Raw genomic sequence first — 56732 nt, 5'->3', positions numbered from 1 at the left:
CATGCCACCCTGGCGAAGGGCTGCCATGCGCTCATCAAGCAGGGCGCCAAGCTGGTCGAGTCGGCCGATGACGTGCTGCAGGAGCTGCAATGGCTGAGCGGCGTTCCCGGCGCGCCACTGGCAATGGAAGCCGACACGCCGCTGCTGGCCGCGCTGGGCCACGATCCCGTCGATGCCGATACCCTGGCCGCGCGCAGCGGCCTGGCCATGGGAGAACTGATGGGGGAATTGCTGGCGCTGGAACTGGCGGGCCGGGTGGAACGCGTGCCGGGAGGACTGTTTCAACGCTGCAAATGACAGCTTGTCACTTGTGTGGCGGCCACGCCGCACGGCCGCCCTTTGTCGGTGCACACCCTTGTGCGCCAGCGAACTTAGCTGCTAGAGTAGAGCCATGTTCGATATCCTGGTGTACCTCTACGAGACTTACTATCGCCCCGATGCCTGCCCCGAGCCGGCAGTCCTGGCGCGCAAACTGTCGGCTGTCGGTTTCGACGACGTGGAGATTTCCGAAGCGCTTGTCTGGCTGACGGACTTGAACGCCATGGCCGGCGTCGAGCAAACTCTGACGGCCAGCTCCACGGGCACGCGTTTTTACGTGCAGCAGGAAAGCGACGTGCTGGGCACGGCCGCCATCGGCTTCATCCAGTTCCTGGAAAGCGCCAAGGTGCTGTCGCCGCTGCAGCGCGAGATCGTCATCGAACGGGCGCTGGCGCTCGACGAGGCGCCCGTCTCGCTGGGCAAGCTGAAAGTCATCGTGCTGATGCTGCTGTGGAGCCAGGGCAAGGAACCCGATGCGCTGATGTTCGACGATCTGTTCGTCGACGATGAAGACTTGCCTCCACGCCTGTTGCACTAATATAGTATCGTCATAGGCTGCCGCCGCAGCCGCTTGCCCGACCCTGGCGCCGCTGCCGCGCCATCCCCTTTACCATGCAATCAATAATGCAGCCTTGGCGCGCACGCTTGACAATTGTGTTTGCGCCTGCGCATTCTTGCTTGCAGATAACTTGCTGAATTCTTCAATAGGCGCTTATCATTGGCCGCTTGACAAGACCACAAGTCACAAGCCATTGCGCAGACAAAAGCGTCGGCGCCTGGCAATGCACTGTATGATGCGCATGCTGAAACTATCCTAGAGCATTTTTCGAGACTAAAAAATATGACAAAAACCCTCATCATCGCCGAGAAGCCTTCTGTCGCGAACGATATCGCGAAGACGCTTGGCGGCTTTACCAAGCACGATGAGTACTTTGAATCGGATGAATACGTCCTGTCGTCGGCGGTTGGCCACTTGCTGGAGATCGCCGTACCGGAAGAATTCGACGTGAAGCGCGGCAAATGGAGTTTCGCGCACTTGCCGATGATTCCACCGTATTTCGCGCTCAATCCCATCCCGAAGACGGAAGCGCGCCTCAAAGTATTAAACAAGCTGATCAAACGTAAAGACGTTTCCACCCTCATCAATGCATGCGATGCGGGGCGAGAAGGCGAGCTGATTTTCCGCCTGATCGCGCAAAACGCCAAGGCCAAGCAGCCGATCAAGCGCCTGTGGCTGCAGTCGATGACGCCGGGCGCCATCCGCGACGGTTTCGCGCACCTGCGCAGCGACGAAGAAATGCTGCCGCTGGCCGACGCGGCCCGCTGCCGTTCGGAAGCCGATTGGTTGATCGGCATCAATGGCACGCGTGCCATGACGGCGTTCAACTCGAAAGAGGGCGGTTTTTACCTCACCACCGTGGGCCGCGTGCAGACGCCGACCCTGTCCATCGTGGTCGAGCGCGAAGACAAGATCAAGAAATTCGTGCCGCGCGACTTCTGGGAAGTGCGCGCCGAATTCGTCTGCGCTGCCGGCATCTATGAAGGCCGCTGGCTGGACACGAAGTTCAAGAAGGACGAGAACGATCCCGAGAAGCGCGCCGAGCGCCTGTGGAGCAAGGCCGCTGCCGACTCGATCGCCACCGCCTGCCGTGGCCGCCAAGGCACCGTCACGGAAGAATCGAAACCGACCACCTCGATGGCGCCGGGCCTGTTCGACCTGACCAGCCTGCAGCGCGAAGCGAACTCGCGTTTCGGCTTCTCCGCCAAGAACACCCTGGGCCTGGCCCAGGCCCTGTATGAAAAACACAAGGTATTGACCTACCCGCGTACCGATTCGCGCCACCTGCCGGAAGACTACATGCCGACCGTGCTGCAGGCGCTGGAAACGGTGAAGGACAACAGCAACTACCACCAGTTCGCCAAGCAGATCATCGACAAGGGCTGGGTCAAGCCGAACAAGCGCATCTTCGACAACACGAAGATCTCGGATCACTTCGCGATCATCCCGACGACGATCGCACCGAAGAACCTGTCCGAGCCGGAACAGAAGCTGTACGACCTGGTCACGCGCCGCTTCATGGCCGTGTTCTTCCCGCCTGCGGAATTCCAGGTCACCACGCGCTACACGGAAGTGTCCGGCCATCAGTTCAAGACTGAAGGCAAGGTCATGACCAATCCGGGCTGGCTGGCCATCTACGGCAAGGAAGCGTCGACGGACGCCGACAAGGAAAGCAATGGCAACGGCAACCTGGTGCCCGTCGCCAAGGGCGAAAAAGTGCAGACGGAAAGCGTCAGTGCCAACGGCCTGGTGACGAAACCGCCCGCGCGCTTCACGGAGGCGACCTTGCTGTCGGCCATGGAAGGCGCCGGCAAGCTGATCGACGACGACGAGCTGCGCGATGCGATGGCCGGCAAGGGCCTGGGCACGCCAGCGACGCGCGCGGCCACCATCGAGGGCTTGCTGACGGAACGCTACCTGATCCGCGAAGGCCGCGAACTGATTCCGACGGCAAAAGCGTCGCAGCTGATGACTTTGCTCAAAGGCCTGGGCGTCAATGAATTGACGGCGCCGGAGCTGACGGGCGAGTGGGAATACAAGCTGTCGCAGATGGAAAAAGGCAAGATTTCGCGCGAAGAATTCATGCGCGAAATCGCGCAGATGACGCAAATTATCGTCAAGCGGGCCAAGGAATACGATAACGACACGATTCCGGGCGACTACGCGACCCTGGAAACGCCATGCCCGAACTGCGGCGGCGTGGTGAAGGAAAACTATCGCCGTTTCGCCTGCACCAAGTGCGAATTCTCGATGAGCAAGACACCGGGTTCGCGCCAGTTCGAAATCGCCGAAGTGGAACAATTGCTGAAGGACCGCACCATCGGTCCGCTGCAAGGCTTCCGTTCGAAGATGGGCCGTCCGTTCGCCGCCATCCTGCGCATCGTGCGCGATGAAGAAATCAAGAACTTCAAGCTGGAATTCGATTTCGGCCAGAACGACGAGAGCGAAGATGGCGAAGGCGTCGATTTCACGGGCCAGACGCCCGTGGGACCTTGCCCCAAGTGCAACGCCGGCGTGTACGAAATGGGCCTGGCCTATGTGTGCGAGCACAGCGTGGCCAAGCCGAAGACGTGCGACTTCCGCAGCGGCCGCATCATCTTGCAGCAGGAAATCTTGCCGGAACAAATGGCAAAACTGCTCAACGATGGCAAGACGGACCTGTTGCCAGGCTTCGTATCGCAGCGTACCCGCCGCCCGTTCAAGGCTTTCCTCGTGCGCGGCAAGGATGGCAAGGTGAGCTTCGAGTTTGAAGAGCGCAAGGCCAAACCGGGCGCCAAGACGAAGGCAGCCGCCGCCGAGGCCGAAGGCGAAGAGGGCGCGGCGCCAGCGAAGAAAACGGCCGTCAAGAAAGCGGCGGCCGTGAAGAAAGCGCCGGCGAAGAAAGCGGCTGCCGTGAAAAAGCCGGCTGCCAAGAAGGCGCCGGCGAAGAAGGCAGCGGCAGCGGCGGAGTAAGCGGCCGCGGCATCTGCCAGCGTCAAAAAGCCAGGGATCGCTCCCTGGCTTTTTTTTCAGCTGAGGTCAGTCCCTTCCGGATCGGAATACGCTCGATTGGAGCGTATTCCCCCGTCGGGTCAGACCGGACCTGCTGCGGCTGGCTCCACCAGCCCCATTTCCCTGAGTACTTCATGGGCCGAGCGGAAGGCGTCGATGGCCAGCGGCATGCCGCAATACACGGCGGCGTGCAGCAGCACTTCCTGGATTTCCTGCATGGAGGCGCCATTGTTGACGGCGCCGCGCACGTGGCCGCGCAGCTCCTGGGCGCGGCCCAGGGCCGTCAGCATGGCGATGGTGGCCAGGCTGCGCGTTTTCAGGTCCAGGCCGTCGCGGCACCAGGTCGTGCCCCAGGCGTTACGCGTGACAAATTCCTGCAGCGGCGCCGTGAAGGCGTCGACCTGGGCAAAGGCGCGCTCGACAAAGGCGTCGCCCATCACTTGTTTGCGCATGCGCAAACCGTTTTCGAACTGTTCATCCATGCCGCGCTCCCTGTGGAAGATACTCTCCAGATACTAGCGAGCGGGCACAAGGCGGTCAAGTGCGGCCGGGTGTTTAGTCCAGGTAATCGGAATACTCGCGCTGCGCGTAGTTTTGCAGCTTGGCCCACGGCTGCGCCTTGCTGACGGTCGGCTGCAGCTTGACGTCGACCCGGCGGTAGAAGGTATTCGCGCGGTCGCCGCTCTCGATGAGCAGGGGAATCTGCTTTTGCTCATCCCACAGGATGCGCTGGAACACGCCATTCTTTTCCACTTCGCGCCAGCGCGCGCCTGGCACGTTTGACGCCTGTTTGCTCAGCGGCATGGCGGCCACCAGCTTCGGGTCCAGCAGATAAAAACTGTTTTCCCAGGAGCCGTCGAAATTGACGTTTTCGTATTCCGCTTTCGGGATGGAGACGACGATCTTGTCGTGCGCATCGATGTATTCCACGCGTACCGTGTTCTTTTCCAGCATCACGTGGCGGGGAATCAGCACGGGGTTGAAGTGTTTGTGTTCATGCTGCGTGGCCGCGGTCGAGGTTTTCAGCGCCACTTTCCTGTTCTCACCATGGCTGTGGCCGGCATGCGCGTCGGTGGCCGGCGCCAGTACCCGTTCGACCCACACGTGGCCGGGCCGGCGCAGCATTTTTTCCTCGTAGCGGCTTTCGCGCGTCACGCCTTCGGGCGTCAGGACGCGGCTGTAATAGGTGATGCCCAGGTCCAGGTCGGCAGGTGCGGCGGGAGCGGCCTGGGCTGTGCCAGCGAAGCCGGCGGCGAGAAGGATGGCGATCAGGGTCGGTTTCATGGTGCTGCCTTTATTGTGCAAAGGGGGCGGAGGGCCTGTGCCATCCGCCCCGGAGGGGTTACCGTGTAGATGCAGATCAGAAGCCGAAGGCTGCTTTCAGCAGGTCAAACACCTTGGTGTTGTCCAGGGTGCCCTTGAAGGCCTTGGCGCCGGCGCCCGTGGCCAGCAGCTTGACGTCGCCGCCGCCGTGGGTTTCGCTGGCCAGGCGCACGCCTGTTTCTTGCAGGTAGTTATCTTTCAGGGCCGTGGCGCTGTCGATATTGGTGCGCAGGTCAGGACGGTTCGGGCCGTTGCCAAACACCAGGGTGGTGTAGGTATTGCCATCGGCATCCTTGCTAGGCTGGTTATCCTTGTAGCCGCGGTTGATGTCGAGGATAGGATTGCCGCGCTTGCCGTAGCCGTTGAACGCCAGGGTGTGGTCATGGTCGGCCGTGACGACGATCAGGGTGTTGGCCAGCGTCGGATCGGTTTCCTTGACCTTGGCGATGGCCGCCTTGATGGCGTCGTCGAAGGCGATGGTATCCGTCAGGGCGCGTTTGGCGTTAATGCCGTGCAAGGCGTGGTCGATGCGGCCGCCTTCGACCATCAGGAAGTAGCCATTGGTGTTTTTCGACAGCAAGTCCATGGCTTTCAGCGTCATGTCCGTCAGGCTAGGCTGGGTCGCGCCTTCGCCCAGTGGCGGCGTAGCGGTGCGGTCCAGTTCATATTCCAGGTGGCTGCGGGTGCTGTACAGACCGATGAACTTCTTGCCGCTCTGCGCCGCCGCCATTTCCGCTTTCGTCGCGGCCACGGTGTAGCCCTTGGCGGCAAACTCCGTCAGCAGGTTGCGGCCATCGGCGCGGCCGTATTTGTTGCTGGCCGACCATGGCGTGAAGTGGTTGCGGCCGCCACCCATCAGCACATCGACGCCGTCGCCCAGGGCGGCGTTGTAGCCTGCGCCGCCCGGCACCGTTTGCGCGGCAATCGCGTATTGCGCATTGCGGTTGCAGATGTGCGAGAAGGTCGTTGCCGGCGTGGCGTGCGTCAGTTCCGTGGTGGTGATGGCGCCCACGGCCTTGCCCTTGGCTTTCGCCAGTTCCAGGATGGTCGGCACGGTCTTGCCGCCGGCCGGGCAGTTATCCACGCCCAGGTTGCCGTTGGCATCGCGGCTGGGTTCCTTGGCGATGGTGTCCTGCGCCATCGAGATGACTTCATTGTTCATCTTGACGCCGGTCATGTAGGCGGCCATCGAGGGCGCGCTGTCCGTCGTTTGCGCATCGTTCGAGAACGTCTTGATGCGCGCCGTGCGCTCCAGCGTGTCCATCGTCAGGCTGCCGTCTTCCTTGTACTGGTAGATGCGCGCCGCCGTCACGACGGAGGGGCCCATGCCGTCGCCGAGGAAGAAGATGACGTTCTTGGCGTCGGCGGCGTAGGCGCCGTTGGCAACGCTGGCGGCCACGAGCGTGGTCAACAAGGAGAGTTTCAATGCAAGTTTCATGTGCTTGTCCAGTTCTGATGTCTTGGTGATTACAGACCGCCGGCGGTCTTGACCAGGCCGAATACTTTGGTGTTGTCGATGGTGCCCAGGAAGGTTTCCGAACCCTTGCCGATGGCGCCCAGGAAGACGTCGGTGCCGCCGTGGGTTTCATTGCCGGCCGAGGTGCGGATCACGGCTTCCTGGTGGTAGCTGTTGGCGCTGGTGACGGTTTCGTCGAGGCTGGCCATGGCGGCGCGGCTCGATTGCGTGCGGTTCTCGCCATTGCCGAAGCCGATGATCGAATATGGTGCGCCGTCCAGGTCTTTTTCGACCGCGCCGGTGACGTAGTTTTTCACCACGCCCAGCACGCCCGCGTTGCCGGCAGCCGTCTTGCCCGTGCGCTTGGCGTAGCCGTTCAGCACCAGGGTGTGGTCATGGTCGGCCGTGACGACGATCAGGGTATTGGCCAGGGTCGGGTCGGTGAGCTTGGCCTTGTCGATGGCGGCCTTGATGGCGTTGTCGAAAGCGACCGTGTCCTGCAAGGCTTTCTTGGCCGTGGTTTCATGCAGCGCATGGTCGATGCGGCCGCCTTCGACCATCAGGAAGTAACCCTTCTTGTTTTTTGCCAGCACGTCCATGGCCTTGGTGGTCATTTCCGCCAGGCTAGGCTCCTTGGCCGCATCGCGGTCCAGGTCATAGCTCATGTGGCTGGACGTGAACACGCCGAACAGGCGGTCCGTCTTGGCAGGATCGACGGCCTTGAAGTCGGTGGCGTTGTTGGCGACGGTGTAGCTCTTGGCTTTCAGCTCGGCGATCAGGTCGCGGCCGTCGGAACGCTTGCCGCCGTCCTTGAATTGCGTGAAGAATTGCGCGCCGCCGCCCAGGACCACTTCCAGGCCGGTGGTGCCCAGGGCGCTGTTGTAGCCGGTGCCGCCCGGTACCAGGGCTGCGGCGATATCGTTTTCCAGGTCGCGGTGGCAGATGTGCGAGTAGGTGGCCGCCGGCGTGGCGTGCGTCACGCGCGCCGTGCTGACGACGCCAGCGGCGAAGCCCTTGGCCTTGGCCAGTTCCAGCAGAGTGGTGGCGGGCGTGCCGTTGCCGGTGCCGCATTTGTTGACCAGCTTGTTGTTGTTCGCGTCCGTGCCCGGATCGATGGCGACCGTGTTGGCCGACATGGAAATGACTTCATTGTTCATCTTCACGCCGGTCATGTAGGCGGCCATCGACGGTGCGCTGTCGGTCACCTGCGCATCGTTCGAGAAGGTCTTGACGAAGGCCGTTTCCGGCAGGGTGTCCATGGTCAGCGCACCCTCTTCGCCTACCGAATAGATGCGCGCGGCCGTCATGGTGGTCAGGCCCATGCCATCGCCGAGGAAGAAGATGACGTTTTTCGGTGGGGCTTCCGCCACCACGTCGTCTTTTTTGCTGTCGCTGCCGCAGGCAGCCAGCATCAGGGTGATAGCGACGCTGCAGCCAGCGACGGAAATTTTTCTGCGTGTCATGTGGTTCATCCGGCTAGGTTTGAAAGAGCTGGCAAGATAGCAATCCAATGTGACACCCTCATGACGATGTGTCATGTTATGCGACGCTGCTATGCCATCGCCGTGCCTGTGGCTTTAGCGTACGTATCCGGTGGAAAAATACACTGTTGCGTGCAAGGCAGCCTGCCTGGCCGTGTTCGACATCGGTGGATGGCACGCTGATTACGCCGAAATAAGCAACAAACTATTGCGGAATATCCGGTTTTTCTACCGGATTGAGCAACGTAAGATGCCTGCATCCCCATTCTTTGTGAAGGCGCACCATGTTCTCCCCATCCATTCCCCGCGTTCTCGTTGCCACCCTGTTTGCCGCCGCTGCCGCTTCGGCCGCCGCTGCCGCTCCCTTGACCCTGGAGGTATTCAATCCGGGCGAGGCAGCCATCTTCCCCGTCGCTTCCGTGCTGGTGGCGGGCCAGCACGATGCCGTGCTGATCGACGCGCAATTCTCGCGCGCCGAAGCGCAACAGCTGGTGGAAAAGATCCGCGCCAGCGGCAAGAAACTGACGACGGTGTACATCAGCCACAGCGACCCGGATTTTTATTTCGGCCTCGACGTGATCAAGGCGGCTTTCCCGCATGCCAAGATTGTCGCCACGCCAGAGACGGTGGCGGAAATCCGCCGCAAGGCGGACGCCAAGGTGGCGTACTGGGGCCCGATCCTGAAAGACAATGCGCCAAAAAGCATCGTCATTCCACAAGCCCTGAAGGGCAAGCGCATCACCCTGGAAGGCCAGTCGCTGACCATCTCGGGCCCGACGCCATCGCGCACCTATGTGTGGATTCCGTCGCTCAAGGCGGTGGTGGGCGGCGTGGTGCTGTTCAGTAACTTGCACGTGTGGACGGCCGACACGCAGAGCGTGCAATCGCGCCAGGACTGGCTCAAGACCCTGGACGGCATCGCCGCCCTGAAACCCGTCACCGTCGTGCCAGGCCACTTCAAGGTGGGGTCACCCCTGACGCCGGACAGCATCGGCTTTACGCGCGACTATCTGGTGACGTTCGAGGCGGAAACGGCAAAGGCGGCCAACTCCGCCGCCCTGATCGAAGCGATGAAGCAGCACTACCCGGCACTGGGCCTCGACGGCGCCCTGGAAACGAGCGCCAAAGTGGCCAAGGGTGAAATGCAATGGTAAGCGGCAAGCAGGAGCACGCCATGGCCACCTTGCGCTACATTTTCGATCCCCTGTGCGGCTGGTGCTATGGCGCCGCGCCGCTGGTCGAGGCGGCCCGCGCCGTGCCTGGCCTGCACGTGGCCTTCCACGGCGGCGGCATGATGACGGGCAGCAATCGCCGCCAGATCACGCCCGCCTGGCGCGGCTATGTGCTGCCGCATGACCAGCGCATCGAGCAATTGTCCGGCCAGCCGTTTGGCGATGCCTACCTGAACGGCTTGCTCAACGACACCACGGCCATCATGGATTCCGGGCCGCCGATCACGGCCATCCTGGCGGCAGAGACGCTGGCGGGCAGAGGCCTGGACATGCTGCACCGCTTGCAGCGCGCCCATTACGTGGAAGGCTTGCGCATCGCCGACCTGCCCGTGCTGGCGGAGCTGGCGCGGCAACTGGGCATGGATGCTGCCGCCTTCGAGGCCGCGTATGCGCAGCAGGCGGGCGCGGCCACGCAGCAGCACATCGCCGCCAGCCGCGCCCTGCTGGCGCGGGTGGGCGGGCAGGGCTTTCCCACGTTCGTGCTCGACGATGGCGCGGGCACCTTGTCCGTCATCGACATCGGCGAATTCCTGGGCCAGCCCGCCAGACTGCAAGCCAGGCTGGGCAGCCTTTGTGGCGCTGGTGGCTGTGCCTTGTAAAGCTATATTGTAAATATCTATCGAATCGATAAAATCAATTAGCTTTTCCTTTGTTGTTGCGCTCGTTACACTGTTTGCATCAGTCAACAACGAAGGAAAAGCAGCCATGAGCCAACAGCCGCCATTCAGCACCGCGTCGGGCATACCCGTCGCCGACAACCAGAATTCCATCAGCGCCGGCCCCCGTGGCCCGTTGCTGCTGCAAGACTTCCACCTGATCGAAAAGCTCCAGCATTTCAACCGCGAGCGCATCCCCGAGCGCGTCGTGCACGCCAAGGGTTCGGGCGCCTACGGCACCTTTACCGTCACGCACGATATCTCGCGCTACACCAAGGCCAGATTGTTTGCCGAAGTGGGCAAGCAGACGGCGACCTTCGCCCGCTTTTCCACCGTCGGTGGCGAACGCGGCAGTGCTGACACGGAACGCGATCCCCGCGGTTTCGCCCTGCGCTTCTATACGGAAGAGGGCAACTGGGACCTGGTTGGCAACAACACGCCCATGTTCTTCATCAAGGACCCGATCAAGTTCCCCGATTTCATCCACACGCAAAAGCGCGATCCGCAGAGCAACCTGAAATCGGCGGAAATGATGTTCGACTTCTGGAGCCATGCGCCGGAAAGCCTGCACCAGGTCACCATGCTGTTCTCGGACCGCGGCACGCCGGATGGCTACCGCCACATGGATGGCTTCGGCAGCCACACGTATAGCCTGATCAATGCCGATGGCCAGCGCGTGTACGTAAAATGGCACTTCAAGACGCGCCAGGGCATCAAGAACCTGTCTGCCGCGGAAGCGGGCCGCATGGCCGGTGCCGACCCCGATTACGCCCAGCGCGACCTGTTCGGCGCCATCGAACGGGGCGAGTTCCCCCAGTGGGACGTCAAGCTGCAGGTGGCAACGCAGGAGCAGCTGGATGCATGGGAGCAGCGCACGGGCTGGAACCCGTTCGACTTGACGAAGGTCTGGCCACATGCGGACTTCCCGCTGCTGCCGGTCGGTATTTTCGAGCTGAACCGCAACCCGGAGAATTACCACGCGGAAGTCGAGCAGGCCGCCTTTTCGCCGGGCAACGCCGTGCCGGGCATGGGCTACTCGCCGGACAAGATGCTGCAAGGCCGCTTGTTCGCCTACCACGATGCCCAGCTGTACCGGGTCGGCACGAATCACCAGCATCTGCCCGTGAATGCGGCCCGCTGTCCCTTCCATAACCAGCAGCGCGATGGCGCGATGGCGATCAACAATGGCGGCGCGGCGCGCAACTATGCCAACGTGGCGGCGGCAGGCAGCGCGCCGCAAGGGCTGGGCAACGGCGAACCGGCGCTGGCGCTGGACGGCGGCGCGGCGCGCTACGATGGCCGCGGCACGGAAGACGATTACACGCAGGCCGGCAACCTGTTCCGCTTGCTGACGGCGCAAGGCAAGCAGAACCTGTTTGACAACCTGGCGGGACCATTGAGCCAGGTGCGTCCGGAAACCCTGCAGCGTCAGCTGGGGCATTTCGACCAGGCGGACCCGGCCTACGGCGCCGGCGTGCGGGCGGCGTTGACGGCGCGTGGCGTGGCCCTGTAATTGTCTGTTGCAGGCGGAGCTAGCGTGTTCCGCCTGTTTGATGCAGCACAAATCAGAGCTTGATATAGCTTGATATCAAATATTGCCTTGTGGACATATTTACCTTCCATGCGTAGACTTGTCAGTCTGATGACCGCGCCGCCTTCCTGGCAGCGTCCTGACTAGAAAGTCTTGCAATATGAACATGGCGAAGCTGTCGGTGCATGGGGACGACCCCACGCTCAAATCCATCCTGGAAGTCTTGCCCACCGATCCGGAGCGCGAATGGCGCAAGGGCGAGCCGAAGGGAGCGGGCCGCGTGTATCTCGATTCGGGCTTTGAAGTGCTGATCGCGCAAGCGTCCAAGTCGCAAGTCCTGCCGTCGCGCGTGCGCAGCTACCTGGCCGAATGCCGTTCGCGCGGCGTGACGTTCACCATGCCGCGCATCGTGGCCGAATTGCAGCTGGAGTTGAATGGCGACGACACGGTCGACGCACCGCTGGACCTGTCCCTGGCTGACATGCAGCATCTGACGGAGATGGGCATCAGCCTGAGCTTGGTGACCCGGCCCGCGGCAGCCTGAGATCTGCATGCTGTGACATAGGAATGGCCGCCCGGCATATCCCCGGGCGGCCATTTCTTTTTATGGCTCGTCGATCTCCACGGTGACCATGTTGTCATCCGGCTTGCGGTCGATCAGTTTGTTGTCGGGATCGATGCCGGCCTTGGCCGGCCGGCCACTGACGATTACCGTATAGCTGGCTTCACGCGCCGTCATGCGCTGGCGTTCGCGCAGCAGCGGGTGGCCATTCGCGTCGTCGACGCCGATCTCGATCAGGTCGTGCAGGGGCGCGTCGCGCTCTTCTCCCTGCGCACCGGCCGTCAGCTTGCTTGCCTGCACCTTCACGGTGACGGCATATTTGCCATCGCCGCGTTTTGTCGCCGTGGCGGACAGGGCACGGTTGTCGAACAGCACGATTTTCTCGAACAGATCATCGATCAGGTAAGCCTGTTCGGGCGGCGTGACCTGGCGCAAGCCGTTGATCAGGGCCGTCACGCTGGCATATGGCGGGCCCTTCTGGCCGTAGGTCTTGAGCAAGTCGCGCAGCACGCCGTTGACCTTGTCTTCGCCGATGATGTCCTGCAGCAAGTACATGGCCAGGCTGCCCTTGTTGTAGTGGATATACCCCTGGTTTTCATTGTCGGCCAGCGGCAGTTCCTGCCGGCGCTCATCGCTGCGCCCCATCAGGTACTGGTTCAGGTCATAGCGCAGGAAGCGGCGCATCTTGGCCGGCCCCACGGTTTTCTTCATCACCATCAGCGCAGAATACTCGGCCAGGGTTTCGCTGAGCACGGTGGCCCCCCGCGTATTGCCGCCGACCAGTTGATGCGCCCACCACTGGTGCGCCACTTCATGCGCCGTGACGTAGAACGGGTAATCGAGATCCTTCGGATTCTTGTCGTCGACCCTGGCGATGAAGCCCAGCCCTTCCGAATACGGGATGGTGTTCGGGAACGCTTGCGCAAACGTGGCGTAACGGGGGAATTCGACGATGCGCAGGATCTTGTGCTGGTAGGGGCCGAAGTTTTTCGTGTAGTACTCGAGCGCTTCCTTGCTGCCGCGCACGAAACGGTCGAGGTTGAATTCGTGGCCCGGATGGTAATACACGTCGATGGACACGTCTTGCCAGCGCTCATGCTTGACGGCGTAGCGGGCCGACTGGAACGCATAGAAATTCAGGATCGGCTGCTCCATCGTGTAATGGAAATAATGCCGGCCATTGGCGATCCAGTCGTTGTCCAGCATGCCAGGCGCGATGGCCGTCTGGCCGTCGACGGTGCTGACGGTGGCGTCAAAACGGATGCGGTCGGCGTCGTTGCTGACGTAATTGTCGGCCAGCCCCCGTGCGTCGTCGCGCGCCAGGGCGCGTGCGCGTGGCGGCAAGCCGTGTTTCTTGCGGTCGCGCGGGTCCGTCAGCTCCAGCTGCGGCTGGTAGCCGATATGCGGCAGCACGGCATTCGTGAAGAAGGTGCCGTTGGCCACCACGGGCGTATCCTGGCCCAGGCCGAAGATGCCGCGCGGCGAGTAGGAAATGTCGAAATCGAGGCCCAGGGTGGCGCCCGGCGCCAGCGGCGTGGCCAGGCGATATGTATAAAAGCCCAGTTTGCCGTCATCGAGGCCAGGATGCACGCGCGCGTCAAAACGCAGGCGCATGGTGGCGGTCGGATCCTGCTGCACCAGGATCTGGCTGATGGGCAAATTCGTCTTGTTCTGCAGCTCATAGCGGCCTTTCACGGCCAGGGTGCGCTGCGCCGGGTAGATGGCGACGTCGAGTTTCACGTCCGTCACGCGCGGTTGCGGCGTGGCGGCGAACTTGCGGTACTGGCGCTCGAAGCTGGCGCGGTCCGCATCGCGGGCGAATTCGGATTGGTAGTCGTTGGCCACGTGGAAGGTGTAGAACAGCACGCCGCCGGCGCCGACGAATACCAGCAAGCCGATGCCGAAGCTGGCCAGCACGCCCTGCGTCAGGCCATGGCGCGCCAGGCGCAGGCGGATACGCCAGCTGTCCTGCGCACCGCGCGGCCAGAACAGCAGCGACAGCACCGTCAGCATGACGGCCGCGCCGCTCCAGTACAGCAAGTACCAGCGATCGCGCAATACATAGTGGCCGCCGCCATTCATGGCCGAATACACGAAGTCCGGCGTGCTGGCGTACAGCAGCAGCGGGTCGCCCAGGCCCAGGGAGGCAAAGCTGAGGCTGGCGATGTGGTACAAAATCATGGCGAAATACGCCAGGTATTTGTGGTTGATCAGCACCTGCAGGAAGATGGCCAGCACGGCGATCAGCGCGTAGTACGGCAGGTGCGACAGGAACAGCGATTCCAGGTACAGGCCCGGATCGAGGCGGTAATAGCCCTTGAAGATTTGAATCGACATGCCGCACAGCATGATGATGAAACTCAGCAAAGCTTGCAGGCCGATCAGCGCAAACAGTTTCGACAGCAGGGGCAGCCAGTTCGGCACAGGCAGGGCGTCGAGCATCAGATGCGTGCCCGTTTCGCGCTCCCGCCACACCAGCTCGCCCGCATAAAAGGTGGTAATGATCAGCATGAACAGGGCGAACGAGGCGCTGACCAGCTCCAGCACCTTTTCCGTTACCGGATAGGTATTCGTGCCGTACATGGAACCCATGTCGAGCGCGCCCGCATACATGGTCAGCACGCCGGCCAGCACGATGACGACAAAGTAAATGTTCTTGATGGTTTCGCGCAGATTCAGCCAGCTCATCTGGACGAGCAGGGCGAACAGGCTGCGCTGCGCGAAGTCCGGCGTTTCCTGCGTGTCCAGCGAGGCATTTGACAGGCGCAGCGGCACGTCGCCGTCGCTGCGGCGCTTGGCGGCGCCCGCGTCCGTTGTGGCGTGGAAGTGGAAGCGCCAGTAGCCCAGCAGCAATGCCACGAGCGCAAAGCCGGACCAGATGGCGCGGTTCAGCAGATACACGCCTTCCAGCGTCACCAGGCGGGTGTTGCGTTCGGCATTCGGCCAGTATTCCGTCAGACGTATCAGTGCCGTGGTGCCGAAGGGATCGATCAGGGCGGCCAGGGTCTTGTAGTCGAGGTCGCGCGCCAGCGACGGCGCCACCAAGTAGCCGATCAGCATTACAACCGAGCTGATGTACACGGGCAGCATGCGCCGCGTCAGGGCGGCGATGACGAAGAAGATGGCGCCGAAGATGAAAAGGTTCGGCAGCAGGGTAAACACATACGGCATCAGGTAGGCCAGCACGCGCTGCGGTCCCAGCCGTTCGGGATCGATGCCGGGCAGCCAGGCGCCCAGCCAGGCGCCCAGAACGATGCTGGAAAACACCACCGCCAGCACCAGATAGGCGCCCAGGAAGCGGCCGAAGACATACTGGTATTTCCGGATGGGCGCGCTGAAGAAGAAGTGCTGCATGCCGTATTCGAAATTCTGCTGCACCGAGCGGCCCATCATGGCGGCCACCACCACGGCGCCAAAACAGCCGAGCACGCTGCACGTGAAGGCCAGCGAACGGGGGGCGTTGATCAGGAACTTGCCGCCGAAGCTGATGCTCGCTTCCTTGAAGACGCCGCCGGCGGCGGCCATCCACAGCATGGCCAGGGCCAGGAACATGGCGAAATACACCCAGGTGGACAGCAGCTTGAGCCGCTGCCGCGCTTCAAAGCGGGCGATGGCAAACATGGCCGCCCCCTCAGTCGCACTGCGGGGCGACGTGGTGACGCCCGGCAATGGTGGCGAAGTACAGGTCTTCCAGGTCGCCGATGGCTTCCTCGAAGCCATCGCCCGGGTCGTCGTCGCTGTACACGTGGATCAGGGTGCGGCCCGACAGCAGGCGCGTGGAAATGACGGCGTGGCGCTGCTGGAAGCTGGCCAGCTCCTTTTTCTCGACGAAACGCGCCCAGATCTTGCAGCTGACTTCGTCGATGAGTTCCTGCGTTTTGCCGCACAGCAGCAAATGGCCCTTGTTGATGATGGCCATGTTGGCGCACAAGTCGGCCACGTCGGAAACGATGTGGGTCGACAGGATGACCGTCTTGTCTTCGCCGATATCGGACAGTAAATTATGGAAGCGCACGCGCTCCTGCGGATCGAGGCCGGCCGTCGGTTCGTCGACGATGATCAGTTTCGGGTCGCCCAGCAAGGCCTGGGCAATGCCGAAGCGCTGGCGCATGCCGCCGGAAAAGCCGCCCAGGCGCTGGTGGCGCACGTCGAACAGATTGGTTTGCTGCAGCAGGCCTTCCACCACCTCGCGCCGGCGCGCGCGCTGCGACAGGCCCTTCAAGGTGGCGAAGTGGTCGAGCAATTCATATGCCGTCACTTTCGGGTACAGGCCGAAGTCTTGCGGCAGGTAGCCCAGCATGCGGCGCACCTCGTCCTTGTCGTCGAGCACATCGTAGTCGCCAAAGAAAACGGAGCCGGAATCGCATTCCTGCAAGGTGGCCAGGGTGCGCATCAGGGTCGACTTGCCGGCGCCATTCGGCCCCAGCAGGCCAAACATGCCTGGCGGTATCGTCAGCGAAACGTTGTCCAGCGCCACCACGCCATTCGCGTAGGTCTTCGACAATTTGCGGATCTGCAATTCCATACAACTCCTTGCTCATGCTGTTGCCGCCCCATGTTGCGGAGCTTATCTATGCTGGCATTGTATTGAATTTAAGACGTACTGGGCAGTTGGATGCGATACACGGCATTTTCATGTGTCCAGAGTGCAGATGGGCGGGGTGGATGGCACCCCGCCGCGCGTGGCGGGGCGTGCCTAATTGCGAAACAGTACCGATTCGCGGCTGAACCACCAGCGGCACAGCATCAGCAGGGCGCCGGCGATGACGGTGGTCGAGGCCAGGATCACGCCGAACATGCGGTAATCCATGGTGCCTTTGACCAGTTCCTTCATGGCCAGCGATACGTTGGTCAGCGGTACCATGGCCCAGATCCAGTTCAGCTCGACGCCGGGCAGCATGGCCGCCACCGTGGGCAGGATGACGAACAGCATCAGCGGCGTGATCATGCCGGCCGCTTCCTTGTAGCTTTTGGCATAGATCGAGATCGACAGCAGCAGCGAGGCGAAAATGGCCGCCGTCGGCACCAGCATCAGGGTCACCATGGCCAGGTCGGGCAAGCCGATGCTGCGCACCATGACGGCCATGTTGCCTTCCAGCGAACTGCCAAAGATGGCCAGCAGGGCGCCCATGCTGCCCACCATCAGCACGGCCGAGGTCATGCCGACGGTAAACAGCACGAGGAACTTGGCCAGCACGATGGCGCTGCGCGGCACGGGCGCCAGCAACAGGGTTTCCAGGGTGCCCCGCTCCTTTTCGCCCGCGCCCAGGTCGATGGCCGGGTACATGGCGGCCGTCAGGCACACCATCAGCAGCAAATAGGGCAGCATGCCGCCGATGATGGCGCCCATCTGTTCGCGCTCGTTCGCCGTCGATTTCTTGTCGAGCACGATGGGATTGAGGGCAAAGGCCAGCTGGGCCGGAATCAGGTTCAAGGTCGACAACGCGCCTTCGCGCAGGCCGGCATTGTAGCCATCGACGATCTCGCGCACCCTTTGCTGGGTCACGTCGACCGTGCTGGCGCTGTTGTAGTGCAGGGTCACCTTGGCTTGCTGCTGCTGTTGCAGCGACTCTTCAAAATGCGGCGGAATCACCAGGGCGAACTTGATGGTGTCGTCGCCGATGGCGCGGCGGATCTCCGTTTCGCTGGCCAGCGGCACTTCGCGCAAGTTGTGCTGCTGTGCAATACGCGCGCTCAAGCCCGGCGAATGGTCCTTGCCGAACAGGGCGTAGCGCATTTCCGCCGTCTTGGCGTTCTTGAACATATTGTTTGAAACATAGGCGAAACCGCCAAAGATCAGCGGCATGGCAAAGATCGGGATCAGGATGGTAAAGATCAGCGTCTTGCGGTCGCGCGTGAGTTCCAGCAATTCTTTCAGGTAAATGGTCCACATGGCGTCAGGCTCCCTGGTTGATGACGCTGACGAAGGCGTCGTACAAGTCGGCGCTGCCGCCCAGCTGGCGCAGTTCGCCGATGCTGCCGTTGAAGGCGGTGGTGCCGCGGTTGATGATGCAGACCCGGTCGCACAGTTTCTCCACCTCGTGCAGGTGGTGCGTGGAAAAGATCAGCGGCACGCGCAGCGCCTTGTAGCTGGCGATGAAGTCGAGCAGGATCTTCGCCGACATCACGTCGAGGCCCGTCGTCGGTTCGTCGAGGATCACCACTTGCGGCTCGTGCACGACGGTGCGGGCGATGGCGCACTTCTGTTTCATGCCCGTCGACAACTGATCGGCCCGCTTTCCGCCGTATTCCTCCATGTGCAGCAGGGAAAACAGTTCGTCGCAGCGGCGTTTCAGCCTGTCGGCGGGCATGCCGTGCAGGCGGCCAAAATATTCCACGTTTTCGCGCGCCGTCAGGCGGCCATACAGGCCCGTCGAGCCGGACAGGAAGCCGATGCTCTGGCGCGCCACCAGCGGTTGCTGCAGCACATCGACGCCATTCACGAGGGCGCTGCCCGCGTCCGCCTGCAAGGCCGTCGACAGCAGGCGCAGGGTGGTCGTCTTGCCGGCGCCATTCGGCCCCAGCAGGCCCAGTACTTCGCCGGGGGCGCAGCTGAAACTGACGTCGCGCACGGCGTGGAACCAGCCGTCATGTTCGCGTGGATCGCTGACGCGCGCGCCCTTGCCCTTGTGGGGTGGCATGCGGAAACGTTTTGCAAGGTGCTTGACCTCAATCATGTGCATCATCCATTCGACAGGGTGGAGCTAGAGTAGCATGCAAAAAATGTAACTTGCAAGATGGAAATATCGTTTGGTCTATTGAAAAAAACAGCATCTTCATGCAAGCTGGCCCGGTGGGCGCCGGCGGACGGCGCGGGAGAGTGCAATGCAAACGATCGATCAGGCGATGCAGGACAAGGTACTGGCCGTGGCGCGCGCCGGCATGACCAGCGCCGAAGCCATCGGGTTCTTCCGCGTCAGCCTGGGGCTGTACTACCTGGCCGGCCTGATGACGGAAGAAACGCTTGATTTCAAGCAGATCGACGCCCGCTATAACCGTTTCATCTACCACTCGATAGGTGGCGGGCACAGCATCGCCAGCGTGCTGCAATTCATGAGCGGCGAGAAAGTCTTGCGCGTGCTGCAATCGCCGCGTTTTCTCGCCGCGTTTGCCGAACACTGCCCGGACATTCCCGTCGACAGCCTTTCCTTTTTGATTTCACTCAACCTGGGCGTGGCGAAAAGCCTGTCCGGCCTGGATGCCGTCGGCCCCGTGGTGGACTGGATCGAGCAGGAAAAAGCGCGCACAAGTCAATAAAGCCCCGTTCGCCCTGCGCGCGACGTGGGCATGGCTGTCCCTGATCGTCCTATAATCCCTGTTTTCCCCTTACATGAATAGCCACGATGACCGCCGACCGCTACTTTCACCCCCTGGACCGTTTGATTGTTGGCGCCGACAAGGCCCTGCGCGTGATGGCCGGCGTGGCTTCGGCCTCGCGCCCTTCGCCGGCCGCGCATGCGCCCGATGCGGAACTGAGCGCGGCCGAACAGCGCCACAGCGCCGGCTTGATGCGCGTCAACCATGTCGGTGAAGTGTGCGCGCAAGCCCTGTATAACTCGCAGGCGCGCTATGCGCACAGCCCGGCCATCCGCGCCCAGTTCGACGAAGCGGGACGCGAAGAGGAAGACCACCTGGCCTGGACGGCGCAGCGCCTGACGGAGCTGGGCTCGCGCCTGAGCCTGCTCAACCCCCTGTGGTATGCGGGGTCGTTTGCGCTGGGCACCATCGCCGCCCGCATGGGCGACGGCCGCAGCCTGGGTTTTGTCGTGGAAACGGAGCGCCAGGTGGAAGCGCACCTGGCCAGCCACCTGGCGGAATTGCCGCCGCAGGATGCGAAATCGCGCGCCATCGTCAAGCAGATGGCCATCGACGAAGTGCAACATGGCGCCGCCGCCCAGCGATTAGGCGCCATCGACACCCCGGCGCCCGTGAAGGCGCTGATGGGTCTCATGGGGAAAGTCATGACCAAGACGGCGTATTACTTGTAGGTCGGATTAGCGCGCCAATGCCGCGCGTAATCCGACACATTGTTGGCGTTACGGGTATCGTCGGATTACGCGCTGGCGCGCTAATCCGACCTACCCGACCTACTCTTCTGGGGGCGGACCCTCAGGGGCCGATCCCGGAATTTCACCGTCGGGGAGAGGGCTTATTCTTCAATAATTTCAAACGAGTGCGTAATCTCGGCCGTTTTCGCCAGCATGATAGACGCCGAGCAATATTTGTCATGTGACAAGGCCACGGCCCGTTCCACGGCCGTCGGTTTCAGGGACTTGCCGCGCACGGTGAAGTGGAAGTGAATCTTGGTGAACACTTTCGGGTCGGTCTCGGCGCGGTCGGCCTTCAGGGTGACTTCGCAGCCACTGACGGCTTCGCGTCCCCGTTTCAGGATCAGCACCACGTCATAGGCGGTGCAGCCGCCCGTGCCCAGCAAGACCATTTCCATGGGGCGTGGCGCCAGGTTGTGGCCGCCGCCATCGGGCGCGCCATCCATGGTCACCAGGTGGCCGGAACCCGTTTCTGCCCGAAAACTCATGCCCGACGGGCCATTCCAGCTGACTTTGCATTCCATCGTACTCTCCGAAAATTGTAAGCGTTTTGTATTGTAATAGAGGAATGCCCGTCCATGTGCCGGCAGCGGGGCCGCAGCGGGCCTGCATTGCGGCTTGACTCGGCAGGGCAAAGCCGCTTATACTTGTCGGCTTTCCGTTCGCTCAGGAAAAGTAAATAAGGCAGAGTCCGCATAGCAGCATCGGCGGAACCACCATTTGAGCGTGTAATCTATTAGGAAGTCAACATGAAAACATTTTCCGCTAAAGGACATGAAGTCCAGCGCGATTGGTTCGTGGTTGACGCGACGGACAAAGTCCTCGGACGTGTTGCCAGCGAAGTGGCACTCCGACTGCGCGGCAAACACAAACCAGAATTTACTCCTCACGTCGATACCGGCGACTTCATCGTCGTCATCAACGCAGGCAAACTGCGTGTGACCGGTACCAAAGCTACTGAGAAAATTTACTACCGTCACTCTGGCTATCCAGGCGGCATCTACGAAACCAACTTCCAGAAAATGCAACAGCGTTTTCCAGGTCGCGCGCTTGAGAAAGCGGTCAAGGGCATGCTGCCTAAAGGCCCACTCGGCTACGCAATGATCAAGAAGCTGAAAGTGTACGCGGAAGGTTCCCATCCGCACGCTGCTCAGCAACCTAAAGCACTTGTTCTCTAAGGAACTGACATGATCGGTAATTACAATTATGGAACCGGCCGTCGCAAAAGTGCAGTGGCTCGGGTTTTTATCAAAGTTGGCACAGGCTTGATCGTTGTTAACGGCAAACCAGCAAACGAATACTTTTCGCGCGAAACGGGTCTGATGGTCATCCGTCAACCACTGGAACTGACCGGCAATGTCGAGCGTTTCGACATCAAAGTCAACGTCCATGGCGGCGGTGAGTCGGGCCAGGCTGGTGCAGTTCGTCACGGCATCACCCGCGCTCTGATCGACTACGATGCAGCGTTGAAACCGGAACTGGCGAAAGCCGGCTTCGTGACCCGCGATGCACGTGAAGTTGAGCGTAAAAAAGTTGGTCTGCGCAAAGCACGTCGCGCAAAGCAATTCTCGAAGCGTTAATTATTACGCTACAGCACCTTCGGGTGCTGGTCGAAAAGCCGCTGGACTTCGGTCCCGCGGCTTTTTTGCATTTCAGCGGGATACGCCGTTGCGCTGTAAAATACGCGAAAAACCCCATGGGGCGGTTTTCCCCTTTATCTTTATGCAATCTATACACAAGGAAAGAACATGATCAAAGTTGGCATCGTCGGCGGCACTGGATACACGGGCGTGGAATTGCTGCGTTTGCTGGCAACCCATCCGGATGTCGAGTTGACGGCGATTACCTCGCGCAAGGAAGATGGCTTGCCCGTTGCTGACATGTATCCTTCCCTGCGCGGTCACGTGAACCTGGCGTTTACGTCGCCGGATAAAGCCAACCTGGAGCAGTGCGACGTGGTCTTCTTCGCCACGCCACACGGCGTTGCCATGGCGCAAGCCCCGGCCTTGCTGGCCGCCGGCGTGAAAGTCATCGACCTGGCCGCCGACTTCCGCCTGAAAGACCAGGCCAAGTTCGAGCAGTGGTACAAGATTCCCCACACGGCCCCGGAACTGATCGCCCAAGCCGTGTACGGCTTGCCGGAGCTGAACCGCGAAGACATCAAGCAGGCGACGCTGATCGCCAACCCCGGCTGCTACCCGACCACCATGCAACTGGGCTTTTACCCGCTGCTCAAGGCGGGCCTCGTCAACGCGGGTGGCCTGATCGCCGACTGCAAGTCGGGCGTGTCGGGCGCCGGACGCAAGGCGGAAATCGGCATCCTGTTCTCGGAAAGCAGCGACAGTTTCAAGGCCTACGGCGTGGCCGGCCACCGCCACCTGCCGGAAACGACGGCGCAGTTGCAGCGCTTCACGGACGACAAGGTGGCGCTGACCTTCACGCCGCACCTGGTGCCGATGATCCGCGGCATGCATTCGACCCTGTACGCGCAGCTGAACAAGGACGTCAGCAATGAAGAATTGCAATCCTTGTTTGAAACGCAATACAAGGACGAGCCTTTCGTCGACGTGATGCCATTCGGCTCGCATCCGGAAACCCGCTCCACGCGGGGCTCGAACATGCTGCGCCTGGCGTTGCACCGCCCCGAGGGCGGCAACACCGTCATCGTGCTGGTGGTGCAGGATAACCTGGTGAAGGGTGCCTCGGGCCAGGCCGTGCAGTGCATGAACCTGATGTTTGGCTTGAAAGAAACGGCCGGTTTGCAACATATCGCCGTGATGCCTTAAATATAGGCACAGCTGCTTGCGCAGGTCCGGCGCCTTTTTGCCGGACCTGTGATAAATTGGACTGCCACGTACCCTCATAGGATGACGTTCATGTTCGAGCGCAACGCGAAAAACCCCATCGATACCCTGATCGGCGCCTCGACGCGGATCGAGGGCGACTTGCTGTTTTGCGGCGGCTTGCGCATCGACGGTCATGTGCGCGGCAACGTCACGGGCGAGCCGGGCGACCCCACTTATGTGGTGCTGGGCGAGGCGGGCCGCATCGATGGCGAGGTGCGCTGCTCCAGCCTGGTCGTCAGCGGCGAGATCAACGGGCCCGTATATGTGTCCGAAATGCTTGAAATCCAGCCAAAAGCCCGCATTGTGGGTGAGGTGTATTACAAGGTGCTGGAAATGCACAGCGGCGCGCTGGTGCAGGGCAAGCTGAGCCGTCATGACAGCGCCGACCCCGTGCTTCACCTGGCCGTGTCGGAAATGTGAGCAGGAACAACACCGTTCAGCCGCATCAGCGGCGGCGGCAGCGCGAGTTGCGCCAACAGTCTATAATGACTTAATGTTTTCTAGTAGGAGTGCCTGATATGAATGCCGTCGCTGAAATGCAAGATGTGATCCCTTCGCCTATTATCTTTACCGATAGCGCCGCCGAAAAAGTCGCGCAGCTGATCGAAGAAGAGGGCAATCCCGACCTGAAATTGCGCGTGTTCGTGCAAGGCGGCGGCTGCTCGGGTTTCCAGTATGGCTTCACCTTCGACGAAATCGTCAATGAAGATGACACCACCATGGTCAAGAACGGCGTCCAGCTGTTGATCGATTCCATGAGCTACCAGTACCTGGTCGGCGCGGAAATCGACTACAAGGATGACCTGGAAGGCGCGCAGTTCGTGATCAAGAATCCGACAGCCACCTCCACCTGCGGTTGCGGTTCGTCTTTCTCGGTATAAGCACACCAGAGAAAACGTCCATGGCGGCGTTGCAGTGCTTCGCCGTACTGGTCGTACGGTATTAGGCAGTGCGCCTTGCCCTGAACGTTTTTCAGGCCAGCCGGCTTGCAGGCATGGCATACAAATAGCGGATCATCGATCCGCTATTTGTGTTTCTGGAAGGTTTGTTTGCCGTCAGCGCGGGTATAAGGCGCCCAATATTCTCAGTCCCTTCGCTCCCGTCACGGCCGGCAGGTTGCCCGGCTTGCGCTGCATAAAACGCCAGGCCAGCCAGGCGAATGCCAGTGCCTCGACCTGGCTGGGCGCCACGCCCAGCGCTGCCGTGGAGGCCACCGCCATGCCTGGCAATTCCCGGGCCAGCGCCGCCATCAGGCTGGCATTCTGCGCGCCGCCGCCGCACACATACACTGTTTCCGCTTGCGCGCCATCGCGCAGGATGGCGCGCGCCAGGCTGGCGGCCGTCAGCTGCGTCAGGGTGGCCTGCACGTCGGCAGGCCTGGCCTGCGGATGTCCGGCCAGCTTGGCGTTCAGCCAGTCGGCATGGAACAGGTCGCGCCCCGTGCTTTTCGGCGCCGGCAAGGCAAAATACGCTTCATTGAGCAAGTCCGCCAGCAGGGCAGGCAAGACTGCGCCCGTGGCGGCCCAGGCGCCGTCGGCGTCGTACGGCTGGCCCTGGTGCCGCAGGACCCAGCCATCCATCAGCGCATTGCCGGGGCCCGTGTCGTAGCCCGTCACGCCGCCATCCGCGTGCAGCACGCTGATATTGCTGATGCCGCCGATATTGGCCAGCACGCGCGTGTGGCCGGGGTGATTAAAAATGGCCTGGTGAAAGGCGGGCACCAGTGGCGCGCCCTGGCCGCCGGCCGCCACGTCGCGGCTGCGCAAGTCGGCGATGACGTCGATGCCAGTCAGTTCCGCCAGCAGGGCCGGATTGTTCAGCTGGCGCGTAAAACCCAGTTCGGGGCGATGGCGGATGGTCTGGCCGTGCGCGCCGATGGCGGCGATCGCATCCGGGCCGATGTCCGCATTGCTCAGCAGCATGGCCACGCAGTCGGCATAGTGGCGCACCAGTGCATTGGCTGCCAGCGCTTCGCGTTCGATTTCATTCTGGCCGGCACTTTGCAGCGCCATCAGGTCGGCGCGCAGGCCGGCGGGAAAGGGGATGTACGCGTCACCCAGGCTGCGCACGGCGCCATCGTCGGCAAAGTCGACCAGGGCGCCGTCGACGCCATCGAGGCTGGTGCCCGACATTAAACCGATATACAGCATGGGAATTCCTTGGAGGCGAGAAAGGTAAGGCGCTTATTGTGCCGCATTTTGCCGCTGCCGCAAATGCGCGCCGCATAAAACAAAGGCACCGGCCATCTGCATGGGCGGTGCCTTTGTTGTGTGCCCGAAGGCAGTGTTGCTTAGCGCGACGCCAGTGCCGTGTCGTTCGGACGCAGCAGGGTGAAGCGGTGCATCATGTCGTTGGAGACCAGGCGGAAGCGGGTCAGTTCGGCGGCCGTCAGCGGGGCTTGCGCCGTCACGTTCAGGGTGCGCGGATCTTTCGCCACGCCACCGACGCGGAATTCATAGTGCAGGTGGGCGCCCGTGGACCAGCCGGTGGTGCCGACGTAGCCGATCACATCGCCCTGGCTGACTTTCTGGCCCTTTTTCAGGCCGGAAGCGAAGCGGCTCATGTGCGCGTAGGCGGTGCTGTAGTTGGACCAGTGTTTCAGAACAACAACATTACCGTAGCCATTTTGCATGCCGACCGAATCGACGACGCCATCGCCCGAAGCGCGGATCGGCGTGCCCGTTGCTGCCGCGAAATCGATGCCTTTATGCGCTTTCCAGTTGCCGGAAATCGGGTGCACGCGCATGGAGAAGCCGGACGAGATGCGGGAGAATTCGAGAGGGGATTTGAGGAAGGCTTTTTTGAGGGACTTGCCGTCGAAACTGTAGTAACCGCCGCCTTGCTTGCTGGCTGGGTCTTCGAACCAAACGGACTGGTAGGTCGTGCCGCGGTTGGTGAATTCACCGGCCAGGATGCGGCCCGCTCGGACGAATTCGCCATCTTGCCAGAACGTTTCGTAGACCACATTGAAGGAGTCGCCACGTTTCAGGTCGGAACGGAAGTCGATATTGGTGGAGAACATTTCCACGATTTGCGCGGAAATCGAGTCTGGCAGGCGGGTGCCGTCCAGGCTGGAGTCGGTGGCGGCGAACAGGGTGGAGGTAATCTTGCGCGCGTGCATTTCAACGCGGCGCTCCAGCTGGGCTGCCACTTCCGTGGCCACGAACTTGTCGCCCTTACGGGTGATCAGGATGTTCTTGACCGATTTGTCGGTGCCGTCGACCAGGGTGGCGCGCATCCAGTTGAGTTCGCCGGTTTCGGAGGTCTGCGCTTGCACGCGCTTGCCCGATTTCAGCAACATCACGCCGCGCGCGATCTTGTCGGATTTAATGAAATTGGCGGCCGCCGCATCATCCACGCCGAGACGGGTCAGCAGGGTGGCGAGGGTATCGCCAGCGCGGACTTTTTCTTCGTGGGTGAAATTCTGGTCTACCTGTTCCATCGCGGAGATTTGCGAGGCGAGGTCAGGCATTTCAAGGTTCTGGGCGATCGACTTGACGGGCAGGTCGGAAGCATCCGGCGCCATGGGCGACACCGCGACGGCGCCGAAGGCGGCTACGGTGAGCAACACTGCCGACACGCTGATAATGCGTGCCTTGCGCGTCGTCGTCAGCTGTGTGTACAAGCGTGAGCCTGTGATTTTATGTATAGGGTTCATGCAATCAGTTAAAATTTGCCCTTGAACGATACCTGAACTAGCGCTCTTTATTATTGTTATTTTGATTCGTTTTCATACGGCAAGATTGATGGGATCGGGCATTATAACAAACTCCGCAAACCTACTACCATTTTGAGATCTACAGTCAAATTTTATGGAAATCAACACCACCGCATCGCCTACAAAGGCTAACGCAGCTCAGACCGCGCTTCCGCTGTCGGACAGAGTACAAGAAGCCCTCGCGATTACCAAGCGTGGCGTCGACGAACTCTTGATCGAAAGCGAGTTTGCGCAAAAATTAGCACGCTCCGAGAAAACCGGTGTTCCACTGCGCATCAAACTGGGCCTGGACCCGACCGCACCCGACTTGCATCTGGGCCATACTGTCGTCCTGAACAAGATGCGCCAGTTGCAAAACCTGGGCCATCAAGTCATTTTCCTCATTGGCGACTTCACTTCGATGATCGGCGACCCTTCGGGCCGCAATGTCACGCGCCCGCCGCTGACCAAGGAACAGATCGAGATTAACGCGATGACGTATTTCGCGCAAGCATCTTTAGTGCTGGACGCCAGCAAGACGGAAATTCGCTATAACTCCGAGTGGTGCGATCCGCTGGGCGCGCGCGGCATCATCCAGCTCGCGTCCCACTACACGGTGGCACGCATGATCGAGCGCGACGACTTCACCAAGCGCTTCCAGGGCGGCATTCCGATTTCCGTGCATGAATTCCTGTACCCGCTGATGCAGGGCTACGACTCGGTGGCCCTGAAGTCGGACCTGGAACTGGGCGGCACGGACCAGAAATTCAACCTGCTGGTGGGCCGCGAACTGCAAAAGCAGTACGGGCAGGAGCAGCAGTGTATTTTGACCATGCCGCTGCTGGAAGGTTTGGACGGCGTGGAAAAAATGTCCAAGTCGAAGAATAACTACATCGGCATCACGGAACCGGGCAACACCATGTTCGCCAAGCTGATGAGCATTTCCGACGTCATGATGTGGCGCTACTACGAGCTGTTGTCGTGGCGCTCGATCGCCGAACTGGCGCAGTTGAAGCGCGAAGTCGAGGAAGGCCGCAATCCGCGCGATGCCAAAGTGGCCCTGGCGCAAGAAATCGTCGCCCGCTTCCATTCGCAGCAGGCGGCGGAAGACGCGCTGGCCGACTTCGTCAACCGCTCGAAGGGCGGCATTCCCGACGATATCCCGGAAGTGACCTTGGCCGGCGCCCCGCTGGGCATCCCGCAACTGCTCAAGCAGGCGGGCCTGTGCCCGTCCACGTCGGAAGCCATGCGCAAGATCGACCAGGGCGGCGTGCGCATCGACGGCAGCGTCGTCAGCGACAAGGGCTTGCAAGTGGCGGCCGGCCAGTTCGTGTTGCAAGTTGGCAAGCGCAGTTTCGCGCGCGTCACCTTGACGGCATGATCGCGCTGCTGCAGCGCGTCACCCAGGCAAAAGTCGATGTTGCCGGTGCCACCATCGGCGCCATCGATGCGGGCCTGATGGTGCTGGTGTGCGCCGAGCGGGGCGATACGGAGAAGGAAGCGGATGCCCTGCTGACCAAATTGCTGGGCTACCGCGTGTTTGCCGACGAGGCGGGCAAGATGAACCGCAGCGTGGCGGACGTGGCGGGCGGCTTGCTGCTGGTGCCGCAATTTACGCTGGCGGCCGACACCAAGTCCGGCACCCGCCCGTCGTTCACGCCGGCCGCCGCGCCGCAGGATGGCTTGCGCCTGTTCACGCATTTCGTGGAACAGGCGCGCAGCCGCCATGCGACCGTGCAAACGGGACAGTTCGGCGCCGACATGCAGGTGTCGCTCACCAACGACGGGCCCGTCACGTTCTGGCTGCAGGTCAGCACCAAACAATAACGATAAAGAGGAGCAAGCGATGAAATTGTGGAGCGAGACGTTTCGTGATGGCGGCCTGATGCCGGCCGAGTATGCGTTTGCCGAGATCGATCCGGCCAGCCGCGTGCGTCTCGCGGGCAACCGCAATCCTCATCTGGCCTGGGACGAGGTGCCCAACGGCACCGCGTCGCTGGTCCTGTTCTGCATCGACCCCGACGCGCCGCAGGACGCCAGCCTGGTCAATGTTGAAGGCCAGTCCTTGCCGCTGGCGGCGCCGCGCGGCGACTTTTATCATTGGAGCCTGCTCGATATCCCCCTGGCCATGCGCGCGATCGCCGCCGGCGCATTTTCCAGCGGCATCACGCCGCGCGGCAAGATGCCCGCTGGCGGGCCACTGTCATTGCGCCAGGGCCTCAACGACTACACGGGCTGGTTTGCCGGCGATGCCGCCATGGCCGGTGATTATTATGGCTATGATGGCCCGTGCCCACCGTGGAATGACGAGCGCATCCACCATTACATTTTCCGCCTGTACGCGCTCGACGTGCCGCGCCTGGACTTGCCCGAGCGTTTTACGGGCCAGCAGGCGTATGCCGCCATCTACGGCCACATCCTCGACGAAGCACAGCTCGTCGTTGCCTACTCGCTCCATCCCGAGCTGGCACTTACCTTGAAAACATGAGCACAACCATTTTATTGATACGCCATGGCGAAACGGCCTGGAACGCGGACCGCCGCCTGCAGGGCCATATCGACATCGCCCTGAACGAGGCGGGCCTGGCGCAAGCGGCCGCGCTGGCACAGGCGCTGGCGGACGAACCGCTGGCCGCCATCATCGCCAGCGACTTGCAGCGCGCGCGCCAGACGGCGCAAGCCGTTGCTGACGTGAAACACTTGCCCGTGCAGACGGATCCCTTGCTGCGCGAGCGCTGCTATGGCGCCTTCGAAGGCTTGCTGTACGCGGATATTGCCGAGCGCTATCCGCATGAATATGCGCAATGGCAGTCGCGCCAGATCGACGCCGTGATGCCGTCCGGCGAGCGGCAGGCGGAGAGCTTCCGCCAGTTTTATGCGCGCGCGAATGGCGCCATCGCCCGCTGGGCCCGGCAATATGACGGCCAGGCCATCGCCATCGTGGCGCACGGCGGCGTGCTCGAGTGCGCCTACCGCGAGGCGGTCGGCATGACGCTCGACAGTCCACGCGACTTCCAGGTGAAAAATGCCAGCGTCAACCGTTTTGCGTACGCCGACGGCAAGCTGCATCTGGTGCATTGGGGCAATATCGAACATCTGAGCGCGCCCGCGATGGACGAACTGGGCTAGGCGCCGGCCGGCGCGTCGGGCTGGTCCGCCGGCGGGCTGTTTTGCTGTGCTGCACAAGCGCGGCGCCCGCCCAGGCGCACTGAAGTAAAAAAATAGTGCTTATTAATTAGGCAGGGAATCGGTTAAAATAGCAGGTTCCTCCGTCCATTCCAGGTTCTTCAGTGCAAATCGGCCCTCACATTCTGCGCAACAACGTTTTCGTCGCTCCCATGGCGGGCGTGACGGATCGGCCATTCCGCCAGTTGTGCAAGCAGCTTGGCGCAGGCTACGCCGTGTCGGAGATGGCGGCGTCGAATCCGCGCCTGTGGGCAACGGAAAAAAGCTCGCGCCGCACGGACCATGCAGGCGAAATGGAGCCCAAAGCCGTGCAGATCGCCGGTGCCGATCCGCAAGACCTGGCCGACTGCGCCAGGTTCAATGTGGACCGGGGCGCGCAGATCATCGACATCAACATGGGTTGCCCCGTGAAAAAGGTGTGCAACAGCTGGTGCGGTTCGGCCCTGTTGCAAAATGAAAGCCTGGTCGAGAAGATCCTGCATGCCGTCGTCAATGCCGTCGACGTGCCCGTCACCCTGAAATTTCGCACGGGCTGGAACCGCGAAAACAAGAATGCCCTGAAAATCGCCCGCATCGCCGAGCAGGCCGGCATCCAGATGCTGACCTTGCATGGGCGCACGCGCGCCGATGGCTACAAGGGCGATGCCGAATATGAAACCATTGCCGCCGTGAAAGCGTCGGTGGGCATTCCCGTGGTGGCCAACGGCGACATTACCAGCCCGGAAAAGGCCCGTTTTGTGCTCGATCAAACGGGCGCCGATGCCGTCATGATCGGCCGCGCAGCGCAGGGCCGGCCATGGATTTGCCGCGAGATCGACCATTTCCTGCGCACCGGCACCTTGCTGCCGGCGCCGTACGTGGATGAAGTACGCACCCTGATGGATGAGCATTTGCGCGCCCATTACGCGTTTTATGGCGAGTTCCTGGGCGTGCGCACGGCGCGCAAGCACATCGGCTGGTACGTGAAGGACCTGGAAGGCGGCGAAGCGTTCCGCCAGCAAATGAACTTGCTGGAGTCGACGGACGCGCAGTTGCTGGCCGTCGATCAATTTTTTGAGTCGCAATGGAAATTTGGCGAACGGTTACAATACCGCCTCTCCGAATCCAGTGAAAGTGGCCTGATCGATGTGATCAACCCTGCGGCCACGGCAGCATGAGCAGATAGCAAAGCAGTACAGCAATACGTTACCAGTCATACAAGGGCGAGCGCCTATACAGAGCGTCATGCAATATTAATTACAACACCGAGACAAGATGGCAGCAAGCGGCCCGCATGAGCGCCGCGGCAGTGGATTGTCAGGTGTTCAGCCGGTTGAAGCATACAAATGAGCAAAGAAAGCATTCAGGAAGTCGTACAGAAAAGTCTAGAAGATTACTTCAATGACCTGGGCGAACAGCAAGCATCGAATATCTATGACATGGTCGTGCTGACCGTGGAAAAGCCCATCCTGGAAGTCGTGATGACACGCGCCGATGGCAACCAGTCGCATGCCGCGCAGATGCTGGGCATTAACCGCAATACCCTGCGCAAGAAATTGCAGGAGCACGGTTTGCTGTAATGCCGGCGTGCAAGTGACGCCAAGATTTGAATCCGCCGCCGCCTCCGCCTGACGACTGGGGCGCGCCATTCGCCAAGAACACTTAACCACCTAGCCACAGCCATGATCAAACAAGCTCTCATCTCCGTTTCCGACAAGACCGGCGTTCTCGATTTCGCGCGCGCCCTGTCCGCCCTCGGTGTCAACATCCTGTCCACCGGCGGCACCGCCAAATTGCTGGCAGACAACGGTGTTCCCGTGACGGAAGTCGCCGACTACACGGGTTTCCCGGAGATGCTCGATGGCCGTGTGAAGACCCTGCACCCGAAAGTGCACGGCGGGATCCTGGCGCGCCGCGATTTCCCGGAGCACATGTCGAAACTGGTCGAACACGACATGCCGACCATCGACATGGTAGTGGTCAACCTGTACCCGTTCCAGGGCACTGTGGCCAAGGCGGACTGCACGCTGGAAGACGCGATCGAAAACATCGATATCGGCGGCCCGACCATGTTGCGCTCGGCAGCCAAGAACCACAAGGACGTAGTCGTCATCTGCGATCCGACCGACTACGACGTGGTGCTGGCGGAAATGCGCGCGGCGGACGGTTCGGCTGGCGCGGTCAGCTACGACACCAAGTTCATGCTGGCGAAAAAAGTCTTTGCGCACACGGCGCAATACGATGGCGCCATCACCAACTACCTGACCAGCCTGGGCCCGACGAAGGTGCACGCCGAGCGCGGCGCGTATCCGCAGATCCTCAACGTGGCTTTTGAAAAAGTGCAGGACATGCGCTACGGCGAGAACCCGCACCAGAGCGCCGCCTTCTACCGCGACCTGGTCGCAACGGATGGCGCACTGGCGAACTACCGCCAGCTGCAAGGCAAGGAATTGTCGTACAACAACATCGCCGATGCCGATGCGGCCTGGGAGTGCGTGAAGAGCATGGGCGGTTTCGAGCAAAGCGCCGCCTGCGTCATCGTCAAGCACGCCAATCCATGCGGCGTGGCGCTGGGCAAGAACGCGGCCGAAGCGTACGCGCGCGCCCTGCAGACGGACCCGACCTCGGCATTCGGCGGCATCATCGCCTTCAATACGGAACTCGATGGCGCCACCGCCGGCGAGATCGCCAAGCTGTTCGTGGAAGTGCTGATCGCCCCGTCGTTCTCCGCCGAAGCGAAACAGATCCTGTCGAGCAAGCAAAACGTGCGCATGCTGGAAATACCGCTGGGTGCCGGCGTGCACGCCATGGACTTCAAGCGCGTGGGTGGCGGCCTGCTGGTGCAGTCGCCGGACGCGAAAAACGTCGGCATCGCCGACTTGCGCGTGGTCAGCAAGCTGCAGCCAACGCCGCAGCAACTGGCCGACCTGATGTTCGCCTGGAAAGTGGCGAAATTCGTCAAGTCGAACGCCATCGTCTTCTGCGGCAATAACATGACCCTGGGCGTGGGCGCTGGCCAGATGAGCCGCATCGACTCGGCCCGCATCGCCTCGATCAAGGCACAGAACGCTGGCCTGTCGCTGGCCGGTTCCGTGGTGGCGTCGGACGCCTTCTTCCCCTTCCGCGACGGCCTCGACGTCGTCGTCGACGCGGGCGCCACCTGCGTCATCCACCCGGGCGGCTCCATGCGCGACCAGGAAGTGATCGACGCGGCGGACGAGCGCGGCGTGGTCATGTTGTACACGGGCACGCGTCACTTCCGTCATTAATTTAGCCCAACGGCAAATGCCGGGGTTGGACGGGGACGCCGAGTCCCGCCGGGTCTGACCCCAGATGTTGCTTGTGGGGTGAAAGATGTACAAACGGCAGGCACCGGTTATTCACCGGTGCCTGCCGTATTCATTATAGAATCTGGCGATGATTATTCTTGGCATCGATCCTGGCTTGCGCACCACCGGCTTTGGGGTCATTGAAAAACACGGCAACAAGCTGCGCTATATTGCTTCGGGCACGGTCAAGACGGGTGCCGAAGGGGAGTTGCCGCCGCGCCTGAAGGTCATCCTGCAGGGCGTGGGCGAAATCGTCGGCACCTACCGGCCCGACTGCGCGGCCATCGAAAAAGTGTTTGTCAACGTCAACCCCCAATCGACCCTGCTGCTGGGCCAGGCGCGCGGCGCGGCCATTTGCGCGCTGGTGAACGCCGACCTGTCGGTGGCCGAATACACGGCGCTGCAAGTGAAGCAGGCCGTCACGGGCCACGGCAAGGCGGCCAAGGAGCAGGTGCAGGACATGGTCTCGCGGCTGCTGTCCTTGCCCGGCCTGCCCGGCACGGATGCCGCCGATGCGCTGGGCGTAGCCATTTGCCATGCCAACAGCATCGACGCGCTGGCCATGCTCGGCGCCCTGGCGCCCCAGTTGCAGGGCTTGCGCATGAAGCGCGGCCGTTTGGTGGGATAGTTGCGACTGCCATGCCACGTCCATGGCGTCGTTGCACTGCCTTGCCGTACTATTCGTACTGTCTTCGGCAGTGCGCCTTGCCCTGAACATGACCTGACAGCCGCAACATGCCAGAAGCTTTTGTTTACAATTTAATTTCATTAGGAACACGCGATGATAGGCCGTCTCTCCGGTATTTTGCTTGAAAAGAATCCGCCACAATTGCTGGTCGATTGCCAGGGCGTCGGCTATGAAGTCGATGTGCCGATGAGCACGTTTTACAACCTGCCCCACGTGGGCGAAAAAGTCGTGCTGTTCACGCACCAGGCCATCCGCGAAGACGCGCACCTGCTGTTTGGCTTCGGCAATGCGGCCGAGCGGGCCGTGTTCCGCCAGCTGATCAAGATCACGGGCGTGGGCGCGCGCATGGCGCTGTCCATCCTGTCCGGCATGACGGTCGCCGACCTGGCGCAAGCCATCACCCTGCAGGATTCCGGGCGCCTGGTGAAAGTGCCCGGCATCGGCAAGAAGACGGCCGAGCGCCTGCTGCTGGAATTGAAGGGCAAGCTGGGTGCGGACATCGGCGCCGGCGGCGCGCACGCGGCGCCGGACGCGCAGTCGGACATCCTCAATGCGCTGGTGGCGCTCGGCTATTCGGACAAGGAAGCGCTGGCCGCCGTGAAAAACGTGCCGGCTGGCAGCGGCGTGTCGGACGGCATCAAACTGGCGCTGAAAGCGCTGTCGAAAGGCTGATAAGGCATGAGCATCCAGACCGACAGCTTCACGGAACAGCGCATCATCGACGCGGCGCCCATCTCGCACAACGAAGAGGCCATCGAACGGGCCTTGCGTCCCAAGCAGCTCGACGAGTATGTGGGCCAGGAAAAAATCCGCGACCAGCTGGAAATCTTCATCATGGCCGCGCGCCAGCGCAAGGAAGCGCTCGACCACACCTTGCTGTTCGGTCCGCCGGGCCTGGGCAAGACGACCCTGGCGCACATCATCGCGCGCGAAATGGGCGTCAATTTGCGCCAGACTTCCGGCCCCGTGCTGGAACGTCCGGGCGACCTGGCGGCGATTTTGACGAACCTGGAAGCGAACGACGTCCTGTTCATCGATGAAATCCACCGCCTGTCGCCCGTCGTCGAGGAAATCCTGTACCCGGCGCTGGAAGACTATCAGATCGACATCATGATCGGCGAAGGCCCGGCCGCCCGTTCCGTGAAACTCGACCTGCAGCCGTTTACCCTGGTGGGCGCCACCACGCGCGCCGGCATGCTGACCAACCCGCTGCGCGACCGCTTCGGCATCGTTGCCCGCCTGGAGTTTTATAACACGGGCGAATTGACGAAGATCGTCACGCGCAGCGCCGCCTTGCTGAAGGCGCCGATCGACCCGGAAGGCGCGATTGAAATCGCCCAGCGCGCCCGTGGCACGCCGCGCATCGCCAACCGGTTGCTGCGCCGCGTGCGCGATTTTGCGGAAGTCAAAAGCAATGGCGAAATCACCAAGGTGGTGGCCGACCGCGCGCTGGCCATGCTCGATGTCGACTCCGTCGGCTTCGACGTGATGGACCGCAAGCTGCTTGAAGCCGTGCTGTTCAAGTTCGGCGGCGGTCCCGTCGGCATAGGGAATCTGGCGGCAGCCATCGGCGAAGCGGCCGACACCATCGAAGACGTGCTGGAACCGTACCTGATCCAGCAAGGCTTCTTGCAGCGCACGCCCCGCGGCCGGGTCGCCACGCCGGCCGCCTACCTGCATTTCGGCGTCAGCGCGCCGCGCATGGGCCCCGGCGGCGAAGCGTGGGAATTGTGATGGCGGAAGATAGCCAGGGCGGACAGCCGCCCGGCATGCAGATCTGGATCGACGCCGATGCCTGTCCCGTGGTTATCAAGGAAATCCTGTATCGCGTGGCCGACCGCCTGGAGTTGCCGCTCACCCTGGTGGCCAACCAGGGCTTGCGCGTGCCGCCGTCGCGTTTCATCCGCACCGTGCAAGTGCCGTCCGGCGCGGACGTGGCCGACCAGGAAATCGTGCGCCTGCTCAATCCCGGCGACCTCGTCATCACGGGCGATATCCCGCTGGCCGCCGACGTATTGAGCAAGGGTGGCTATGCGCTGAATCCGCGCGGCGAGTTTTATACGCAGGATAATATCGCCCAGCAACTGACGATGCGCGCCTTCATGGAAGAATTGCGCAGCGGCGGCGTCGATACGGGCGGCCCGGCCGCCTTCAGCCAGTCGGACCGGCAGCAGTTTGCCAACAGCCTGGACCGGCATCTGAGCAAGCACCACCGCAAGCCGGCCCCGGCGCAATAATCGCAGACGAAAAAAAACCGGCGCAAGCCGGTTTTTTTTATTTGCGCCTGAAACCTAGCGCGAGACTTTACGCGTGCCTACCACTTCCACTGTCACGCGGCGGTTCTTGGCGCGGCCGGCGGCGCTCGTGTTGTCGGCCACGGGTTGCGTTTCTCCCTTGCCTTCCGTGTAGACGCGATGCGTGTCCACGCCTTGCGCCACCAGGTAGGCCTTGACGGCTTCGGCGCGGCGCAAAGAGAGTTTCTGGTTGTAGGCGTCCGGACCGACGGCATCCGTATGGCCCACCGTGACGATCACTTCCAGGTCCATGCCGTTCAACTGGCCCAGCAACTGGTCCAGCGCCGCCTTGCCTTGCGGCTTGAGCGTCGACTGATCGAAATCAAACAGCGCCTCTGAAGCAAACGACACTTTTTCCGAGACGGGCGCCGGCGCCGGCTTGGCCTCGGCCACGGGGGCAGGCATGGTTTCGCTGATCGGCGGCAATGCTACCGGCGGCGCCGGTTGGTACGCAGGCGTGGCGCTGGCCGGGCGGCCCAGCTTGTACACGAGGCTGACGGAATACAGGTCGGCGTCGCCGCGGTTGCCGATGGCATCGTTGACACGGTAGCGTTCCACTTCGCCACGCAAGGCCAGCGCTTCGCTGAACTTGTATTCCAGGCCCAGGCCCAGCTTGGCGTTGAGCTTGCGGTCGCTGGCATGCGTATTGGACGATCCCAGCAAGCGGTTGCCGCTAAATTCCGTATTTGTCTTGGTGTAGTGCATGCCGACACGGCCCAGTAACGATACGCGCTGTGACAGCGGCAACTGGCCCAGCAAGTCCAGATTCACGCCGCGAAAGCCCGCTTCGCCGTTGAGCACGCCGTTGCCGCTGGTGGTCGACTGGAAGTCGAACTTGCCCAGGTCAAAGTAGCCCGCTTCCACGGCGACATACTGGTTCAATTGACGGCCGACAAACAATTTATAGCCGGTGGCGCGCTGGTCCTTGGCAAAACCGGTGACGGTTTCGCCGTTGGCTGCCAGGCTGGCACGCAGGCGCGGCTCGTCGATGGTGGCGCGCGACTGGCCCACGCCCGCGCCGATGTACCAGGCGCTGTTGGCCCAGTCCGGATTGATGAAGGTGTTGTCCTGCGCCTGCGCCGTTTGCGCTGCCAGCAAGGCGCCAGCCATCACGCCCAGGGCGCCCAGTGTATTTGCGATAGTCATGGTCATGTCCGTTTATTTGGTGATCTGGTTGTTGCGCAGGGTAACGGCAGCCGCCGTCAGCACGCGGCCATTGAGCAGGGTCGTGTTGTCGCCTACCGTGATGGCTGCCGATTCGCCCAGGATATTGCCCTTGAAGACGCTGTTCGCGGCCAGAGTGGTTGGGCCGACGGGCAGCCAGGTGACGTTGTCGGCCGTGGCGCCGTTATTCAGGGCAACCACCGAATTGACGGTCGAGTTCAGGGTCAGCGCCGTGCGGAAGATATACACGCCCGGGCCGTTCAGGGTCAGGGTGCCCGTGATGCTGATGGTGCCGGCATAGCAATACACGCCCGGACCGAAGGTCTGGCCGCCCAGGTCGATGCTGCCCGCAAAGCTGACGTCGCAGGTGCGGCTGTTGCCGTCCGTGATCGCCGCTTGCAGGTCCGTCATGGCGCCGGCCAGGATCGCGCCCGACTTGTAGTTGTTGAAACCGGCCGCCTGGGTCGGATCGACCGTTTGCGATGGCGCGCCGACGTCGCCCGTGATCAGGGTCGTGCCGCCCGAATTATTCGTGATGGACGTGCCTGCCAGCACGCCGAACGTTGCCGCGCGGCCCAGGTTGATCGGGTTGAGCACGGGCGGGATGGCCACGGCCGTGACGGTCAGCAGCGCGCTGCCCGATTGGCCGCCGGCCGTGGCCGTGATGTTGCTGGTGCCGGCGGTGATGCCGGTGGCGATGCCCGTGTTCAGTACCGTGGCCGTGGTCGCGGTGCCCGAGGTCCAGGTGGCGCTGTTGGTGATGATGGCATTCGAGTTGTCCGAATACGTGGCGGTGGCGACGAATTGCTGCGTGGCGCCGACAGCGATGCTGGCGGTGGCTGGCGTGACGGCGATGCTGACCAGGGTGGCGGCCGGCACGGTGACGGTGGTGCTGGCATTCATGCCATTGAAGCTGGCGCTCATCACGCTGCTGCCGGCGCTGACACCGGTGACCAGGCCACCGCTGGCGACGCTGGCCGACACTGGCGTGGCGGAAACGAAGGTGCTGCCAGCCGTGACGTCAGCGGTGCTGCCGTCCGAATAGGTGGCGATGACGGCCAGCTGGCGCGTCGCGGCGATCAGCACGGTCGGGGCTTGCGGCGCGACGGCGATCGCTACCAGCACGACCGGCGGCGGCACCACGACGGCGGTGACGCTGAGGACGGCGCTGCCCGACAGGACACCGGCGCTGGCGCTGATGCTGGCGGTGCCGGCGGTCATGCCCGTGGCGATGCCCGTGTTGAGTACCGTGGCCGTGGCTGGCGCGGCGGTGGTCCACAGGGCGCTGGCCGTGATGTTGGCTGTCGAGTTATCCGAATACGTGGCCGTGGCGATGAATTGCTGCGTGGCGCCCACGGCGATACTGGCCGTGGCAGGCGTGACGGCAATGCCGGTCATGGCGGCTGCCGGCACGTTGACGGTCGTGCCGGCGCTCTTGCCGCCGAAGCTGGCCGTCATGACGCTGGTGCCGCTGGCGACACCCGTGACCAGACCCGTGCTGCCGATCTTTGCTGCTGCCGGCGTGGCGGCGCTGTAGCTGCTGCTGGCGCTGACGTCCGGCGTGGTGCCATCCGAATACGTGGCGATGACCGTCAGCTGGCGCGTTGCGGCGACCGGCACGATGGGGTTTTGCGGCGTGACGGCAATCGACAGCAGCACGGCTGGCGTGACGGTCAGCAGCGTGCTGGCCGTTAAGGTGCCCGTGGTAGCGGTGATCTGCGTGGTGCCGGCAATCTTGCCGAGCGCCAGGCCACCAGCGGCAATGCTCGCCGTGGCGGGGCTGGCCGCTGCAAAGGTCGAGACGGCAGTCACGTCGTGCGTGCTGCTGTCGCTGAAGCTGCCCGTCACGGCAAATTGCTGTGTGCCGCCGATGGCGATGGAGGGCGTGAGCGGCGTGATGGCGATGGCCGTCAAGGTGGCGGGGGTAACGGTCAGTTGCGCCGTTGCGCTCTTGCCGCCGAACGTGGCGCTGATGCTGCTGTTGCCGGCGGCAAGGCCGGCGGCGACGCCGCTACTGGCGTTGACTGTCGCGGCGGCTGGCGTGGCGGAGGTCCAGGCGGCCTTGGCGCTGACGTCTTGCGACGAGCCATCGCTATATGTGGCGATGGCCGTGAATTGCTGGCCCGCGCCGATGGCGACCGTGGCCGCGGCTGGCGTCACGGCCAGGCTGGACAGGGTGGCCGCCGGCAAGCCGAGGATGGGTTCGCGTCCCTGGTCGCCGCCGCCGCAACCGGCCAGGCTGGCCATGGCCAGCAAGCCTGCCGAGACGAGCAGCGGGGTCATATATCGCTTGAAGATGTTCATGTGTTTCCTTTGTGCATGGGCAAAAGCTTGCCGGGCATCCGCGGATGGGGTCATCCGCAGCGCCATGCCGCCCTTCGCTACAGGGCGATGGCGTCACAGGCATGCACTATTTCATTTTGGAAACTTCAAGTATGTTCGGTGGCGCGCATTGCTAGTTGGTAAATGGAAATATTGACGCATGGGGCCGATTCGGCCTGAAAAACAACGGCTGTGCGCGGAGCGCAGATGCAAAAAAGCCGGCGCAGGGGCCGGCTTTGATCGGCAAGCGATGCAGCTTATTCTTCGCGCACCCACGTCTGCGAGCGGCCGAACATCGGCACGCCGACATAGCCGCGCACTTGCAGCTTGGTGCCGCCTTCCTGCAGTTCGGCCTTGCTCTTGTAGACCTTGCCGCTGGCCGGGTCCGTGATTTCGCCGCCCGTCCATTCCTTGCCGTCATATTTCAGGCCCGTCAAGATGACCAGGCCGATGATGGGCTGGTCCTTGTTGGCGCCCGTGCACTTGTCGCACTTGGGATTCTGATCTTCATTCGGGCCGCGGAACAGTTTTTCGATCTTGCCTTGCAAGACGCCGTTGCTTTCCGTGATGACGACGAGGGATTTCGGTTTGCCGCTGGCGTCATCGATGGTTTTCCACGTGCCGACAGGGGTGTAGTTGCCGTCGCGCGCGGTGGCGCTGCCGGCGATGGCCAGGGCGGCCACCAGTACGCTTGCTTTGACGCTTGCTGTAAATAATTTATGCATCGCTAGTCTCCTGTGGTTTTTTTGATCTGTCACGAAACAGTGTATATACCAAGGCAAGACCAAGAGTGCTGCGCGGCGTCACGGGGACGCCGCGCCATCCTTGCAAACTTGCCTTATGCGCTGGCTAGTTTAGCAAACTGTTCGCGCAATTTTTCAATTGTCGCCGAAAAACTGAGCAAACGCTCGTTTTCTTGCGCAACAATGGCGGCCGGGGCGCGCGCGACGAAGCTTTCATTGCCCAACTTGCTGTTGACCTTGGCAATTTCCGCCTCGATGCGGGCGATTTCCTTGCCCAGGCGCTCGCGTTCCGCAGCCACATCGATTTCCACTTTCAGCATCAGCTTGGTGGTGCCGACGATGGCGACGGCCGCTGGCGAATCCGGCAGCGCATCGACGATCTGCACGTCGGCCAGCTTGCCCAGCGACTGGATGTACGGCGCGTACGAGGACAGCGCTTCTTTCTCGCCGGCATTGCCTGCCTCGACGATCAGCGGCACGCGCACGGATGGCGAGATCTGCATTTCGCCGCGCAGGTTGCGCGTGGCGTCCGTCAAGGCTTTCAGCTGTTGCATCCATGCTTCGGCCGACTCGTCGATCTTGTCGGTGTTGGCGATCGGATACGGCTGCATCATGATGGAATCACCCTCTGGCTTCAGGGTCTTGCCGGCCAGTGGCGCCACCGTCTGCCACAGGGCTTCCGTGACGAAGGGGATGATCGGATGGGCCAGGCGCAGCACCACTTCCAGCACGCGCAGCAGGGTGTGGCGGGTAGCGCGCTGCTGGCCTTCCGTGCCCTGCTGTACTTGCACCTTGGCGACTTCCAGGTACCAGTCGCAATACTCGTCCCAGACGAACTTGTAGATGGTGGCGGCGATATTGTCGAAGCGGAAGTCTTCGAAGCCCTTGGCCACGTCCAGTTCCGCTTTTTGCAGCAAGGAAATGATCCACTTGTCGGCCTGCGACAGGTCGGCGTCATTTGCGGTGCAATCCTTGCCTTCCGTGTTCATCATGACGAAACGGGTGGCGTTCCACATCTTGTTGCAGAAGTTGCGGTAGCCTTCGCAGCGGCCGAGGTCGAAATTGATGTTGCGGCCCAGCGAAGCATAGCTGGCCATGGTGAAGCGCACGGCGTCCGTGCCGTAGGCGGAAATGCCTTCCGGGAACTCCTTGCGCGTGGCCTTGGTGATCTTTTCCGCATCGCGGGGGTTCATCAGGCCCGTGGTGCGCTTGACGATCAAGCCTTCCAGGTCGATGCCGTCGATCAGGTCGATCGGGTCCAGCGTGTTGCCCTTCGACTTGGACATCTTCTGCCCTGTCGAATCGCGCACCAGGCCGTGCACGTAGACGGTTTCAAACGGCACCTTGCCCGTGAAGTGCGCCGTCATCATGACCATGCGCGCGACCCAGAAGAAGATGATGTCGAAGCCCGTCACCAGCACGGACGAGGGCAGGAAGGCCTTCATGTCCGGCGTGTCTTCCGGCCAACCCATGGTCGAGAACGGCACCAGGGCGGACGAGAACCACGTGTCGAGCACGTCGTCGTCACGCTTCAAGGGACCCGTGCTGCCGGCGGCCAGGGCTTTCGCTTCCGCTTCGGCTTGCGTCTTGGCAACGAAAATATTGCCCTTGTCGTCGTACCAGGCCGGGATCTGATGGCCCCACCACAGCTGGCGCGAGATGCACCAGTCCTGGATGTTGTTGAGCCACTGGTTGTAGGTGGTGCTCCAGTTTTCCGGCACGAACTTGATTTCGCCATTGGCCACTTTATCCAGCGCCGTTTCGGCGATCGACTTGCCCGGGAAGAAAGTGCCTTCCGGGGCCGGCTTGCTCATGGCGACAAACCACTGGTCCGTCAGCATCGGCTCGATGACGACGCCCGTGCGGTCGCCGCGCGGCACCATCAGTTTGTGGGGCTTGACTTGCTCGAGCAAGCCTTGCGCGTCCAGGTCGGCGACGATCTGCTTGCGCGCGGCGAAGCGGTCCATGCCGCGGTAGGCTTCTGGCGCGTCGTCCGTGATCTTCGCGTCCAGGGTCAGGATGACGATCTGCGCCAGTTTATGGCGCTGGCCCACGGCGTAATCGTTCATGTCGTGCGCCGGGGTGATTTTCACGCAGCCGGTGCCGAATTCCTTGTCGACGTATTCGTCGGCGATGATGGGGATTTCGCGGTCCGTCAGGGGGAGCTTGAGCATCTTGCCCACCAGCGGCAGGTAGCGCTCGTCCGTCGGATCGACGGCCACGGCGACGTCGCCCAGCATGGTTTCAGGACGGGTGGTGGCCACCGTCAGGAAACCGCTGCCGTCGGCCAGCGGGTACTTGATGTACCACATGGAGCCGTCTTCTTCCTCGGACACCACTTCCAGGTCCGAGACAGCCGTGCCCAGCACGGGGTCCCAGTTGACCAGGCGCTTGCCGCGGTAAATCAGGCCCTGCTCGAACAGGCGCACGAAGACGTCGGTGACGACTTTCGAGCGTGGCTCGTCCATCGTGAAGTATTCGCGCTGCCAGTCAGCCGAGGCGCCCAGGCGGCGCATCTGGCCGGTGATGATGGAACCGGATTTTTCTTTCCATTCCCACACTTTTTCCACGAATTTCTCGCGGCCCAGGTCATGGCGCGAAATCTTTTGCGCATCCAGCTGGCGCTGCACGACGATTTGCGTGGCGATGCCCGCGTGGTCGGTGCCGGGAATCCAGGCCGTGTTGTGGCCCAGCATGCGGTGGTAGCGGGTCAGGCCATCCATGATGGTCTGGTTGAACGCATGGCCCATGTGCAGGGTGCCGGTGACGTTCGGCGGCGGCAACTGGATGCTGAAGGAAGGTTTTCCCGCATCGAGGGTGGCGGTAAAGTAACCGCGCTGTTCCCACTCGGTGCGCCAGAATTGTTCAATGTCGGCGGGCTCGAAAGACTTGGCTAATTCCATGATTTGGCGTGTGATTGGCAAAAGGAACCATTATAGATGACGCGGCCTCGCCTGCACTGCGGCAACAGGCATTTTTCAGTGTTTTGGCGGCTTTGCGGCCCGTTTGGCGGCAAGGGAACGGGGGTAAAACAGCTGACGATGTTATAATGTCGGCCTCGGCGCCTCCTGCTGCAACTTTGCGGACGGCGCCAGCGGACGCAGTTGTATCCAACTCCCGTCCGCGCCACCCGGCCAGCGCATCTGCGATGCCAGCCAATTCAGTGCGTCCCCTGCGGGCCGGGCGCCTGAGCCACGCGCACCGCCAGCGGTGCACCATTCACGGCGGACCACCGCGCGCCATCGTTCACCGGCCGCGCCGCCACAGCTTAGCCAGGAATGTTGTTATCTGGCCAGTCGTTTTTCGATACGGCATGTCACTACAGCGCGCCTTGCCGCCTGTGGGCTTGCCATGGCCGCGCGCTTTCCCGGTTTTGCCTGCATAAGGAAAACCACCATGAAAAAGATCTGTCTCGCACTCGCCACCCTGGGCGCCTTGCCCGCCGTCCACGCCCAGTCGTCCAACGACCCGTCGTCCGTCACCGTGTATGGCTTGATGGACGCGGCCCTGGTGCAGGAACGCGGCATCAGCAAGCTTACCAGCGGCGTCTCCGCCGGTTCGCGCCTGGGCTTGCGCGGCACGGAAGCGCTGGGCGGTGGCTGGCAAGCCGTGTTTACCCTGGAAGCGGGCCTATTGAGCGACACGGGCCGTTCGGACCAGGCGGGACAACTGTTCGGCCGCCAGGCGTTTGTCGGCCTCAACAGCCCCATGGGCATGCTGACCGTGGGCCGTCAGTACAACCTGCAAAGCCAGGCGCTGACGGACGTGGCCGACCCGTTCGAGGGCGGCATGGCCGGTGCCTCCACCAACGTCGCCGGCTATTCGGCCACGCGCATCGACAATACCGTGCGCTACACGTCGCCTGAATGGCGCGGCCTCACGGGCACGGTGATGTATGGCTTTGGCGAACACACGGGGCTTGCGGCAGATCAACGCTCGCTGGGCCTGGCTTTGGGCTACGTGAACGGTCCGCTGACCCTGCGCCTGGCGCGCCAGAGCCGTGGCGGCGACTTCGGCAAGGCTGACGTCAACAACACGATACTGGCCGGTAACTACAACTTTGGCGTGGCCACGGCCTTTGCCGGCTATGGCAGCAACACGGGCGACGGCAGCTCCATGTTCTTTGCGGACAGTCCGTACGGTGCGGCGCAGGCGCCGGCCCAGTCCACCGACAGCCGCGACGCCATCGTCGGCGTTTCCGTGCCGCTGGGCGCGACGACCTTGCTGGCCTCCTTCATCCACAAGAATGACCGCGATGCCGCCAACCGCGACGCGCAGCAGCTGGCCGTCGGCGCCACGTATGCCTTGTCCAAGCGCAGCAAGGTCTATGTTGCCTACGCACACATCCGCAACCGCAACGGCGCCGCCTACATGGTGGGCAACGCGACCGAAGTGGGCAGCGGCGACCGCGCGCTGAACATCGGCCTGCGCCACGCGTTTTAAGCCAGGGCCAGGGCCGGCAGCGTGCTGCCCTGGCGTAACAATTGTTCAAAGGCAGGTGCGGCCAGCGGGCGGCTGAACAGATAGCCCTGCATCTGGTCGCAGCCGTGCTGGCGCAGGAAGTCCAGCTGCTGCGCCGTTTCCACGCCTTCGGCTATGACTTTCAGGCGCAGGCTGTGCGCCAGGGCGATGATGGCTTGCACGATGGCCGCGTCGTCCGCGCTGTATAAAATGTCGCTGACGAAGGATTTGTCGATCTTCAGCACGTCGATGGGGAAGTGGCGCAAATGTGCCAGGCTGGAATAGCCGGTGCCGAAGTCGTCAATCGACAGTTGCAGTCCCAGCCCCTTGAGCTTGCCCATCGTGGCGATCGCCTGTTCCACATCCTGCATCATCATGCTTTCCGTCAGCTCCAGCTCCAGGAAACGCGCTTCCAGGCCCGTCACGGCCAGTATTTCCCCAACCGACTGCAGCAAGCCGCTTTGGCGGAATTGTCGGGCAGACAAATTGACGGCCAGGCGCAAGCCGCCCAGTCCCGCCCGCTGCCACGCCTTTGCCTGTGCGCAGGCCGTCTGCATCACCCACGCGCCGATGGGCACGATCAAGCCCATTTCCTCGGCCAGGTGGATGAAGTCGCCCGGCGCGATGGCGCCCAGGGCCGGGTGCTGCCAGCGCAGCAGGGCTTCCATGCCCACCACCATGCCACTGTCGAGCTCCACCTGCGGCTGGTACACGAGGTGGAACTGGCCGCGCTCGAGTGCGTGGCGCAGTTCGCTTTCAAGGCTCAGCCGCGCCAGCATGCTGGCATTCATGGCCGGCGCATAGCTTTGCCAGTGGTTGCGGCCTTGCTCCTTGGCCCGGTACATGGCGATATCGGCATGCTTGATCAAAGTTTCCGCGCTGTCGCCATCGAGCGGATAGCTGGCCACGCCCATGCTGCACGTAAGAAAGAATTCATGGCCGTTCACCTGCAGCGGCTGCGCCACGGCGTCCAGCACGCGCTGCAGGATGAGCTGGCCCGGGTCGCTGTTGACGTGTTGCGGCAGCAGCAGCACGAACTCGTCGCCGCCCAGGCGCGCCACCGTATCGACTTCGCGCGTGGCGGCGCGCAGGCGGTCGGCGATCAGTTTCAGCAAGGTGTCGCCCGCATCGTGGCCCAGGGTGTCGTTGACGAATTTGAAGCGGTCGAGGTCGATGAACACCACCCACAGGGGCAGGGTGCTGCGGCGCGCCACGGCCATGGCCTGCTCCAGCCGCTCGCGCAGCAGCAAGCGGTTGGCCAGCCCCGTCAGGACGTCGTGGCGCGACTGGAATTCCAGTTCCTGCTCGAAGCGCATGACGGTGCTGATATCGTATTGCGCCACCACGAAGTGGCTGACGGGGCCATCGCCATCGTCGCGCACGGGTGCCACGAACAGCTCGCTCCAGTAAGTGCTGCCATCCTTGCGGAAATTGCGCACGATAGCCTTGCCTTCGCGCTGCTCGTGCAGGGCCGCGCTGATGGCGTGCATGTCCTGGCGCGCATGTTCCGGCCCCTGCAAGTCTTCCAGGCGCTGCCCGATGACTTCGCTGGCCGCATAGCCGGTGATGCGCTCGAAGGCGGGGTTGACGTATTCGATCAGGTAGCCGGGCGCGTCGGCGCTGCACAGGATGATGGCATTCGATGACACTTCGATGATGCGTTCGCGCAAGCGCAGCGATTTTTCATTGCGCATGCGCGCGGCGATATCCTCGGACAGGCGCAGGTTGGCGAATTGCAGTGCCGCCGTGCGCTCGCCCGTGATGCGGGCAATCACGCTGTTGCGCGACACCAGCTGGTAGACATACGCCGTCGCCAGCAGACTCGACAGTACTCCGCCCAGCAGCACGTACAGCGAGCCGCGGCGGTTCGCGTCCAGGGTCAGCCCGTGCGCGGGCAGCAGGGCGGCGCTCAGCACGTGGCCGCTGGCGTGCTGCTGCAGCAGCAGCCGGGCGCTTTCCGCTTCGATTTGGCGGGCCGACATATAGCACAGGACCGTCAGGCACAGCCCGACCGCCAGGGTCAGCAGGGCGGAGGTGGAGACGGAAATGGAGATGCGCTTGAAGAATGATTGCATGATTGGCGTCCGGTGGAAGCGCCGGGCCGTCCCATGTTCAGGCAGCCCTGGCAGTGATCCACTGTGGGGCGCGCTGCACATGAGCGTCCGTTCGGTAGCGAACGGACGCTCATGCCAGCAAGAAATATAGTCAGGCCACTGTGCCAGCGCTGTGTTACGCTGCACGCCATGGCGGCCCTCGTTCGGACGCCTTTCAAACATCCCCTAGCTGACGACTGGAAACCAGGAATCCTGACCATGTCCAGCTCGTATGCTGTTCTGCCCGCCTTGCCGCACAACCCGAATCAAAACCACTTGCTCGCCGCCATGCTCGACGCCGATTTCGCGCGCCTGGCGCCGCATCTGGAGCAAGTGCCGATGCTGCTGGGCGACGTGATCTACGACTCGGGCGATAAATTGCACCATGTGTATTTCCCCACCACCGCCATCGTTTCGCTGCACTACCTGCTGGAAAACGGCGGCTCGTCGGAAATCGCCGGCGTCGGCAATGAGGGCATGGTGGGCGTGTCGTTGTTCATGGGCGGCAATTCCACGCCCAGCCGCGCCGTCGTGCAGACGGGCGGCATCGGCTTTCGCCTGAAGGCGCATTTGCTGATGGAAGAATTCGACCGCGCCGGCCCCGTCATGCGTTTGCTGCTGCGCTACACGCAGGCGCTGATCACGCAAATGTCGCAAACGGCCGTGTGCAACCGCCACCATACGGTGGAGCAGCAACTGTGCCGCTGGCTGCTGCTGACCATGGACCGCCTGCCGAACCGCGAGCTGACCATGACGCAGGAATTGATCGCCAACATGCTGGGCGTGCGCCGCGAAGGTGTGACGGAAGCGGCCGGGCGCTTGCAGGCGCGTGGCTACATCAGCTACCGCCGCGGGCATATTTCCGTGCAGGACCGCGCCGGCCTGGAATGCACCGTGTGCGAATGCTATGGCGTGGTGAAGAAGGAATTCGCCCGCCTGCTGTCGGACGTGCGCCAGCGCCAAGGCGCTTGAACATCGCATTGATTCCTTATCCCGTCGTTATAGCCCAGGCTTATCATGCAATCTGTTGAAAACCTTCCCGCCCGCGCACCGTCGCGCTGGCCCATGGCGCTGGCCTTTTCGTTCAGCGCCATCGTGCTGCTGGCCATTGGCGCCCTGGCCTGGCGGCCGCCATTCGACACGGCCATGCTGATCGAGGCGCTGCTCTTCCTGCTGCTGTTGCTGCTGGTGGCGCTGTACCGCCGTACCCTGGCGGCCAGCCTGCCGCGCCAGGTGCTCAAGGCGGGCGCCTTGCAGGATGCCATTTTCAACAGCGCCAATTTTTCGTGCATCGCCACCGATGCGCAGGGCGTGATCCAGATTTTCAACGTGGGCGCCGAGCGCATGCTGGGCTACGAGGCCAGCGACGTCGTCGACAAGCTGACGCCGGCCGGCATTTCGGACGCGCAGGAAATCATCGCCCGCGCCGCCGCCCTCAGTGCCGAACTCGCCACTCCGATCACGCCCGGCGTGGAAGCGCTGGTGTTCAAGGCCACGCGCGGCATCGAAGACATTTATGAACTGACGTACATCCGCAAGGATGGTAGCCGCTTTCCCGCCATCGTCTCCGTGACGGCCCTGCGCGACGCGCAGAACAAGGTCATCGGCTATCTGCTGATCGGCACGGACAACACGGCGCGCAAGCAGGTCGAGGCGGAGCAAGCCTTGCTGGACCAGCGATTGCGCGAGCAGCAGGCGTATACGCGTTCTCTGGTGGAAACGAATAACATCGAGTTGAAGAAGGCGCGCCAGGTGGCGGAAAAGGCCAACCGTGCCAAGTCCGAATTCCTCTCGAGCATGAGCCATGAATTGCGCACGCCATTGAACGCCGTGCTGGGCTTTGCCCAGCTGATGGCGTCCGACGTGCCGCCGCCGAGTCCGCCACAGCAGCGCTCGATCGAACAGATTCTCAAGGGCGGCTGGTACCTCCTGCGCTTGATCAATGAAATCCTCGACCTGGCCATGATCGAATCGGGCAAGGTGACCTTGTCGCAGGAGGCCATGTCCCTGCTTGACGTACTGCAGGATTGCCAGGCGATGATCGCGCCGCAGGCGGAAAAGCGCGGCATCCGCATGCATTTCCCCCGCTGCGGCCAGGCTTTTTATGTGCATGCGGACCGCACGCGGGTCAAGCAGGTGATGATCAACCTGCTGTCGAACGCCATCAAGTACAACCAGGGCGGCGGTGCCGTCACCGTCGACTGCGGCCTGCATGGCGAGCGCGTGCGCGTCAGCGTGCGCGACAGCGGCGCCGGCCTCGACGCGCAGCAACTGGCGCAGCTGTTCCAGCCGTTCAACCGCCTGGGCCAGGAAAACAGCACGGAAGAGGGCACGGGCATCGGCCTCGTCGTCACCAAGCAGCTGGTCGAACTGATGGGCGGTAGCATCGGTGTCGACAGCACCGTGGGCGTGGGCACCACGTTCTGGTTCGAGCTGGCGGCCAGCAGCGCGCCGAAACTGGTGCTGGGCCATGGCGACGCGCTGCCGCAGGTGCAGGAACCGCAGGAGAGCCTGCGCACCCTGCTGTACGTGGAAGACAATCCCGCCAACCTGGCGTTGGTGGAGCAATTGATCGCCCGCCGCAGCGATCTGAAATTGCTGACGGCCATCGATGCGCACCTGGGCATCGACCTGGCGCGCACCTACCAGCCGGACGTCATCTTGATGGACATCAACCTGCCCGGCATCAGCGGCTTTGGCGCCCTGCACATCCTGCACGGCGATCCGCTCACCAGCCACATTCCCGTGATGGCGCTGTCGGCCAATGCCGTGCCGCGCGACATCGAAAAAGGCTTGCAAGCGGGTTTCTTCCGTTATCTGACCAAGCCGATCAAGGTCGTCGAATTCATGGACGCGCTCGACGTGGCCCTGCACCATGCGGCCGCGCATGGCCTGGCCGACGACACTCATGCAGTACGCTGATTCAGCATTTATTTTTAGGAATACCGCCATGCTTCAAGCCACCGAGATCCTGAACGCCAGCATCCTCATCGTCGATGACCAGGAGGCCAATGTCCTGTTGCTGGAGCAGGTGCTGCGCAGCGCCGGCTACACGCGCGTCACCTCCACCATGGACCCGCAAGCCGTGCGCGCGCTGCACCAGCAGCACCGCTACGACCTGATCCTGCTCGATTTGCAGATGCCGGAAATGGATGGCTTCGAGGTGATGGAAGGCTTGCGCGACATCGAAGCGGGCAGCTATTTGCCCGTGCTGGTCATCACGGCCCAGCCAGGCCACAAGCTGCGCGCGCTGCAGGCGGGCGCCAAGGACTTCGTCAGCAAGCCCTTCGACCTGGTGGAAGTCAAGACGCGCATCCACAACATGCTGGAAGTGCGGCTGCTGTACCAGAAGCTGGGCCAGTACAGCAAGTCGCTGGAACAGATGGTGGAAGAGCGCACGGCGGAATTGCGCGAAAGCGAAGCGCGCTTCCAGCGCTTCACGGAACTGTCCTCCGACTGGTACTGGGAACAGGATGCGCAGGGCAACCTGACGCGCTTTTCCGGTCCCGTCGCCGAGATGCTGGGCATCGGCAGAGAGGAAGAACCGCAGCGCTGGAACGCCAGCGAACGGGCCTTGCTCGACGCCAAGATCGCCGCGCGCGAACCGTTCCTCGATTTCATCTACAGCCGCACGAATCCGGACGGCAGCATGCAATACCTGCAGGTCAGCGGCGAGCCGATGTTCGACAATGGCAGCCGCTTCATCGGCTACCGGGGCATTGGCCTCGATGTCAGCGAACGCCTGCGCCTGGCCTGATTTATACTTGTCGCCATCCATATCGACAAGGAAAGCATCATGGCTGACAAAACACCAACCCAATACTGGTTCCCCGCCAAGACCTACGGCTGGGGCTGGGGCATGCCCATCACCTGGCAGGGCTGGCTGGTCTTCTTGAGCGCGCTGGGCTTGTTCGCTTGCGGCGCCTTTCTGTTCCCGCCACAGGATGCGCTGGCGCTGTACATCGCCTACGAAGTGCTCATCGCGGGTGCGCTCGTCGGCGTGTGCTGGCTGAAGGGCGAACCGACGCGCTGGCGCTGGGGCAAGAAAAAACAGGGCTGAGGCGCAAAGACGACAGCTGCAAGAAATCATCTGGCCACGCGGCGCGAACCGCGTATAATTGGCTCGCTGCCGCAAGGCGGCAAACGCTAGGGGTCCTGCCTTTCGCTGTGGAAACACGGTGCAAGCGCGGGTGAGAAATACCCTCCGAACCTGATCTGGATAATGCCAGCGAAGGGAAGCTTTAGGATGACCGCACCCCGCCTTTCCGCGTGCGCAATTCCGAACCTCCTTAGCTGGCTCCAGGCTTAAAAATAGTCTAGCCAAGGAGCCAAAATGAACGCCAATCCGAAATTCCTCTCCGCCACCGCCACGGTCGACGAAGCCGCCATCGCGCCGCTGCCCAATTCCCGCAAGATCTACGTGCAGGGCAGTCGCCCCGACATCCGCGTGCCCATGCGCGAAATCAGCCAGTCCGACACGGAAGCGTCGTTCGGCGGCGAAAAGAATCCGCCCATCTACGTCTACGACACCTCCGGCCCGTACACGGACCCGGACGTGCAGATCGACATCCGCTCGGGCCTCGACACGCCGCGCCTGCCATGGATCATGGAACGGGCCGACACGGAAGAATTGCCGGGCCCGACCTCCGACTACGGCATCGCCCGCCTGGCCGACCCGAAGCTGGCCGAGCTGCGCTTCAACCTGCACCGCAAGCCGCGCCGCGCCGTGGCCGGCAGGAACGTGACGCAGATGCATTACGCCCGGCAAGGCATCATCACGCCGGAAATGGAATTCGTCGCCATCCGTGAAAACATGCGCCGCCAGGAGTATTTGCGCGAACTGCGGGCATCCGGCCCCATGGGCGAGCGCCTGGCCGAGCTGATGGGCCGCCAGCACCCGGGCCAGGCTTACGGCGCCAGCATTCCGCAGGAAATCACGGCCGAATTCGTGCGCGAGGAAATCGCCCGCGGCCGCGCCATCATCCCTGCCAACATCAACCACCCGGAAGTGGAACCGATGATCATCGGCCGTAATTTCCTCGTGAAAATCAACGCGAATATCGGCAATTCGGCCGTGACGTCTTCCATCGGCGAGGAAGTGGAAAAGATGACCTGGGCCATCCGCTGGGGCGGCGACAACGTCATGGATCTGTCGACTGGCAAGCATATCCATGAAACGCGCGAATGGATCATCCGCAACAGCCCCGTGCCCATCGGCACCGTGCCCATCTACCAGGCTCTGGAAAAGGTCAACGGCAAGGCTGAAGATTTAACTTGGGAAATCTTCCGTGACACCCTCATCGAGCAGGCAGAGCAGGGCGTCGACTACTTCACCATCCACGCGGGCGTGTTGCTGCGCTACGTGCCGATGACGGCCAAGCGCCTGACGGGCATCGTCTCGCGCGGCGGCTCCATCATGGCCAAATGGTGCCTGGCGCACCACCAGGAATCCTTCCTCTACACGCATTTCGAGGAAATCTGCGAAATCATGAAGGCGTATGACGTCTCGTTCTCGCTGGGCGACGGCTTGCGTCCCGGTTCCATCTACGACGCCAACGACGAGGCGCAGCTGGGCGAGCTGAAGACCCTGGGCGAGCTGACCCAAATTGCCTGGAAGCACGACGTGCAAGTGATGATCGAAGGCCCGGGCCACGTGCCCATGCAATTGATCAAGGAAAACATGGACTTGCAGCTGGACCAGTGCGGCGAGGCGCCGTTCTATACCCTGGGACCGCTGACCACCGATATCGCGCCCGGCTACGACCACATCACGTCCGGCATCGGCGCGGCCCTGATCGGCTGGTACGGCACGGCCATGCTGTGCTACGTGACGCCGAAGGAACACCTGGGTTTGCCCAACAAGAATGACGTCAAGGATGGCATCATCACTTACAAGATCGCGGCGCATGCGGCCGACCTGGCGAAGGGCCATCCGGGCGCGCAGATCCGCGACAACGCCCTGTCGAAAGCCCGTTTCGAATTCCGCTGGGACGACCAGTTCAATATCGGCCTGGACCCGGACAAGGCGCGTGAATTCCACGATGAAACCTTGCCCAAGGATTCGGCCAAGGTGGCGCATTTCTGCTCCATGTGCGGCCCGCACTTCTGTTCCATGAAGATCACGCAGGAAGTGCGCGAGTACGCGGCCGGCATGGGCATTGCGGAAGACAAGGCGCTCAAGCAGGGCATGGAAGTGAAGGCCATCGAATTCATCAAGAACGGCGCCGAGCTGTATCGCAAGGTCTGAAGGGGAGCGTGATGACTGCATTCATCGATATCACGCTCAACGGCGCGCCGCACCAGGTGCCGCCCGGGCAGACCCTGGACCAATTGATCGCCGCCCTGTCGCTGGAAAACCAGGCGCTGGCGCTGGCCGTCAACCGCAACGTCGTGCCGCGCAAGGCGTGGCCGGGACAGGTCTTGCAGACGCAGGATCAGGTGGAGATCGTCCGCGCCATCGGCGGCGGCTGAAAACGTCCAAGCAAACCTACTGCGCGGCGCGCTTTGCGGCCTGCGATGCTCACCGTGCTCTAGCACGGTTGCGCGTCTCGGCCACAAATCATCGCCGCTCGCTACGGTTTTCTTTGGAAGTTTAAAAATTTAAGGAAGAATACATGCATACCGCAACAAACAACGACCTGCTGACCATCGCGGGAAAACAGTACTCCTCGCGCCTGCTGGTGGGCAGCGGAAAATACAAGGACTTGCCGCAGACGCGCGAAGCGACGGATGCGGCCGAGGCGCAGATCATCACGGTGGCGATCCGCAGGGTCAACATCGGCCAGGACCCGCACGCGCCCAGCCTGCTGGACTTCGTGCCGCCGGACCAGTACACGATCTTGCCGAACACGGCCGGCTGCTACAACGCCAAGGATGCCGTCTACACCTTGCAGCTGGCGCGCGAACTGCTGGGCGGGCGCAATCTGGTCAAGCTGGAAGTGCTGGGCGATGAAAAGACCCTGTTTCCGCACATGCCGGAAACCCTGATCGCCGCCGAGGCGCTGGTCAAGGATGGCTTCGACGTGATGGTCTACTGCAGCGACGATCCCATCCAGGCAAAAATTCTGGAAGACATCGGCTGCGTGGCCGTCATGCCGCTGGCGTCCCTGATCGGCTCGGGCATGGGCATCTTGAACCCGTGGAACTTGTCCCTGATTATCGAGCAGGCGAAGGTGCCCGTGCTGGTCGACGCGGGCGTGGGCACGGCGTCGGACGCGGCCATCGCCATGGAACTGGGCTGCGATGGCGTGCTGATGAACACGGCCATCGCCGGCGCGCGCGATCCCGTGCGCATGGCGCGCGCCATGAAGCTGGCCGTGCGGGCCGGGCGCGAAGCGTTCCTGGCGGGGCGCATGCCGCGCAAATTCGCCGCCTCGCCGTCGTCGCCGATGGCGGGCCGGCTGGCGTGACGGGCTTGACCTTGCCGACGGTGCTGGTGTTTGCCGGCGTCGATCCGTCCGGCGGCGCCGGCATCGCCGCCGATATCCTGGCGATATCGGCGCAGGGCGCGCATGCGCTGCCCGTCGTCACGGCGCTGACGGTGCAGGACAACGACCGCGTGTTTGCCGTCGAAGCGGTAGCGCCGGCGCTGCTGCGCCGGCAGGCACAAGCCTTGATCGACAAGCTGGCCATTCATGCCGTGAAGATCGGCATTCCCGGCAGCGCCGCGAATGCGGCCGTCATCGCGCAGCTGATCGTACAGTTGCGGCGGGCCAATCCGGACCTGCCCGTGGTGCTCGATCCCGTGCTGGCCAGCGGCCACGGCGACGTGCTGAGCCGGGACGATGCCGTGCTGGCGCTGGCGCCTTTGCTGCCAGTCACTACCATCATCGTACCGAACGGGCCGGAGGCGGCGGCCCTGGGCGGCGCGGAAAACTTGCTTGCGCAAGGCTGCGCGCACGTGCTGGTGACGGGCGGCCATGGCGAAGGCGAGAAGGTCGTCAACCGCTGGCTGGACGCCGATGGCGGGCAGCGCGCGTGGCGCTGGCCGCGCCTGCCTGGCGAGTTTCACGGCAGCGGCTGCACCCTGGCGTCCGCCATCGCGGCGCGGCTGGCGCTGGGCGGGCCGATGTCCGCCGCGCTCGCTGGCGCGCAAGCGTATTGCCATGCGGCCCTGGCGCGCGCCTATGCGGTGGCGCCGGGCCAGCTGATGCCGCAGCGACTGGTCAATTAACTGGAGAGAAAAATGCGTGGACTGTATCTCGTCACTCCCAACTGGGATGACACCGACCGCTTGCTCGATGTAAGCGAGCAAGCCTTGCAGGAAGGCGTGGCCCTGCTGCAATACCGCCACAAGAGCGCCGACGCGCAGCAGCGGCGCGAGCAGGCGGGCGCCCTGCTGGGGCTGGCGCGCAAGTATGGCGTGCCGTTCATCATCAATGATTTTATCGAACTGTGCGAGGAACTGGACGCGGACGGCGTGCACGTGGGCGGCACGGATGCGTCCGTGGCGCAGGTACGCGCGCGCCTCGGCGCAGACAAGATCGTCGGTGCCTCGTGCTATGGCGACATGGCGCTGGCGCAGGCGGCACAGGCGGGCGGCGCCAGCTATGTGGCCTTTGGCGGCTTCTATCCTTCGCTGGTGAAAAAGTACCCGGTCACGACGCCGCTCGATATCGTGCAGCTAGCCAAGCGCGACATCGCCTTGCCCTGCGTGGTGATTGGCGGCATGACGCCGGAGAACGCGGCGCCGCTGGTCGCGCGGGGCGCCGACTTGGTGGCGGCGATCAGCAGCGTATTTGGCAACGCAGGCCAGGCGCACGCTGTGGATATTGCGGTGCAGCAATTCAATCTGCTGTTTGCGCGCGCAGAGGGAGCGTGAGGGGGCGGATTTGGCGAATAATCGGCATATAATAAGAGTATTGCCATTTACAAGGTGTCCCTACCCATGAGTCAACCAGCCGCCGCGAAACGCCTTATCCTGATCGTTGACGATGACCAGCTCCTGTTGGAATTTCTCGGTGAAATCCTGCGCCATGCCGGCTACGAAACGGCCCTGGCCAATTCGGCCGAAGTGGCGCTGCAGCTGATTGCCCAGCGTGAACCGGACCTGGCCTTGCTCGATATTCACATGCCGGGCATGTCCGGCCTGGAACTGGCCAAGCGCCTGCATGGCGAAACGGCCGTGCCGTTCATGTTCCTGTCCGGCAGCGGCGACAGCGAGTCGGGCAAGCAGGCGGCCGCCTACGGCGCCGTCGGCTATGTGGTAAAACCCGTCGATGAAGGCCGTTTGATGCCCGCGTTTGAAGCGGGCCTGGCGCGTGCCGATGAAATCCGCCAGCTGCGCCGTACCGAACTGAACCTGAACGCGGCCTTGGCCGCCGGCCGGGAAACCAGCCTGGCCGTGGGCCTGTTGATGGGCAAGTTCCAGACGGATCGCAACACGGCCTTCGAAGTGCTGCGCGACCACGCCCGTTCCAGCCGCCGCAAGATCAATGAAATCGCCAGCCAGCTGCTGCTGGCCGAGGAAACCCTGAATGGCTTGCACGGCGCCTTTTTGAATCGCGCGAAAAGCAAGTAAGCCAGGCAAGCATCTTCCTGGCGCCTGTTTTTCGCCCTGGCTTGTTATGATGTGCAAATACGGCGCGCTGGCGCGCCGGGTTCAACTACTGACAGGACACACATGAAAACCAAAGCCGCGATTGCGTGGAAGGCGGGCGCCCCGCTGACGATCGAAGAAGTCGACCTGGCCGGCCCGCGCGCCGGCGAAGTGCTGGTCGAGCTGAAAGCCACGGGCATTTGCCACACGGATTACTACACCTTGTCGGGCGCCG

General features: G+C 62.5%; 52 protein-coding genes, 1 pseudogene and 1 riboswitch (1 of these 54 running past the window's edge). Of the genes and pseudogenes, 37 read left to right on the top strand and 16 right to left on the bottom strand.

What is annotated here, in order from left to right:
• From dprA to ACZ92H_RS27200, 3 genes are all read left to right on the top strand, one after another.
• Window positions 1-297, top strand: the end of a protein-coding gene (gene dprA / locus ACZ92H_RS27210; RefSeq protein ID WP_465051717.1) for a DNA-processing protein DprA. It extends 807 nt beyond the left edge of the window; only the last 297 of its 1104 coding nucleotides appear in the window; the start codon falls outside the window, past its left edge; the stop codon is at window positions 295-297.
• A 94-nt stretch (window positions 298-391) separates the two neighbouring features.
• On the top strand, window positions 392-856 hold the full coding sequence (locus tag ACZ92H_RS27205; RefSeq protein ID WP_034749287.1) for a Smg family protein: 465 nt from the start codon (window positions 392-394) through the stop codon (window positions 854-856).
• 303 nt (window positions 857-1159) lie between these two features.
• Complete coding sequence (locus ACZ92H_RS27200) at window positions 1160-3829, top strand: DNA topoisomerase III (RefSeq protein WP_465051716.1); 2670 nt, start codon at window positions 1160-1162, stop codon at window positions 3827-3829.
• Between the two features lie 119 nt (window positions 3830-3948).
• Here the strand turns inward: ACZ92H_RS27200 and pcaC are convergent, their stop codons facing one another.
• The 4 genes from pcaC to ACZ92H_RS27180 all read right to left on the bottom strand — a co-directional run bounded on the left by pcaC (window position 3949) and on the right by ACZ92H_RS27180 (window position 8110).
• The gene (pcaC, locus tag ACZ92H_RS27195; RefSeq protein WP_465051715.1) at window positions 3949-4350 is read right to left on the bottom strand and encodes a 4-carboxymuconolactone decarboxylase; all 402 of its coding nucleotides are present in this window, start codon (window positions 4348-4350) and stop codon (window positions 3949-3951) included.
• A 73-nt stretch (window positions 4351-4423) separates the two neighbouring features.
• Complete coding sequence (locus ACZ92H_RS27190) at window positions 4424-5152, bottom strand: hypothetical protein (RefSeq protein WP_465051714.1); 729 nt, start codon at window positions 5150-5152, stop codon at window positions 4424-4426.
• Between the two features lie 76 nt (window positions 5153-5228).
• Window positions 5229-6629, bottom strand: a complete 1401-nt coding sequence (locus ACZ92H_RS27185; RefSeq protein ID WP_131376599.1) for an alkaline phosphatase — start codon at window positions 6627-6629, stop codon at window positions 5229-5231.
• Between the two features lie 29 nt (window positions 6630-6658).
• On the bottom strand, window positions 6659-8110 hold the full coding sequence (locus ACZ92H_RS27180) for an alkaline phosphatase (RefSeq protein WP_131376596.1): 1452 nt from the start codon (window positions 8108-8110) through the stop codon (window positions 6659-6661).
• A 302-nt stretch (window positions 8111-8412) separates the two neighbouring features.
• Between ACZ92H_RS27180 and ACZ92H_RS27175 the strand changes: the two genes are divergently transcribed.
• The 4 genes from ACZ92H_RS27175 (at window position 8413) to ACZ92H_RS27160 (ending at window position 12091) form a co-directional block, all read left to right on the top strand.
• Window positions 8413-9282, top strand: a complete 870-nt coding sequence (locus ACZ92H_RS27175) for an MBL fold metallo-hydrolase (protein WP_465051713.1) — start codon at window positions 8413-8415, stop codon at window positions 9280-9282.
• 20 nt (window positions 9283-9302) lie between these two features.
• Window positions 9303-9959 (top strand): DsbA family protein, encoded by a 657-nt coding sequence (locus ACZ92H_RS27170; RefSeq protein ID WP_465051712.1) that lies wholly within the window; start codon window positions 9303-9305, stop codon window positions 9957-9959.
• 106 nt (window positions 9960-10065) lie between these two features.
• Entirely contained in the window at window positions 10066-11529 is a 1464-nt protein-coding gene (locus tag ACZ92H_RS27165) for a catalase (protein ID WP_465051711.1), read from the top strand.
• Between the two features lie 178 nt (window positions 11530-11707).
• On the top strand, window positions 11708-12091 hold the full coding sequence (locus ACZ92H_RS27160; protein ID WP_131376583.1) for a hypothetical protein: 384 nt from the start codon (window positions 11708-11710) through the stop codon (window positions 12089-12091).
• Window positions 12092-12151: 60 nt separating this feature from the next.
• On the opposite strand, the gene ACZ92H_RS27155 is transcribed toward ACZ92H_RS27160, so the two are convergent.
• The 4 genes from ACZ92H_RS27155 to ACZ92H_RS27140 form a co-directional block, all read right to left on the bottom strand.
• A complete protein-coding gene (locus ACZ92H_RS27155; protein ID WP_465051709.1) occupies window positions 12152-15730 on the bottom strand; it encodes an ABC transporter permease/M1 family aminopeptidase in 3579 nt (1192 codons plus the stop codon).
• A gap of 10 nt (window positions 15731-15740) precedes the next feature.
• Window positions 15741-16634 (bottom strand): ABC transporter ATP-binding protein, encoded by an 894-nt coding sequence (locus tag ACZ92H_RS27150; RefSeq protein ID WP_092803767.1) that lies wholly within the window; start codon window positions 16632-16634, stop codon window positions 15741-15743.
• Window positions 16635-16805: 171 nt separating this feature from the next.
• Entirely contained in the window at window positions 16806-18002 is a 1197-nt protein-coding gene (locus ACZ92H_RS27145; protein WP_465051708.1) for an ABC transporter permease, read from the bottom strand.
• Between the two features lie 4 nt (window positions 18003-18006).
• On the bottom strand, window positions 18007-18786 hold the full coding sequence (locus tag ACZ92H_RS27140) for an ABC transporter ATP-binding protein (protein WP_465051707.1): 780 nt from the start codon (window positions 18784-18786) through the stop codon (window positions 18007-18009).
• A 148-nt stretch (window positions 18787-18934) separates the two neighbouring features.
• Here ACZ92H_RS27140 and ACZ92H_RS27135 point away from each other — a divergent pair, with 148 nt between their 5' ends.
• Complete coding sequence (locus tag ACZ92H_RS27135; RefSeq protein WP_131376568.1) at window positions 18935-19366, top strand: hypothetical protein; 432 nt, start codon at window positions 18935-18937, stop codon at window positions 19364-19366.
• 86 nt (window positions 19367-19452) lie between these two features.
• The gene (coq7, locus tag ACZ92H_RS27130) at window positions 19453-20097 is read left to right on the top strand and encodes a 2-polyprenyl-3-methyl-6-methoxy-1,4-benzoquinone monooxygenase (protein ID WP_465051705.1); all 645 of its coding nucleotides are present in this window, start codon (window positions 19453-19455) and stop codon (window positions 20095-20097) included.
• A 161-nt stretch (window positions 20098-20258) separates the two neighbouring features.
• Here the strand turns inward: coq7 and ACZ92H_RS27125 are convergent, their stop codons facing one another.
• Window positions 20259-20681 (bottom strand): OsmC family protein, encoded by a 423-nt coding sequence (locus tag ACZ92H_RS27125; protein WP_131376562.1) that lies wholly within the window; start codon window positions 20679-20681, stop codon window positions 20259-20261.
• A 225-nt stretch (window positions 20682-20906) separates the two neighbouring features.
• Here ACZ92H_RS27125 and rplM point away from each other — a divergent pair, with 225 nt between their 5' ends.
• The 5 genes from rplM to erpA all read left to right on the top strand — a co-directional run bounded on the left by rplM (window position 20907) and on the right by erpA (window position 23884).
• Window positions 20907-21335, top strand: a complete 429-nt coding sequence (rplM, locus tag ACZ92H_RS27120) for a 50S ribosomal protein L13 (RefSeq protein ID WP_010393282.1) — start codon at window positions 20907-20909, stop codon at window positions 21333-21335.
• Between the two features lie 9 nt (window positions 21336-21344).
• Window positions 21345-21737, top strand: coding sequence for a 30S ribosomal protein S9 (gene rpsI, locus ACZ92H_RS27115; RefSeq protein ID WP_010393285.1), 393 nt, complete (start codon window positions 21345-21347; stop codon window positions 21735-21737).
• Window positions 21738-21905: 168 nt separating this feature from the next.
• Window positions 21906-22943: an N-acetyl-gamma-glutamyl-phosphate reductase gene (gene argC, locus ACZ92H_RS27110; protein WP_131376559.1), complete on the top strand. Its 1038-nt coding sequence runs from the start codon at window positions 21906-21908 to the stop codon at window positions 22941-22943.
• Window positions 22944-23033: 90 nt separating this feature from the next.
• Entirely contained in the window at window positions 23034-23423 is a 390-nt protein-coding gene (locus tag ACZ92H_RS27105; protein WP_131376556.1) for a bactofilin family protein, read from the top strand.
• Between the two features lie 98 nt (window positions 23424-23521).
• Window positions 23522-23884 (top strand): iron-sulfur cluster insertion protein ErpA, encoded by a 363-nt coding sequence (gene erpA, locus ACZ92H_RS27100; RefSeq protein ID WP_029496047.1) that lies wholly within the window; start codon window positions 23522-23524, stop codon window positions 23882-23884.
• 174 nt (window positions 23885-24058) lie between these two features.
• On the opposite strand, the gene ACZ92H_RS27095 is transcribed toward erpA, so the two are convergent.
• Together ACZ92H_RS27095 and ACZ92H_RS27090 are read right to left on the bottom strand one after the other, a co-directional pair.
• Window positions 24059-25153: an anhydro-N-acetylmuramic acid kinase gene (locus tag ACZ92H_RS27095; protein WP_465051704.1), complete on the bottom strand. Its 1095-nt coding sequence runs from the start codon at window positions 25151-25153 to the stop codon at window positions 24059-24061.
• A 140-nt stretch (window positions 25154-25293) separates the two neighbouring features.
• Window positions 25294-26661, bottom strand: coding sequence for a peptidoglycan DD-metalloendopeptidase family protein (locus tag ACZ92H_RS27090; protein ID WP_131376550.1), 1368 nt, complete (start codon window positions 26659-26661; stop codon window positions 25294-25296).
• Between the two features lie 154 nt (window positions 26662-26815).
• Here ACZ92H_RS27090 and tyrS point away from each other — a divergent pair, with 154 nt between their 5' ends.
• The 11 genes from tyrS (at window position 26816) to ACZ92H_RS27035 (ending at window position 36119) form a co-directional block, all read left to right on the top strand.
• On the top strand, window positions 26816-28081 hold the full coding sequence (gene tyrS, locus ACZ92H_RS27085) for a tyrosine--tRNA ligase (RefSeq protein WP_465051703.1): 1266 nt from the start codon (window positions 26816-26818) through the stop codon (window positions 28079-28081).
• Window positions 28078-28527 carry a D-aminoacyl-tRNA deacylase gene (dtd, locus tag ACZ92H_RS27080; protein WP_131376545.1) on the top strand — a complete coding sequence of 150 codons (450 nt, stop codon included), beginning with the start codon at window positions 28078-28080 and terminating at the stop codon, window positions 28525-28527. The genes tyrS and dtd overlap by 4 nt, the downstream gene beginning before the upstream one ends.
• A gap of 19 nt (window positions 28528-28546) precedes the next feature.
• Window positions 28547-29188 carry a YbhB/YbcL family Raf kinase inhibitor-like protein gene (locus tag ACZ92H_RS27075; RefSeq protein ID WP_465051701.1) on the top strand — a complete coding sequence of 214 codons (642 nt, stop codon included), beginning with the start codon at window positions 28547-28549 and terminating at the stop codon, window positions 29186-29188.
• Window positions 29185-29829, top strand: a complete 645-nt coding sequence (locus ACZ92H_RS27070; RefSeq protein ID WP_131376539.1) for a histidine phosphatase family protein — start codon at window positions 29185-29187, stop codon at window positions 29827-29829. The genes ACZ92H_RS27075 and ACZ92H_RS27070 overlap by 4 nt, the downstream gene beginning before the upstream one ends.
• 161 nt (window positions 29830-29990) lie before the next feature.
• A complete protein-coding gene (dusB, locus tag ACZ92H_RS27065; RefSeq protein WP_131376536.1) occupies window positions 29991-31043 on the top strand; it encodes a tRNA dihydrouridine synthase DusB in 1053 nt (350 codons plus the stop codon).
• Window positions 31044-31211: 168 nt separating this feature from the next.
• A complete protein-coding gene (locus ACZ92H_RS27060; protein WP_008445162.1) occupies window positions 31212-31445 on the top strand; it encodes a helix-turn-helix domain-containing protein in 234 nt (77 codons plus the stop codon).
• Between the two features lie 102 nt (window positions 31446-31547).
• Window positions 31548-33134 carry a bifunctional phosphoribosylaminoimidazolecarboxamide formyltransferase/IMP cyclohydrolase gene (gene purH, locus ACZ92H_RS27055; protein ID WP_131376533.1) on the top strand — a complete coding sequence of 529 codons (1587 nt, stop codon included), beginning with the start codon at window positions 31548-31550 and terminating at the stop codon, window positions 33132-33134.
• Window positions 33135-33282: 148 nt separating this feature from the next.
• Window positions 33283-33822, top strand: a complete 540-nt coding sequence (gene ruvC / locus ACZ92H_RS27050; RefSeq protein ID WP_131376531.1) for a crossover junction endodeoxyribonuclease RuvC — start codon at window positions 33283-33285, stop codon at window positions 33820-33822.
• Between the two features lie 153 nt (window positions 33823-33975).
• Entirely contained in the window at window positions 33976-34554 is a 579-nt protein-coding gene (ruvA, locus tag ACZ92H_RS27045; RefSeq protein WP_131376528.1) for a Holliday junction branch migration protein RuvA, read from the top strand.
• A gap of 6 nt (window positions 34555-34560) precedes the next feature.
• Complete coding sequence (gene ruvB, locus ACZ92H_RS27040; RefSeq protein WP_131376525.1) at window positions 34561-35616, top strand: Holliday junction branch migration DNA helicase RuvB; 1056 nt, start codon at window positions 34561-34563, stop codon at window positions 35614-35616.
• Window positions 35617-35651: 35 nt separating this feature from the next.
• Window positions 35652-36119, top strand: a complete 468-nt coding sequence (locus ACZ92H_RS27035) for a YaiI/YqxD family protein (protein ID WP_131376808.1) — start codon at window positions 35652-35654, stop codon at window positions 36117-36119.
• Window positions 36120-36173: 54 nt separating this feature from the next.
• On the opposite strand, the gene ACZ92H_RS27030 is transcribed toward ACZ92H_RS27035, so the two are convergent.
• From ACZ92H_RS27030 to ACZ92H_RS27015, 4 genes are all read right to left on the bottom strand, one after another.
• On the bottom strand, window positions 36174-37322 hold the full coding sequence (locus ACZ92H_RS27030; protein WP_465051700.1) for an OmpA family protein: 1149 nt from the start codon (window positions 37320-37322) through the stop codon (window positions 36174-36176).
• Between the two features lie 12 nt (window positions 37323-37334).
• Window positions 37335-39644 (bottom strand): beta strand repeat-containing protein, encoded by a 2310-nt coding sequence (locus ACZ92H_RS27025; RefSeq protein ID WP_465051699.1) that lies wholly within the window; start codon window positions 39642-39644, stop codon window positions 37335-37337.
• Between the two features lie 275 nt (window positions 39645-39919).
• Window positions 39920-40387, bottom strand: a complete 468-nt coding sequence (locus tag ACZ92H_RS27020) for a DUF2147 domain-containing protein (RefSeq protein ID WP_131376516.1) — start codon at window positions 40385-40387, stop codon at window positions 39920-39922.
• A 113-nt stretch (window positions 40388-40500) separates the two neighbouring features.
• Window positions 40501-43308: a valine--tRNA ligase gene (locus ACZ92H_RS27015; RefSeq protein WP_465051698.1), complete on the bottom strand. Its 2808-nt coding sequence runs from the start codon at window positions 43306-43308 to the stop codon at window positions 40501-40503.
• A gap of 493 nt (window positions 43309-43801) precedes the next feature.
• On the opposite strand from ACZ92H_RS27015, the gene ACZ92H_RS27010 reads away from it, so the two are divergent.
• Window positions 43802-44848, top strand: coding sequence for a porin (locus ACZ92H_RS27010; RefSeq protein WP_465051696.1), 1047 nt, complete (start codon window positions 43802-43804; stop codon window positions 44846-44848).
• On the opposite strand, the gene ACZ92H_RS27005 is transcribed toward ACZ92H_RS27010, so the two are convergent.
• Window positions 44845-46941, bottom strand: a complete 2097-nt coding sequence (locus tag ACZ92H_RS27005) for a putative bifunctional diguanylate cyclase/phosphodiesterase (RefSeq protein ID WP_465051694.1) — start codon at window positions 46939-46941, stop codon at window positions 44845-44847. The two genes, ACZ92H_RS27010 and ACZ92H_RS27005, sit on opposite strands and share 4 nt — an antisense overlap.
• Window positions 46942-47178: 237 nt before the next feature.
• Between ACZ92H_RS27005 and ACZ92H_RS27000 the strand changes: the two genes are divergently transcribed.
• The 11 genes and pseudogenes from ACZ92H_RS27000 to ACZ92H_RS26950 form a co-directional block, all read left to right on the top strand.
• On the top strand, window positions 47179-47931 hold the full coding sequence (locus tag ACZ92H_RS27000) for a Crp/Fnr family transcriptional regulator (protein ID WP_465051693.1): 753 nt from the start codon (window positions 47179-47181) through the stop codon (window positions 47929-47931).
• 45 nt (window positions 47932-47976) lie between these two features.
• Window positions 47977-49881 carry a hybrid sensor histidine kinase/response regulator gene (locus tag ACZ92H_RS26995; RefSeq protein ID WP_465051691.1) on the top strand — a complete coding sequence of 635 codons (1905 nt, stop codon included), beginning with the start codon at window positions 47977-47979 and terminating at the stop codon, window positions 49879-49881.
• Between the two features lie 28 nt (window positions 49882-49909).
• Window positions 49910-50716, top strand: a complete 807-nt coding sequence (locus ACZ92H_RS26990) for a response regulator (RefSeq protein WP_465051689.1) — start codon at window positions 49910-49912, stop codon at window positions 50714-50716.
• A 39-nt stretch (window positions 50717-50755) separates the two neighbouring features.
• On the top strand, window positions 50756-51019 hold the full coding sequence (locus tag ACZ92H_RS26985) for a hypothetical protein (RefSeq protein WP_131376497.1): 264 nt from the start codon (window positions 50756-50758) through the stop codon (window positions 51017-51019).
• A 78-nt stretch (window positions 51020-51097) separates the two neighbouring features.
• A riboswitch (TPP riboswitch) is annotated at window positions 51098-51213 on the top strand.
• Between the two features lie 79 nt (window positions 51214-51292).
• Window positions 51293-53206 (top strand): phosphomethylpyrimidine synthase ThiC, encoded by a 1914-nt coding sequence (thiC, locus tag ACZ92H_RS26980; RefSeq protein WP_465051687.1) that lies wholly within the window; start codon window positions 51293-51295, stop codon window positions 53204-53206.
• An 11-nt stretch (window positions 53207-53217) separates the two neighbouring features.
• Window positions 53218-53430, top strand: coding sequence for a sulfur carrier protein ThiS (thiS, locus tag ACZ92H_RS26975; protein ID WP_131376480.1), 213 nt, complete (start codon window positions 53218-53220; stop codon window positions 53428-53430).
• Between the two features lie 143 nt (window positions 53431-53573).
• Window positions 53574-54368, top strand: coding sequence for a thiazole synthase (locus ACZ92H_RS26970; RefSeq protein WP_465051685.1), 795 nt, complete (start codon window positions 53574-53576; stop codon window positions 54366-54368).
• A gap of 5 nt (window positions 54369-54373) precedes the next feature.
• Window positions 54374-55132: a bifunctional hydroxymethylpyrimidine kinase/phosphomethylpyrimidine kinase gene (thiD, locus tag ACZ92H_RS26965; RefSeq protein WP_465051743.1), complete on the top strand. Its 759-nt coding sequence runs from the start codon at window positions 54374-54376 to the stop codon at window positions 55130-55132.
• 12 nt (window positions 55133-55144) lie between these two features.
• On the top strand, window positions 55145-55780 hold the full coding sequence (gene thiE, locus ACZ92H_RS26960) for a thiamine phosphate synthase (protein ID WP_465051684.1): 636 nt from the start codon (window positions 55145-55147) through the stop codon (window positions 55778-55780).
• A 66-nt stretch (window positions 55781-55846) separates the two neighbouring features.
• A complete protein-coding gene (locus ACZ92H_RS26955) occupies window positions 55847-56479 on the top strand; it encodes an ANTAR domain-containing response regulator (protein WP_131376471.1) in 633 nt (210 codons plus the stop codon).
• Between the two features lie 102 nt (window positions 56480-56581).
• Window positions 56582-56732: pseudogene (locus ACZ92H_RS26950) on the top strand (S-(hydroxymethyl)glutathione dehydrogenase); the annotation flags it as partial.

It is taken from the genome of Janthinobacterium foliorum (genome assembly GCF_978021625.1).
The sequence above is the reverse complement of the archived record's forward strand: the minus strand, read 5'-3'. Positions and strand labels throughout refer to the sequence as shown.

Coding starts and splice junctions, on each gene's coding strand:
- ACZ92H_RS27005 (WP_465051694.1), bottom strand. CDS start 46,941: ATGCAATCATTCTTCAAGCGCATCTCCATTTCCGTCTCCACCTCCGCC.
- ACZ92H_RS27160 (WP_131376583.1), top strand. CDS start 11,708: ATGAACATGGCGAAGCTGTCGGTGCATGGGGACGACCCCACGCTCAAA.
- erpA (WP_029496047.1), top strand. CDS start 23,522: ATGAATGCCGTCGCTGAAATGCAAGATGTGATCCCTTCGCCTATTATC.
- ACZ92H_RS27020 (WP_131376516.1), bottom strand. CDS start 40,387: ATGCATAAATTATTTACAGCAAGCGTCAAAGCAAGCGTACTGGTGGCC.
- ruvB (WP_131376525.1), top strand. CDS start 34,561: ATGAGCATCCAGACCGACAGCTTCACGGAACAGCGCATCATCGACGCG.
- ACZ92H_RS26970 (WP_465051685.1), top strand. CDS start 53,574: ATGCATACCGCAACAAACAACGACCTGCTGACCATCGCGGGAAAACAG.
- ACZ92H_RS27105 (WP_131376556.1), top strand. CDS start 23,034: ATGTTCGAGCGCAACGCGAAAAACCCCATCGATACCCTGATCGGCGCC.
- ACZ92H_RS27025 (WP_465051699.1), bottom strand. CDS start 39,644: ATGAACATCTTCAAGCGATATATGACCCCGCTGCTCGTCTCGGCAGGC.
- ACZ92H_RS27125 (WP_131376562.1), bottom strand. CDS start 20,681: ATGGAATGCAAAGTCAGCTGGAATGGCCCGTCGGGCATGAGTTTTCGG.
- ACZ92H_RS27180 (WP_131376596.1), bottom strand. CDS start 8,110: ATGACACGCAGAAAAATTTCCGTCGCTGGCTGCAGCGTCGCTATCACC.
- thiS (WP_131376480.1), top strand. CDS start 53,218: ATGACTGCATTCATCGATATCACGCTCAACGGCGCGCCGCACCAGGTG.
- tyrS (WP_465051703.1), top strand. CDS start 26,816: ATGGAAATCAACACCACCGCATCGCCTACAAAGGCTAACGCAGCTCAG.
- ACZ92H_RS27190 (WP_465051714.1), bottom strand. CDS start 5,152: ATGAAACCGACCCTGATCGCCATCCTTCTCGCCGCCGGCTTCGCTGGC.
- ACZ92H_RS27165 (WP_465051711.1), top strand. CDS start 10,066: ATGAGCCAACAGCCGCCATTCAGCACCGCGTCGGGCATACCCGTCGCC.
- ACZ92H_RS27015 (WP_465051698.1), bottom strand. CDS start 43,308: ATGGAATTAGCCAAGTCTTTCGAGCCCGCCGACATTGAACAATTCTGG.
- ACZ92H_RS27200 (WP_465051716.1), top strand. CDS start 1,160: ATGACAAAAACCCTCATCATCGCCGAGAAGCCTTCTGTCGCGAACGAT.
- ACZ92H_RS27010 (WP_465051696.1), top strand. CDS start 43,802: ATGAAAAAGATCTGTCTCGCACTCGCCACCCTGGGCGCCTTGCCCGCC.
- ACZ92H_RS27095 (WP_465051704.1), bottom strand. CDS start 25,153: ATGCTGTATATCGGTTTAATGTCGGGCACCAGCCTCGATGGCGTCGAC.
- ACZ92H_RS27075 (WP_465051701.1), top strand. CDS start 28,547: ATGAAATTGTGGAGCGAGACGTTTCGTGATGGCGGCCTGATGCCGGCC.
- ruvA (WP_131376528.1), top strand. CDS start 33,976: ATGATAGGCCGTCTCTCCGGTATTTTGCTTGAAAAGAATCCGCCACAA.
- ACZ92H_RS26995 (WP_465051691.1), top strand. CDS start 47,977: ATGCAATCTGTTGAAAACCTTCCCGCCCGCGCACCGTCGCGCTGGCCC.
- ACZ92H_RS27155 (WP_465051709.1), bottom strand. CDS start 15,730: ATGTTTGCCATCGCCCGCTTTGAAGCGCGGCAGCGGCTCAAGCTGCTG.
- coq7 (WP_465051705.1), top strand. CDS start 19,453: ATGACCGCCGACCGCTACTTTCACCCCCTGGACCGTTTGATTGTTGGC.
- ACZ92H_RS26990 (WP_465051689.1), top strand. CDS start 49,910: ATGCTTCAAGCCACCGAGATCCTGAACGCCAGCATCCTCATCGTCGAT.
- ACZ92H_RS27070 (WP_131376539.1), top strand. CDS start 29,185: ATGAGCACAACCATTTTATTGATACGCCATGGCGAAACGGCCTGGAAC.
- pcaC (WP_465051715.1), bottom strand. CDS start 4,350: ATGGATGAACAGTTCGAAAACGGTTTGCGCATGCGCAAACAAGTGATG.
- ACZ92H_RS27150 (WP_092803767.1), bottom strand. CDS start 16,634: ATGGAATTGCAGATCCGCAAATTGTCGAAGACCTACGCGAATGGCGTG.
- ACZ92H_RS27000 (WP_465051693.1), top strand. CDS start 47,179: ATGTCCAGCTCGTATGCTGTTCTGCCCGCCTTGCCGCACAACCCGAAT.
- ACZ92H_RS27185 (WP_131376599.1), bottom strand. CDS start 6,629: ATGAAACTTGCATTGAAACTCTCCTTGTTGACCACGCTCGTGGCCGCC.
- ACZ92H_RS27145 (WP_465051708.1), bottom strand. CDS start 18,002: ATGTGGACCATTTACCTGAAAGAATTGCTGGAACTCACGCGCGACCGC.
- ACZ92H_RS27035 (WP_131376808.1), top strand. CDS start 35,652: ATGCAGATCTGGATCGACGCCGATGCCTGTCCCGTGGTTATCAAGGAA.
- dtd (WP_131376545.1), top strand. CDS start 28,078: ATGATCGCGCTGCTGCAGCGCGTCACCCAGGCAAAAGTCGATGTTGCC.
- ACZ92H_RS27175 (WP_465051713.1), top strand. CDS start 8,413: ATGTTCTCCCCATCCATTCCCCGCGTTCTCGTTGCCACCCTGTTTGCC.
- argC (WP_131376559.1), top strand. CDS start 21,906: ATGATCAAAGTTGGCATCGTCGGCGGCACTGGATACACGGGCGTGGAA.
- rpsI (WP_010393285.1), top strand. CDS start 21,345: ATGATCGGTAATTACAATTATGGAACCGGCCGTCGCAAAAGTGCAGTG.
- ACZ92H_RS27140 (WP_465051707.1), bottom strand. CDS start 18,786: ATGATTGAGGTCAAGCACCTTGCAAAACGTTTCCGCATGCCACCCCAC.
- thiC (WP_465051687.1), top strand. CDS start 51,293: ATGAACGCCAATCCGAAATTCCTCTCCGCCACCGCCACGGTCGACGAA.
- rplM (WP_010393282.1), top strand. CDS start 20,907: ATGAAAACATTTTCCGCTAAAGGACATGAAGTCCAGCGCGATTGGTTC.
- ACZ92H_RS27090 (WP_131376550.1), bottom strand. CDS start 26,661: ATGAACCCTATACATAAAATCACAGGCTCACGCTTGTACACACAGCTG.
- ACZ92H_RS27030 (WP_465051700.1), bottom strand. CDS start 37,322: ATGACTATCGCAAATACACTGGGCGCCCTGGGCGTGATGGCTGGCGCC.
- ACZ92H_RS26955 (WP_131376471.1), top strand. CDS start 55,847: ATGAGTCAACCAGCCGCCGCGAAACGCCTTATCCTGATCGTTGACGAT.
- thiE (WP_465051684.1), top strand. CDS start 55,145: ATGCGTGGACTGTATCTCGTCACTCCCAACTGGGATGACACCGACCGC.
- purH (WP_131376533.1), top strand. CDS start 31,548: ATGATCAAACAAGCTCTCATCTCCGTTTCCGACAAGACCGGCGTTCTC.
- ACZ92H_RS27170 (WP_465051712.1), top strand. CDS start 9,303: ATGGCCACCTTGCGCTACATTTTCGATCCCCTGTGCGGCTGGTGCTAT.
- ruvC (WP_131376531.1), top strand. CDS start 33,283: ATGATTATTCTTGGCATCGATCCTGGCTTGCGCACCACCGGCTTTGGG.
- ACZ92H_RS27135 (WP_131376568.1), top strand. CDS start 18,935: ATGCAAACGATCGATCAGGCGATGCAGGACAAGGTACTGGCCGTGGCG.
- ACZ92H_RS27205 (WP_034749287.1), top strand. CDS start 392: ATGTTCGATATCCTGGTGTACCTCTACGAGACTTACTATCGCCCCGAT.
- ACZ92H_RS27060 (WP_008445162.1), top strand. CDS start 31,212: ATGAGCAAAGAAAGCATTCAGGAAGTCGTACAGAAAAGTCTAGAAGAT.
- ACZ92H_RS26985 (WP_131376497.1), top strand. CDS start 50,756: ATGGCTGACAAAACACCAACCCAATACTGGTTCCCCGCCAAGACCTAC.